This is a genomic window from Mesorhizobium sp. M0615 (assembly GCF_040320805.1).
Classification (GTDB): Bacteria; Pseudomonadota; Alphaproteobacteria; order Rhizobiales; family Rhizobiaceae; genus Mesorhizobium.
The window spans coordinates 225909-280863 of the sequence record NZ_JAMYQI010000011.1 but is presented as its reverse complement, the minus strand read 5'-3'; the positions used below and the strand labels follow the sequence as shown (position 1 = coordinate 280863).

Genomic DNA, 54955 nt, shown 5'->3' with positions numbered 1-54955 from the left:
TTGCCATTTCGCCGGCCAAGGTGGTGCGGCTGATACCGGTGCTGAAGGAACTCGCGCAGGTCTTCATGAACCGGCGCGAGGCCATGGTGCTGGCCGGCGTCGATGCCAATGCCGCGGAGCGCGAGATCGTCGACGGACTGCGCTGCAGCGGCCTCACCAGTGGCGTGGTGACGGCGGGCGATGGCCCGGTGCTGGGATTCGACGAAGCCGGCGCCTTCTCTATCCTGCCGCCGGCGCCGAGAAAAGTCGCCGACGTCACCGGCGCCGGCGACGCGCTGGCCGGCGCCACCATCGCTGCCCTGCTGCGCGGCCTGCCCCTGCGCCAGGCATTGCGCGAGGGCGTTGCCGCCGCCACGCTGGCCATTGAAAGCGCCGACGCGGTTCCGGCCTTCACGATTGCGACCTTCACTGAGGCACTGGCTCTTGTGCCCGACGCGCAGGAAATGGCATGAGGGCGGCCAATTGCCACTGCCGGAGCGCGACGTCCAAGCGGACGCGCGGATCTCCGGATTGGAGACCATCATGACACCGCAAAGCGCCCGACCCTTCATCGACATCCACGCGCCCGTGGCCGAGGCGCTCGCGGCTGGCCGCCCCGTCGTGGCGCTGGAAAGCACCATCATCACCCATGGCATGCCTTACCCCGACAATGGCGCCATGGCCGCCAATGTCGAAAAGATCATCCTGGACAATGGCGCGGTGCCGGCGACGATCGCCGTGGTCGCCGGCCGCATCAAGATCGGGCTGTCCGACGGCGAGCGCGAGTCGCTAGCGATGACCGGCGACGCCATGAAGCTGTCGCGCGCCGATCTCGGCTTTGCGGTGGCGCAAGGCCGCACCGGCGGCACCACGGTCGCCGCCACCATGATCGCGGCCGACATGGTCGGGATCAAGGTGTTCGCCACCGGCGGCATTGGCGGCGTCCACAAGGGCGCGGAAAAGAGCTTCGACATCTCGGCCGATCTCGACGAGTTGGCGCGCACGCCGGTCATCGTCGTCTCGGCCGGCGCCAAGGCGATCCTCGACATCGAAAAGACGCTGGAAGTGCTGGAGACGCGCGGCGTGCCGGTGATTGGCCATGGCTGCGAGACGATGCCGGCCTTCTGGTCGCGGCATTCGCCGTTCCGCGCGCCGCTGACCCTGCACAGACCGGAAGAGATCGCGCATTTCTACAAGACCAGGGCGGCACTTGGCCTGGTCGGCGGCATGCTGATCGCCAACCCGGTGCCGCAGGACGATGAAATCCCGGCCGACGAGATGGCCGGCTATATCGAGGCCGTGCAGAAGGCGGCGGTAGTGCAGAATGTGACCGGAAAGGCGGTGACGCCGTTCCTGTTGGGCAAAATCCTCGAACTGACCGGCGGCCGGAGCTTGAAGACCAACATCGCGCTGGTCGAGAACAATGCGCGGCTGGCGGCGAGGATTGCGACGGCGCTGTAGGATCGCCTACGTCGGCGGGACAGCACCCCCCTCTGGCCTGCCGGCCATCTCCCCCGCAAGGAGGGAGATTAACAGCTTAGCCGCAGGCTCCCATTTTCAACGTTGGTGATTGGCGAAGGCCAATGTGACAACTGATCTCCCCCCTTGCGGGGGAGATGTCCGGCAGGACAGAGGGGGGTGGGAAGAAACGCGGCGGTCCCGGTTCACTTCCCCGCCCTTCGTCCCGCCTCATAAGCCCGGCGCGCCCACACCCTCATCTCGTCAGGATCATCAAACGCGCTGTCGGGAATGCTCCAGTACGGCATCGCGACCAGCTTGCCGTGGCGGGTGCCGGTATAGGTCCATTGCTTGCAGCCGGCGGCTTCGAAGTCGGGCGCGCTTTGCTCGTCAGCCTTGAGCAGCAATTCGCCGCGCAGCACGATGGCGACGATGACGCCGTCGAAATAGATACCCTTGCCGCCGAACAGTTTTCGGATACTGACCGGGCCGAGGCCTTCGAACAGTTCTTCGATGCGTTCATTGTCCATGCCGCAATCATGTCACCGGGCTTGCCATGGCTGCAACCAAAAACCATGCTGGCAAGTTGAGAGCCATCCGTCGGAGTTCTGTCATGCCGCTGCTGCTCAAGGGATCCTGCCGCTGCGATGCCGTCCATTTCGAGGTGGAGAGCAACACGCCGGTGCCGTTCATGCTGTGCTACTGCTCGATCTGCCGCAAGCAGCAGGGCGGCGGCGGCTTCGCCATCAATCTCGGCGCCGATTACAAGACGCTGAAAATCAAGGGCAAGCGCAATCTCGGCGTCTACCAGGCCGAGATCGCGGACGACGAGCATCCAAAGTGCGAGATTTCGACGGGCGAGCGCAATTTCTGCAAGAAGTGCGGTTCGGCGCTCTGGCTCTACGATCCGACATGGCCGGACCTGGTCCACCCCTTCGCCTCGGCAATCGACAGCGAGTTGCCGAAACCGCCGGAGAAGGTGCATCTGATGTTGAAATACAAGGCGAGTTGGGTCGAGCCGGTGATCGGCAAAAAGGACAAGGTCTTCGACGTCTATCCCGAGGAATCGATCGCCGACTGGCACAAGCGGACGAAGATGTGGGTGAAGTAAGCAGGGAGGCGCGGAGCGCGACTTCCGATGGTCAGCGCTGCCCCTCATCCGGCCCTTCGGGCCGTTCGTCATTCGAAAAGCCAAGCAATTGGCTTTTCGCCCGCTGCGCGGACCATTCCTCACCTCCCCGTGAACGGGGAGAAGGAAGATCAGGCCGAAGCGCGCGCCTCAGCCAGCGCCTTCAGGTCGGCGGGCTTCAGTTCGACGGATTCGCCGCAGCCGCAGGCCGAACTCTGGTTCGGGTTGTGGAAGGTGAAGCCGGTGCGCAGCGTGGTCTGCTCGAAATCCATCTCGGTGCCGAACAGGAAAAGGGCAGCCTCGGGCGCGACATAGACATGCGCGCCGTCGCGTTCGATATGGTCGTCCTTGGTATTGGGCTCGGTCACCAGGTCGACCGTGTATTCCATGCCGGCGCAGCCGCCCTTCTTGATGCCGAGGCGAATGCCATGCGCATTGTCGCGCGTGGCGACGATCTCGCGCACCCGGTCGGCGGCCTTTTCGGTCATCGTGATGACGGCGAAGCGTCCCATTCTTTTTCCTCTTCCATTCCATGCAGGTTCAAGGCCTGCCGAATGATTCCTCACCTAAAATGGTGAAGTTTTACCACTGGTGCAAGTGCACCAACCTCAGTCAACCTAGTACCAGCCCACCGCCACCTGCGCCTCTTCCGACATGCGGTCGGGCGACCAGGGCGGGTCGAAGGTCATGTTGACCTCGACGCCGGAGACGCCTTCGACGGCGCCGACGGCGTTTTCCACCCAGCCGGGCATTTCGCCGGCCACCGGACAGCCGGGCGCGGTCAGCGTCATGTCGATCTTGACCGCGCGGTTGTCCTCGATGTCGATCTTGTAGATGAGGCCGAGCTCATAGATGTCGGCCGGTATTTCCGGGTCATAGACCGTCTTCAGCGCCGAGACGATGTCGTCGGTCAGCCGCGCCAGCTCGTCGGCGGGAATGGCCGAGGCGGAAACCAGCGGATTGACGGCCGCTTCCGGCGCGGTGGTGTGGCTCGCATCATCCATGGTCGTCATCCAAAGAACCTGTCACCCGAAGAACTTGCGCGCTTTTTCCAGCGCATCGGCCAAAGCGTCGACTTCGGCCCTGGTATTATACATGCCGAACGATGCCCTGCATGTGGAGGTTACGCCAAAGCGTTTCAACAGCGGCTGGGCGCAATGGGTGCCCGCGCGGACGGCAACACCTTGCCTGTCTATCACCATCGACACGTCATGGGCATGAATGCCCTGCAATTCGAAGGAAATGATGGCGCCCTTGTCCGGCGCGTCGCCGAAGATGCGCAGCGAGTTGATGGCGCGCAGCCGCTCGTGCGCGTAGGTCTTGAGGTCGGCCTCGTGCGCGGCGATGCGCTCGCGGCCGATCTTTTCCATGTATTCCAATGCTGCACCCAGCCCGATCGCCTGGACGATCGGCGGCGTGCCGGCCTCGAAGCGGTGCGGCGGCTCGTTGTAGGTGACGACGTCTTCCGTCACTTCCTCGATCATCTCGCCGCCGCCCATGAAAGGGCGCATGGCCGAGAGAATATCCTTCTTGCCGTAGAGCACGCCGATGCCGGAGGGCCCGTAGACCTTGTGGCCGGTGAAGACGAAGAAATCGCAATCGAGGTCCTGGACGTCGATCGGCATGTGCACGGCGCTCTGGCTGCCGTCGACAAGTACGGGAATTCCACGCGAATGCGCGATGCGCACGATCTCCTTGATCGGCGTCACCGTGCCCAGCGCGTTCGACATATGCGTGATGGCGACGAGCTTGGTCTTGTCGGTCAGGCGCTTTTCGAATTCCTCGATGCCGAAGATGCCGAGATCGTCGACCGGCACCCAGACCAGCTTGGCGCCCTGCCGCTCCCGGATGAAATGCCACGGCACGATGTTGGAGTGGTGCTCCATGATCGACAGAACGATCTCGTCGCCCGCGCCGATATTGGGCATGCCATAGCCGTAAGCGACGGTGTTGATCGCCGCGGTCGTGTTCGAGGTGAATACGATGTTGTCGGTGCTTGGCGCGTTGAGGAAGCGGCGCACCGTCTCGCGCGCCTTCTCGTAGGCGTCGGTCGCGGCATTGGACAGGAAATGCAGGCCGCGATGGACGTTGGCGTATTCCTGGGAATAGGCGTGCTGGATCGTATCCAGCACCACCTGCGGCTTCTGTGCCGAGGCGCCATTGTCGAGATAGACCAGCGGTTTGCCGTAGACTTCGCGCGACAGGATCGGGAAGTCGCGGCGGATCGCCTCGACGTCGTAGGGGGTGGTTTCGAGTTTCTGGTCCATTACAAGCTCTCTTGAGGCACCGCCTCACTTCGTCACGCACCCCTCATCCGACCGAGCTTCGCTCGGCCATCGCCCGGGGCGAGTCACTTGCCTCGCCCGTCCTTCGGACCCCACAAGGGGAGAAGGGAAAGAGGCGCTTACCCGTGCGCCACAAACCAGTCGTCGAGCCTTGTTTCCAGGGCCTCGACGATGGTTTCGTCGTCCAGTTCCTCGATCACTTCGGCGACGAACGCCTTGACCAGCAGGCCGCGGGCGCTCTTCTCGTCGATGCCGCGCGCCATCAGATAGAACAGATGGTTGTGGTCGATCTCGGTGACGGTCGCGCCATGGCCACAGATGACGTCATCGGCGAAGATTTCGAGCTCCGGCTTGGTCGAGAACTCGCCATCATCCGACAGAAGCAGCGTGTTGCAGGCCATCTTGGCGTTGGTCTTCTGCGCGTATTGGTGGACGTTGATGCGGCCCTGGAAGACGCCGCGCGCCTTGCCGGTCACGACATTGCGGATTACTTCCGTCGACGTCGTATGCGGCACGGCATGGTCGAGCACCATGGTCACGTCGGTATGGGTGTCGCCGGCGAGCAGGTTGATGCCGCGCAATTTGAAGTCGGCGCCTTCGCCCGTGGTCTTCACCACGATCTCCTGGCGCACAAGCTTGCCGCCGGCATTCATGAAAAACAGTGTCAGTTTCGAATTCTTGCCGAGATGCGCCTTGAACTGCGCCAGATGGGTGGCCGTCTCCGGCTGTTCCTGAATGATCAGCCAGGTCACCTCGGCGCCTTCGTCCAGCACCAGCTGGCTGACGGAGCTGGCCAGAGCCGCGCCCTCGCCCGCCTGACGCTCGACGATCGCAGCCTTGGCGCCGGCGCCGACACGCACGGGAAAGCGCACATGGGTCTGTCCGCCGGCTTGCAGGTTCTGCAATTCGATCGGCTTCTCCAGTGCTGCGCCATCGGCGACGTCGACGAAATAGCCGTCGGCGACGAAAGCAGTGTTCAGCGCGCCGATGGCGTCATCGCTGCCATAGGGGTCGAGGCCGGGCGCAATCGAGCCATCGGTCAGCTTTTCCGACAGGCGCTGGACGGTCACGCCTTCGATGGCAGGGAATTTCGCAATCGAGACGCCGTTCAGAACTGCCAGCACGGCGGAACCTTCGACGATGGGCGCCAGCCCCTTGGCGGCGGCCGTCGGATCGAACGCCGGCACCGCAGTCAACAGCCGGCGCAGGTCAGTGTAATGCCAGGATTCGATGCGCCGCGTCGGCAGCCCGTGCTTGATCGCCTCAATGGCGTCGTCGCGCTTCAGCATCACCGCGCCGTCGCCCGGCAGCAGCGACAGCCGCTCGCCGAAAGCGTCGATCAACGCCGTTTCGGCCTGTGTGCGCTGGGGTTGTGTATGCATATTCATCAGTTTTGCCCCGCCTTTCAGCATAAAATGGCCTTCTGGCATCTCACGCGGCTTCGCCGATCACGCCGGCATAGCCATTGGCTTCGAGATCGAGCGCCAGCGACTTGTCGCCGGACTTGATCACCTGGCCCTTGTACAGGACGTGCACGCTGTCGGGCACGATGTGCTCGAGCAGGCGCTGGTAGTGGGTGATGACTATGATGGCACGGTCGGGCGAACGCAGCGCGTTGACGCCGTCCGAGACGATCTTCAGCGCGTCGATGTCGAGGCCGGAATCGGTCTCGTCGAGCACGCAGAGCTTCGGTTCCAACAGCTTCATCTGCAGGATCTCGGCCCGCTTCTTCTCGCCGCCGGAGAAGCCGACATTGAGCGGCCGCTTCAGCATCGCCATGTCCATCGAGAGCGAGGCTGCCGCCTCTTTCACCCGCTTCAAAAATTCCGGAATTTTTAGCGGCTCCTCGCCGCGCGCCTTGCGCTGCTCGTTCATCGCCACCTTCAGGAATTCCATGGTCGCGACACCAGGTATCTCCATCGGATACTGGAAGGCGAGGAAGATGCCCGCGGTGGCGCGCTCGGCCGGGTCCATTTCGAGAATCGACTGGCCATTATAGAGGATATCGCCTTCGGTGACCTCATAGTCCTCGCGGCCGGCGAGGATGTAGGACAGCGTCGATTTGCCCGAGCCGTTCGGGCCCATGATGGCGGCGACCTCGCCGTTTTTCACCGTCAGGTTCAGGCCGCGGATGATCTCGGTGCCGTCATCGACGATGCGGGCATGCAGATTCTTGATCTCAAGCATTTTTTCTTTCCTGGATATATATTGTCCGGTCAGCCGACCGAGCCCTCGAGGCTGATGCCGATAAGCTTCTGCGCTTCGACCGCGAACTCCATCGGCAGCTGCTGGATGACATCCTTGACGAAGCCGTTGACGATCAGCGCGATCGCCTCTTCCTCGGGAATGCCGCGCTGCATGACGTAGAATTTCTGGTCCTCGGAAATCTTCGACGTCGTCGCTTCGTGCTCGAACTGCGCCGTCGAATTCTTGGCTTCCATGTAGGGCACGGTGTGCGCGCCGCACTGGTCGCCGATCAGGAGACTATCGCAATTGGTGAAGTTGCGGGCGTTGGTCGCCTTGCGGTGCGCCGAAACCTGGCCGCGATAGGTGTTCTGCGAGAAGCCGGCGGCGATGCCCTTGGAGATGATGCGGCTCGACGTGTTCTTGCCGAGATGGATCATCTTGGTGCCGCTGTCGACCTGCTGGTAGCCGTTCGACACGGCGATCGAATAGAACTCGCCGGAGGAATCGTCGCCGCGCAGGATGCAGCTCGGATATTTCCAGGTGATCGCCGAACCGGTCTCGACCTGTGTCCACGAGATCTTCGAACGGTGGCCGCGGCAGTCGCCGCGCTTGGTGACGAAATTGTAGATGCCGCCCTTGCCCTCGGCATCGCCGGGGTACCAGTTCTGCACCGTCGAATATTTGATCTCGGCATCGTCGAGCGCCACCAGTTCGACGACGGCGGCATGCAGCTGGTTCTCGTCGCGCTGCGGCGCCGTGCAGCCTTCGAGATAGGAGACGTAAGCCCCCTCCTCGGCGATGATCAGCGTGCGCTCGAACTGGCCGGTGTTCTTCTCGTTCATGCGGAAATAGGTCGACAGCTCCATCGGGCAGCGCACGCCCTTGGGCACGAAGACGAACGAGCCGTCGGTGAAGACAGCCGAATTCAGCGTGGCGTAGAAATTGTCGGATGTCGGCACGACCGAGCCGAGATATTTCTGCACCAGCTCCGGATGCTCGCGGATGGCTTCCGAGATCGAGCAGAAGATGACGCCGGCCTGCGCCAGTTCCTTCTTGAACGTGGTGACGACGGAAACGGAATCAAACACCGCGTCGACGGCGACACGGCCCGATTTGTAGACGTTGTCGCTGGGCTCCTCGAGATCGGAGACGTCGGTTTTCTGCACGCCGGCGAGGATTTCTTGTTCCCGCAGCGGAATGCCGAGCTTCTCGTAGACCTTCAACAGCTCGGGATCGACGTCGCTCAGCGAGGTCGGGCCGGGCGTGCTCTTGGGCGCCGCGTAGTAATAGAGGTCCTGAAAATCGATCTTCGGATAATGGACGCGCGCCCAGGTCGGCTCTTCCAGCGTCAGCCAGCGCCGATAGGCTTCCAGACGCCATTCCAGCATCCAGGACGGTTCATCCTTCTTGGCCGAGATGAAGCGAATAATGTCTTCGCTCAGGCCCTTGGGGGCCTTGTCCATCGCGATCTCTGTCTGGAATCCGTATTTGTACTGGTCGACGTCGATCTTTCGGACCCGATCGATCGTGTCCTGCACAGCAGGCATAAGCGTTCTCCATCCACGCCGGGGTCAAGGCCCGACAGTTTTCAAACTATGGCATCGCCGAGGGCTGCCCATGAGGCGCCGAAGGCGGCGTAAGTTTCATATAGTGCGTCTCGGCCGGGAATTCACCCGGCCACTTGCAAACGCACGGCTCTACCAGGCCGCGAGGCCTGAATTCTTTGTCGCCGCCTCAGGCGGCTTGTTCCCTGCCCGCCCGGCGCTGGGCAATACCGGCCAGCGCAGCACGGAACAGTTCGATATCCCCGGCACTCGTTGCGTGGCCGATGGACACGCGCAAAGCGCCCAGGCTGTCGCCGTAACCCATGGCTTTCAGCACATGGCTCGGCCCGACCTTGCCCGACGAACAGGCCGATCCCGCCGACAGCGCAACGCCAGCCAGATCGAAAGCGATCTGCGCCGTCTCGGCCTTGATGCCGGGAATAGCGAAGAATGTCGTATTGGCAAGCCTTGGCGCGCCGGTTCCGAAGATTTCTGCGTCCGGCACCAGTGTTTTGAGTGTTTTCTCGACCTCGCCGCGGCGTTGCGCGATCGCTTCGACGTCTTTCAGTCCAGCCAAAGCCTGCCGCGCCGCGGCGCCAAAGCCGGCGATGGCCGCCAGGTTTTCGGTGCCGCCGCGATGGCCCTTTTCCTGGCCGCCGCCATTGATCAGCGGCTTCGGCATCATCAGATCGGCTGCCGCAACGACGGCGCCGACACCCTTGGGGCCGCCGATCTTGTGCGAAGACAGAATCAAATAGTCGGCGTAAGCCGCTGACATATCGATGGGAACACGGCCCGCAGCCTGCACCGCGTCGACCACCAGAACGCCGCCCGCCGCCTTGACGATCGCGGCGATGCGATCAATCGGCTGGATGACGCCGGTCTCGTTGTTGGCCGCATGGATCGCGACCAACGGCAGGCCTTCGGCCTTGTCATGCGCGGCCAGAGCGGCTGTCAGCTGAGCGAGGTCAGCGATGCCATCGGCGTCGACGCCGATCCGCGAAACCTGTGTTGCCGGGAAGCGGCCGCCGTTCAACAGGCAAGGGTGGTCGGCCTCGCAGACATAGAGCTGGCTCATGCGCACCGTGCCACGGCCCATCCGCCAATCCGGTGTCAGCAGCGTCGATGCGGCTTCCGTCGCGCCGGAGGTGAAGACGACATGCTCGGCCTTGGCGCCGACAAGTGCCGCCACATCGCGCCGGGCAGTGTCGATCAGGCGCCGCGCCGCGCGCCCCTCGGCATGCACCGACGACGGATTGGCGACGAGATCGAGCGCGGCAATCATCGCCTCGCGCGCCTCGGCAATGAGCGGCGCGCTGGCATTGTAGTCGAGATAGGCGCGTGCTGCGGCCATTTTCACCCAATCGATCCCGTCAAGACCCTTTCCGCAAGGATAGCGCGTTATTTCCTTGAAATTGCAAGGCAAGACGTCCTATTTACGCGGCTTGCGGCGAGGATGGCCGGGCCGTCACGGCTGGCTATCCAGTTTTGAACAATTCTAAACTAGCTTCTAAGAAGACGCTTGCCCTGCGTCAAGGCCCGGAAGGGCTGGGGCTGGAGTAAGAATTGTTCCGGGCGCCGCGCATTCGTATGCCATTTGGAGTATTTCATGCCTGAGGTCATTTTCACCGGTCCGGCCGGCCGCCTGGAGGGCCGCTACCAGCCTTCCAAGGAGAAGAGCGCGCCGATTGCCATCGTGTTGCATCCGCATCCGCAATTCGGCGGCACGATGAACAACAAGATCGTCTATGACCTCTTCTACATGTTCCAGAAGCGCGATTTCACCACGCTTCGCTTCAACTTCCGCGGCATCGGCCGCAGCCAGGGCGAATTCGACCACGGTACCGGCGAATTGTCGGATGCCGCCGCAGCGCTCGACTGGGTGCAGTCGCTGCATCCGGATTCCAAGAGCTGCTGGGTGGCCGGTTATTCCTTCGGCTCCTGGATCGGCATGCAGCTTCTGATGCGCCGGCCCGAGATCGAGGGCTTCATCTCGATCGCGCCGCAGCCCAACACCTATGATTTCTCGTTCCTGGCGCCCTGCCCGTCATCGGGTCTGATCATCCATGGCGATGCCGACAAGGTGGCGCCGCCCAAGGATGTGCAGGGCCTGGTCGACAAGCTGCACACGCAAAAGGGCATCACCATCACGCAGAAGACCTTGCCAGGCGCCAACCACTTCTTCGCCAACGACGCCGATCTGCTGCTCGAGGAATGCGCCGACTATCTCGACCGACGGCTGGCCGGCGAATTGTCCGATCCGCGGCCGAAGCGGCTGCGCTAAGAGCAATTCCAGGAAAAGTGTAAACGGGTTTTCCGTCCGGAATTGCGTCAAAACAAAAACTCCCGGTCCGATGCCGTCAGAGTCGTGCCCATCATGGGCGCGACAATGCCATTTCGGGTGATCCAAACGGTGAAGCCAGCCTGACATGTGGCGCGGCTCGGCTGAACGGTGCACAATGCCGGTTCAGCCAGCGCAAGAAGGCATGACCGATCATGTACCAGCCTCCCCATTTCCAGGAAACGCGGCCGGACGTCCTGCACGGGCTGATCCGGACGCATCCGCTGGGGTTGCTGATCTCCAACGGCACCGATGGCCCGGTCGCCAATGCCATTCCCTTCCTGCTTGATGCAGAGGTTGGGCCGAATGGCCGGCTGCGCGCCCATCTGGCCAGGGCCAACCCGCAATGGCGTCAGCTGGCCGACAATCCGACATCGCCGGTGCTGGTCGTCTTCCAGGGCGCCGACGCCTATGTGACGCCGTCCTGGTACGAGACCAAGCGCGAGACCGGCAAGGTCGTGCCGACCTGGAACTACGCCATTGTCCAGGTGCGAGGAACCGTCAGAGTGATCGAGGATTCCGCCTGGATCGCACAGCAGATCACCGAGCTGACGCTGTCGCAGGAAGGCGCCCGCGAGGCACCCTGGGCGGTGACCGATGCGCCGCCGACCTTCATCCAGTCGCAAATCAAGGGCATTGTCGGGCTTGAGATCGAGATCGCCGAAATCAGCGGCAAGTGGAAAGTCAGCCAGAACCGGCCTGTCGCCGACCGCGTCGGTGTCGCCGAAGGGCTGGAGAAGGACGCCGCCGGCGCGCCCGACATGGCTCGGCTGGTGCGGAGCTGGGGTGGCATCGACAGCTAGCTGGGGTGGTCTTAGATGGTTCCAAAGGCGTCAGCAATTCAGTTGCCTGCCGGCGCTGCTCCAATGCGGAAATTCGTCTGTCTCGGCGCATCGTTTTGGTTTGGTTTGCGAGCCCGACGGAATAGGCGGAACGTAGTTTTTGCCACCGGCAACCCCGACGCCGTGTAGCGGAAGATACATCCCAGCCGGCCAAGCACCATCGCGCAGACGATGGCAACAGCACAGCCAAGGCCGAATCCGGCGACAGTGTCGCTCGGATAGTGCGCGCCGATAAAGATTCGGGTCGATGCGACCGACAAGGTTGCAGCCAGCAGCACCCATCTGCGCTGGGGCAACAACAGCAGCGCAATGCCGAAAATGACACCCATGGTCGTGGCATGGCCGGATGGGAAGCTGGCAAAGCGCGCCTCCATGGAAAAAGGATGCAGCGACAGATCGCCGAGCTTGTCGAAATTCATTGGCCTGGCTCTGCCCACGCCATATTTCAGCACGTTGACGACCATGGCCGAGAGTGCGATCGAACCCAGCACCATGAAAGCAAAGCAGGTCCAGTTGTAGAAGGTCATCCGCGCGCGCCGGGAAAGGCTGCGCCAATCCGTCAGATTCGCAGCAATCAGCACCAGTACCGACGGGACAAGATACCAGCCGCCTAGGCCGAAGAAGGTAAAAAACTCGGCGATGCGGAAGACATTGGTCGAGCCTGAAGCCCACTGCCTCGCCATGGTGCCCGCAAGATGGTCGAACCGGAGCGACACCGCGATCGTCAGCAAAAGCCAGGCCACGACCCAGACCGACCACAGGATTTTCGGGTAGCGCGCCGGGCGCGTCGCCAGGCGATGCCGTACAATCCCGAAAGTATCGCGGATATTATCGACAGACTGCCGGAGCATGGCAGGCATAGCGGCACGCGCCGGTGATGGCGACTTCGTCAACATGCGGAGCTCGAAGCGATCATCGAAGAGATATCAGTTCGCCACACGGTACAGGCCGAGCGACAATTTATCACCTGACGAATAGTTGATGCCGTCGATTTCAGCGACGCGGCTGGCCTTCTTGCCTTGCCCTGCCAGCAGGTCATCCAGCCGTTTTTCATCGCCGACCGGCGCCAGGCCCAAAGCGCAGGCCGGATCGCCAAGCAGATGTTGCGCAACCCCATCGACATCGGTCAGTACCGTCTTTGTGCCCACCAGAAATACCAGGCTCGGTTCGTGATATTGCGCGGAGGCGAGCACGCTCATCTCACAGGGACGATCGGCGCGAACCGCAGCCTCGATTTCCCGGCTCATCCAAATCGGTTTCAGTGACGGCACGATGACACCGAACAGCAGGGCGTAGGTTATACCGGCGCAAACCGCAGCCCCGCCGATGCGGACCAGCGGCACCAGCTTCTGGCGCGAAACAGCGAGGTAGCCGGCGCCCAATGCTGCCGCGGCGGCCGGAACGCTCCACCATAAAAATGTCTTCATGAGATAGATCGGCGCACCGACGCAAAGCACGGCGAGACCGACTGTCACCAGGACGGTGCCGAATGCGGTCGCCCACCACAGCCATGTCTGCCAGCGCCTGAGCGGCGCATTTGCCTCTTGCGGTGTCAGCGTCACAAGCCAGCCGATGAGCAGGGCCATGCCGGGATAGGCCGGCAGCACATAATGCGGCAGTTTCGTCGGGATCAATTCGAAGACCAGCCAGAACGGAATGTACCAGGCGAGGCAGAAACGCAGGCGCGGATCGTCGCGCAATCGGTTGAGCGCCTGCAGTCCGGCGCCGAGCGCCACAAGGCCGAACGGCCACATGAACAGGCAATAGGTCAGCACGTAGAAGCCCGGCGGAACGCCGTGCGACTCCTCGCCTTGCGCGACCTTGCCGAGCATATCCTTGCCGACGGCCTGCTGCAGGAAGGCGCCGTTGCTCTTCCAGGTGATAAGGGCGAGCCAGGGCAGCACGATGAGCAGAACCAGAGCCAGCCCTCGCGCCGCTTTCAGCTTTGCCAGCCAGCACCAATCGCGCTCGAAGGCAACCAGCGTGAGCACCGTCAGCGCCGACAGCAGCGGTGCAATCGGCCCCTTGATGAGGATAGCCGCGCCCTGCGCAGCCCAGAAAATCCACGGCAGATGGCCGGCGACAGGCTCGCTGCGGCGCGATGCCAGATAAATCTGCGCCAGCGCGCCTTGCGCCAGAACGCAGCAGGCAAGCAGCATCGCGTCGGTCTTGGCGTCGCGGCCTTCGAAGGCGGTGGCGAAAATCGCCGCCACGACCAGGCCGGCGGCAAGACCGGCATTGGCGCCGAACAGATTGGCCCCGGTCCAGGCGATTGCGACGACGGCGATGGCGATGCCCAGCGCCGAGACCAGCCGGTAGATCCAGATCGGCGCCTGTGCCCCCTCGCCGCTCAGCGTCACCGCGGCCGATTGCAGCCAGTAGATGCCGATCGGCTTCTGGTAGCGCGACGCGTCCTGGAAGCGGATGTCGACATAGTCGCCGGTCTCCGTCATCTGCTTGGTCGCCTGGACGAAGCGCGGCTCGTCGCGGTCGAGCGGCGGCATAGAGGCCAGTCCCGACGCCGTCATCATCAGGCTGAACAGGAAGAGAAAGATGTAGTTCCTGCTCATTTCGACACCGGACAGACTGGATTTGGCGGGACTGGTGGCTCAGTCGACCTTGGTCATCGCCGCCTTGCGCTCATTGGCGATGAGCCATAAATTTCTGACGTAGATCACCATGCCCATGGCCTGGCCGGCGATGAACACCGGATCCTCACGCTGGATGGCGTAGACCAGCAGCAGCCCGCCGCCGAACAGCGAGAAGAACCAGAAAGCGATCGGCACGACGCTGCGCTTGGCCTTTTCCGAAGCGATCCACTGCACCAGGAAGCGCATGGTGAAGAAGAACTGGGCAACGAAGCCGAGCAGAACCCAGGCGTCGAACTGCTTGACGAAAACCTGGTGCAGCCAGGTCGCCAATTCCTGAAACACGTTAGCCATGCGTGATTTCCTCTACCTTTGGCATTCTGCGGCGCCGGCGCCGAAGCCACCAGACGCCGGCGAGATCGAGCGCGCCCTGCAGGCCGCGATCGAAGATGCCGTAATTCGACTTGCCGTGGCGGCGCGAGCGGTCGACGACGTCGCAATGGACGACGCGGTAGCCTTCCTGGATGACCAGGGCCGGAACGAAACGATGCGTGCCGTCGAAGAAGGGCAGTTTGCGCAGGATGTCGGTGTGGATGGCCTTCAGGCCGCAGCCGGTGTCGCGGGTGTCGTCATGCAGGATCGCGCCGCGCAGCCAGTTGGCGAAACGCGATGCCAATTGCTTGATCTTGCTGTCGCGGCGCTTCAACCGCTGCCCCTGCGCGGCGCCGAAATCGGGCCCTGCCCGACGCAGCGCATCGACCAGCACGGGGATATATTGCGGGTCGTTCTGGCCGTCGCCGTCGATGGTGGCGACGATCGAGCCGCGCGCCGCCCAACCGCCCGAGCGCACCGAAAGCGACTGGCCGGCGGATTTTTCGTGCCGAAGCTGGCGAAGCGGAAACGGACGTTTGGCGGCTTCAGCGGCAAGCACCGAAGCGGTGTCGTCAGTCGAACCGTCATTGACGACGATGATTTCGAAGTCGCGCCCGGTCATCGCCGCCTCGATCTCGTCGATCAGCAGCGGCAGGTTCGCCGCCTCGTTGCGGCAGGGAATGACGATGGATATCAATGCGTCCGGCATATCGCGTCGGGCTCTGTCACAAGATATGGCATTCGGTGGATGCCGTGCGGTGCCGTTCCAGCGGATCGAACCCGTTGGCGCGGCGCCTCATTACGCCAGCCGACAGGATGAAGCAAGCATGCGCGGCAGTGCAGAATAGGCTGTCCATGCCGGCGCAAAATCGGAAACCACTTTTGCTTGACGCGCTTGGATGCTAAACGCCCGCGTTCAGGCCATGCCGGGCCGTTTAGACCCGGCGCTTTCAGGAAGAAACAATGCCCGCCTTCAAGTCCGATTTCCTGCGCGTTATGAGCGAGCGCGGCTTCATCCACCAGATTTCGGATGAGACCGGGCTGGATCAACTTTTCGCGACGGAAACGGTGACCGCCTATGTCGGCTACGACGCCACGGCGACCAGCCTGCACATCGGCAATCTGATATCGGCGACCATGCTCTACTGGATGCAGGAGACCGGACACCGCCCGATCGCACTGATGGGCGGCGGCACCTCGATGATCGGCGACCCGTCCTTCCGCGACGACCAGCGCAGCCTTTTGACGCCCGGGGCGATCGCCACCAACATCGAAGGCATCAAGCGCATTTTTGGCCGCATCCTGCGCTTCGGCGACACTGGCAATGACGCCATCATGGTCAACAATGCCGACTGGCTGATGAAGCTCAACTATGTCGAGTTCCTGCGCGATGTCGGCCGCCACTTTTCGGTCAACCGGATGCTGACCTTCGACAGCGTCAGGCTGCGGCTCGAGCGCGAACAGTCGCTGTCCTTCCTCGAATTCAACTACATGATCCTGCAAGGCTATGATTTCGTCGAGCTCAGCCGCCGCCACGACTGCCGGCTGCAGATGGGCGGTTCGGACCAGTGGGGCAACATCATCAACGGCGTCGATCTCGGCCACCGCATGGGCACGCCGCAGCTTTATGCGCTGACCACGCCGCTGCTGACGACATCGTCGGGCGCCAAGATGGGCAAATCGGCCAAGGGCGCGGTGTGGCTGAACGGCGACCTCTTCTCGCCCTATGATTTCTGGCAGTACTGGCGCAACACCGAGGATGCCGACGTCGAGCGCTTCCTGAAGATCTTCACCCGGCTGCCGCTGTCGGAGATCGCGCGGCTGGCCGCCCTTGGCGGCTCGGAGATCAACGAGGCCAAGAAGGTGCTGGCCACCGAAACCACGGCCATCGTGCACGGCCGCGAGGCGGCGCTCGCGGCCGAGGAAACTGCGCGCAAGACATTCGAGGAAGGCGTGACGGCCGAAACGCTGCCGACCGTGGAAGTGGACGACGCCGCGCTGGAAGCCGGCATCGGCATCCTGTCGCTGCTGGTCAGCGCGGGCCTTGCCGGGTCAAACGGCGAGGCAAGGCGTCACATACAGGGTGGCGCCGTGCGCCTCAACGACCAGCCGGTGGCGGACGACCGGCGGATGGTGACGCCTCTTGATTTGAGTCCGGAAAACGTCGCAAAGCTTTCAGTGGGCAAGAAAAAACACGTTCTGGTGCGGCCGGTCTGACCCGTCTTCTGGGATCCTCAGCGATATTCGAAGATCGAGCGGAAAATGCCCGGCGCGATTACCGATAGCGGGTTGATGTCCAGCACCGGCTTGTTGGCGTTGCCCTTAAGCCGGTAGGTGACGCCGATCAGCCCGCGGTCGCGGCCATTGCCGAGCAGCGCGCCGACCAGCGGCAGTTCGCCAAAGATGCGGTTGAGGCCATAGGCCGGCATGAAGGTTCCGGTCATGTCCATATTGTTGTTCTGGTCGTAGAGCGTGCCTTGGAAGGTGGTGCCGATGCGCGGGCCGCGCAGCACGCCATTCGCCAATTTCAAATAGCCCGACCCCTTGTCGATCTCGGTAAAGCCGCGCTCGAACTTTACCCGCGAAGTGTCGATCTTGCCCTTGACCGCTTCGTTCAGGCTGCGGCTGTCGCCGGTTGGCGTGGTCGAGACGATCGAGGCGAGCTTGGGTTCATTGACGATGAAGAAGTTGCTCGAATCGACCTGTCCACGCATCGGGCCGTCGGCTGTGCCGCTCAGCGCCAGCGTGATCGATCCGCCTTCCATATGCTCGTAGATGTTGAGGAAGCGCAATATGGCGCCTGCGTCGGCCGACTTCATGGTGAGCGCGCGAGCACCATTGCCTGCCGTATTGCTGATGGTGATGGCGGCGCCGGAACTTGCCGCGGCGCTGACCTTGAGCCTGTTCACCCTGGAGCCGGCGGCACTGTAGTCGAGCTTCAAATTGGACAGGACCTCGTCATGGAACCCGGTTAGCGAATTGACGTCGGCGCTGACCGAAACCGCGTCCGTGCCGGTGGTTTTGGTGGCGGTATCGACATCGGAGGTGAACTGCTTGATCAGCGAGCGGGCATCGAGCGCGTTGCCGCTGACATCGACTGCGAAGCCCTTGCCCGACCGCTTCACCGTCACGGCGACATCGTCGCCCCGGTTCAAGGCGACCTTGCTGAAGCGGGCCGACGACAGCGCGCCCTTGACCAGGACGACATTGCCTTCGACCGAAAAGCTCTTTCCGTCGAGGTCGAAGTCGGACAGCGTCGTGGTATCGCCGGACTTGGTCATGGTAAAAGTGGCATTGGCGGCAATGCCCGGCCCCTTGCTCCAGCCTGCCCAGGGAATGTCCAGCCTGGCGCTCGTCAGGTCGACGTCGACGTTCTGGCTGCCGCCTTCGCCGCTCTTGTCGATTGCCACCTTGATGGTGCCGGAAATCAGCGGCGACAGGCCAGGCATGGCCATGGCGCGCGTCTTTTCGTCGAGCACAAGCGCCACCTTGCGGCTGCGCGGCGGCCCGTCATCCCTGAGCGGCTCGACCAGATCGAGCTCGGCTGGAATGCCGTTCAGCCGCGCCTTGGCAGAGATCACCGCCTTGTCGGGCCCGACTTCGATCGAGCCGTCGGCATCGGTCACCATCTGGCCTTCGAACGGCTTGGCGAGCGACAGGTCCTTGTAGTCGAGCGATACCAGCCAATCGAGCTTCGACGTGTCGACGCCGGATTGCAACGGAATGTCGGCCTTGACGTGGCCGGTCACCGTGCCCGACAGGTCGTCCGGCAAGATGCCGACATGGCGCATGGCGTTGATCGGTTCGTAGGAGGCAAGTTCGGCGATGGCCGGCGCCTCACCGGCGACGTCGATGTCGAGCGCGCCGATCACCGGCGGGTGGTTTGCCGCCTTTACCGACAGTGTGCCATTGCTTGCCGCCACGGTGCGGCCGCTCGGCATATAGACGCTGCCCGAGGACAGCGCGACGTCGACATCGTTGCCGTGGAAGGAAACGACGCCGACGGCATCGCGTATCGGCGGGATGCGGCCGGCGGTGTCGAAACGCGAGCCCTCGACCTGGAAGCGGCCGAACACCTCGTCGGCCGAAAGCGGCACGCCGTTGCCGAGACGCCCCGGCACGACCTGGAACTGCAGGCTGGCATCGACGACGCGGCCGCCAAACAGGTTCTGCAGCACCCACAGCCGCGCGTTCTTGGCCGAGAACCAGGGCCACAATTGCTTGACGTGCGAGACCGCCATGTCGTGGACGTTGAGCGACACCGAGATACCCGGCGATCCGTTGTCGATGAAGGAAACCGCAGCGGTTCCCAGCACTTCGCTCCCCGATCCCGACCTGATGCCGATCTGGTCGGCGACAAGCTTGCGGCTCTTGACCTGATAGACGCCGGCGATGCGGGCGAAGAAATTCAGCGCCGGCTCGGGCGATTCCGAAGGCGCCAGCGTCGAGCCGTCGCTGGTCAGGTCGTAACGATAGGAAGGCTCCTCGCCGGCCGCGCCGGTCGACGGCTTTGGCCCGATCGAGCCGGCGAAATTGAACGCCGAGCGCCCGGTCTTTAGAACCAGCCTGCCGACATCGATCTTGTTGGAGCCGGAGACGAGGGCGGCGTCGACATCGACATCGGCCGGCAACAGCCCGCGTGTGCCGAGGTCGAGCACCGAGCCGGTTAGCGACAGCGAGCCCGTCAGCCGCGAATCGGTCTCGCCCGAGCCTTCGGATCCGGTGAGCTTCAAAGCAATCGCGCCGGTTTTCCCGCCGGCCCCCGGCGTTGTCTCCGCGACATCCGCCATGTCGATGACGGCGTTCAAGGCGGTGACGCGCATCGAGCTCGTATCGCGGGTGGCGGTGGCGGTGACGGTGAGCGCGCGGCCATCGACATCCGCCTCGGACGAGAACTCCATGCTGCCGGGGCCCGACTGCAGCACCGTGGCGTTGGCGATCGTGACCAGCTTGACCGATCCGGCCTCGGGCAGCTCGAACGCGACATTTCTAAGATCGATGCGGCGCATCGAATCCTCGCGCACGGCATCGAGTGCACGATTGACGTCACTGAAGACGGCGGCGGCCAGTTTTTCCGGATCGATGAGACCGTCTTGATTGCGCAGGCGCGCTGTCCAGTCACCACCCGACGGCATCGCCGCGGTGACGATATGAGCGTCGGAAATCCTGGCGCTGGTCAGCCGAACCTCGCCCGAAAGCAGCGGGACCAGCCGGATGCCGAAGCGGACGCGCCCGGCATCGGCCATCGGCTTTCCGTCGGCGGTCTCCACGCTGACATCCTTGACCTGCAGCGCAATGAAGCTCGATCCGTCAAGTGTCAGGCTGGCAGGACCGACGGCGACTTTGACGTCGAAACCGGCCAGTTTCTCGATCGCCGTTTCGGCTTCCAACCGCAGCCGTTCACTGCCGATGCCGGTGGCGCCGATGACGTAGACGGCGGCGGCGGCCAGCAGCACCAGGGCCGCAACGCCGGCAAACAGCCGCGCAAGGATGCGAAAGCCGCGGCCGATCCGTGCCTTGCCGAGCGGCGGCACGCGGCAAGCAGACGGGAAAGCCCCCAGGTCGGTGATCTCGTCACGCCTGAACCGGATTTTCTCGTGCTGCGGTTCTTCCTGATCCACGCAATTTTCCGTTGTGCGAATTCGATCGTGGACGAATCCCCGCCCGACACTATAACGACGCAGGCTAGAGCATGATGCCGAAAAGTGTGAGGCGGTTTTCTGGGACAAACGGTTTCCGTTTGTCCAGGCATCATGCTCTATCTCTTTGACTTAGGGCCGCGTAACCTCAAACAAGGGCATCGATATGGCTGATCTCGACGTTGGCGACGTTGCGCCGCAATTCGATCTTCCGCGCGACGGCGGCGGCTCACTCAGCCTTGCCTCGATGCGGGGGAAGCCCGTTGTACTTTATTTCTATCCGCAGGACGACACCACAAGTTGTACCAATGAGGCGATCAGCTTTTCGCAGCTGAAGCCGGAGTTCGAAAAGGCCGGCGCCGTGGTGATCGGCCTGTCGCCGGACAGCGTGAAGAAGCACGACAAGTTCAAAACCAAATACGATCTCACCGTCGACCTGGTTGCCGACGAGGAGCGCAAGGTGATCGAGGCCTACAATCTGTGGGTCGAGAAGACGATGTATGGCCGCAACTATATGGGCGTCGAGCGGGCGACGTTCCTGATCGGCAAGGACGGGCGGATCGCCGGGATCTGGCGCAAGGTCCGGGTGAAAGGCCATGCCGAAGCAGTGCTGGAGGCGGTGCGCGCGCTTTGAGGCGCCACCGATCTGGCCAACGCCGCGCAGTGCATTGGGGCATAAGACATATGCGGGTGGCTGACACCGTTGGTCACTAGCGCGCCCGCGACGGCAAAACTTTGTTAACCCTAATAATGTGTAATCGGGCTTCGTTGGTGTCGTAACGAAAGCTTGGTCCCGTGAACCTAACCGGTCAGTCAGCGGTCTTCGGCAGGCGCAAGGAGCCGCATACGGTCATCATTGCGCGGGGCAATGAAATACGACATTTCACCATCCGGCCGTGGCTCGTCGCCTTTCTCGGCTCGGCACTGGCGGCGATCGCCATCGGCTATCTCTTGGCGACCTCCTATCTCGTGCTGCGCGACGATCTGATCGGCGCCACCGCGGCCCGGCAGGCGCGCATGCAGCAGGCCTATGAGGATCGCATCTCGGCGCTTCGCGCGCAGGTCGACCGCATCACCAGCCGCCAGCTTCTCGACCAGAAACTGATGGAGACCAAGGTCAGCGAATTGATCGAGCGGCAGAGCCAGCTCAGCCAGCGCCATGGCCGCCTCGGCCCGATCCTCGAACGGGCGGAAAACGAGGTCGGCACGCCGGCCGCCGCGGATGTGGCGGCAAAACCCGACGAACATGCCGAACTGACTGGCGGCGAGCCACTCGCCTATTCGGTCGCCAGCCTTGGTTCGGGCGACACCAGGCCATTCTCGCTGTGGTCGACACGTTCCGATCCGCTGCCCAGCGAAACGGCTGCGGACCGCGCCGACAAATTGTTCGTCTCGATCAATGATTCACTGAAGGCTATCGAGAGCCAGCAACTCACCCGCATCGAAACCCTGGCCGACAACGCCTACAAGAACGCCGATGCCATCACCCAGGCGCTGGAAGCGGCCGGTCTGCCGGTCGACAGTGATTTCGGCAAAAACGAAAGCGATGTCGGCGGACCGCTGATCCCGCTTGACAGCTCGATGATGTTCGACAGCAAGGTCAAGGAACTGGACGAGGCGCTGGATACGCTCGACCAGTTGAAGAAAGAGGCGCGGCGGCTGCCGCTCGCCAACCCGGCGCCGGGCCACTCCGTCACCAGCCCGTTCGGCGTGCGCACTGACCCCATCCTCGGCACCGCTGCCCTGCACTCGGGCATGGATTTCCGCGCGCCGGTCGGCATGGCAGCCAAGGTCACGGCGGCCGGAATCGTTACCAAGGCCGGCTGGAACGGCGGCTATGGCCGCATGGTCGAGGTCGATCACGGCAACGGCTTTGCCACGCGCTACGGCCATCTGAGCGAGATCGACGTTGCCGTCGGCCAAAAACTCGCAGCCGGCGACATCATTGGCAAAACCGGCAGCAGCGGCCGTTCGACCGGCCCGCACCTGCACTACGAAGTCCGCCACAATGGCGAGGCCATCGACCCGCTGCGCTTCCTGACCGTCGGCAAGAAGGTCGAGCAGTATCTGTAGGGTCAAGCCAGGCGGCTGGTTGCACGCCCCCGCCTCCTTCACCCGTTGTACCATCCTGTTGTTTGGCAATCCGACATCGCGTGCTCCGGCGTCACGTTCTGGAGCCTGCGGCTGCCGCGCGCTTTGCCGATGCTGTTCTCATCGCTGAGGATTGCCTCGGCCACCGCCGTGATCGGCGCCATTGTCGGCGAATGGATCGGCTCCGACCAAGGACTTGGCGCGCTGATCATCCAGGCGTCCTTCAACTACCAGTCGGACCGCCTCTACGCGGCGATCGTGCTGTCATCGGGCCTGTCGATCGTCCTGTTTTGTCTTGTGGTGCTGATCGAGCGCCGGACGATCCAATATTGAGCAGATGCGTCAGGCGGGTCGCGGTGGCGTCCGTCGTGGCTGACCGGTCAGGATTTGACATGGATGTCTCGCGGGAATTTGGTCAGCGTCTCATGGCCGGTCTCGGTCACCAGAATGGTCTCGCTGATCTCGATGCCCCAGCCATCCATCCACATGCCAAGAATGGAGTGCAGGACGTTGCCGGGTTGCAGCGCGGTCTTGTCGCCGGGCCGCAGGCTGATCGTGTGCTCGCCCCAATCCGGGGGATAGGCGACGCCAATGGAGTAGCCGATGCGCGATTCCTTCTTCAGCCCGGAGCGCTGGATAACCTTGCGCCATGCGGCCTCGACCGCTTCGGCTGTGGTCCCCGGCCTGACCGCGTCGAGCACCGCATCCATGCCTTCGATCACCGCCTTTGCGGTGTCGGCGACACGGGCCGGCGTGTTGCCGAGCTGCATCGTTCGGGCGAGGCCTGCGGCATAGCGGCGGCAGACACCGGCAAGTTCGAGCGCGATCGTCTCGTCCTTGCCGAAGCGCCGATCGCTCCACATGATGTGCGGAGCCGATGCATTCTCGCCACCGAGGATTGTCGGCGGAAGCGCCGTGATGTCGCCGGCGAAGTCCGGACTGCCGGCAATCTGCGCCGCCTGGATCGCGGCAATCGCATCGCATTCGCGCACGCCTGGCGCGATGACTTCGAAGGCCCGCGCGACAGCTGCTTCAGCCAAGGTCGACGCCTTGCGCAGGTAGGCGATTTCCGGCGCGGATTTCACGGCGCGGATCCAGTTCACCAGGAGATCGGCGTCGTGCCATTTCGCATTGGGCAGGCCGGCGACCAGCCGGGCATGCGCCTTCGGCGAGAAATAATAGGCTTCGAGCTCGACGCCGATATGTCTCGCGCCCCAGCCCTTGGCGACGATCCAGGCCGCTATCCAGTCCATCGGATGGCGATCGGCGCGCTGGACATGGTCCTCGGGAAAACCAACCACATTCTCCGGCTTCATCCAGGCCGTCAGCAAGCCGCCTGCCGCATCCATGGCGCGGCCGATCCAGACCGGCTCGGCCTCGTCTTCGATCGGGACCAGCACGACCTGCGGCGTGTAGAACGACCAGCCGTCATAGCCGGTGATGTAATGCTGGTTGGCGACATCGTTGACGACCAGCAGTTCGAGCCCACGCGCCGCCATCTCGGCGCGGATCTTCTGGAGCCGCCGCTGGTACTCATCGCGCGCAAAAGGCAATTCGATCATCGGTTTTCCTGCTGGATTGTTGGCCGGCGAGCCCCGCGCCCGCCTGACGTCATTCACCATTGCGGTGGTTTCAGCCCGGCTGCAATCGGCCAGCGCGACGAATGGGACAGGTCCTGCACCGCGTTCGGAACCGTCACGAATTATTTTTGAATTCCATTTGACTGAATAAATTGCCTGTGCAAGTCTTGGCCTTCCTAAGGGGCGCGGACATGGCACTGCGGGGGACCAATCAGGAGTTCGGGCGGCCTTACAACCGGCGCATCGTGCTGGAGTCCATCCGCCTTCACGGTCCCATCGCTCGCGGCGACATTGCCGGCCGGGTCGGCCTCACCGTCCAGACCGTATCGACCATCGTTCGCGAACTCGAAGAGCATGGCTATGTGCTGTCGCTGCGCGAGGAGCCGCGCGGACGCGGGTTGCCGCCGGCGACGCTCAGGATCAACCCCGAGGGCGGCTATGCCGTGGGCGTCCACCTCACCCCGCTGGGGATCGACGCGGCGCTCATCAATCTCAGCGGCGATGTGATCGAGAGCATGCATCGCGAGGCGCCGCATGCGACGCCCGACCATGCCTTCGAGCTGATCGGCGCGATGGTGCCCGAGCTGACCGCGCTGCGGCCCGGCGGGCGCGTGCTCGGCATCGGCATGGCGCTGCCTGGACCCTTCGGCGTGGAGTCGATGAGCTTCGTCGGCCCGACGACCATGGCCGGCTGGAAGGATGTTGCGCTGCCGGAACGGCTGGCGGCGTCGACCGGGCTGCCGGCCTTCTTCGAAACCGACATGGCGGCGGCGGCCATGGGCGAACGGCTTTACGGTCTCGGCTCCGGTTATTCCGAATACTACTACCTCTATTTCGGCGTCGGCCTCGGCGGCGTCATCGTGCATGACGGCGCGGTGATGCGCGGCGCCTGGGGCAATGCCGGCGAAATCGGACACATCCCTGCCGTTCCCGGTGGCGAACCTTGCCCATGCGGTAACAGCGGCTGCCTCGAACGGTATCTCTCGCTCGAAGCACGTCGCCGCCGCAACATCAGCGACGCCGCCTGGGTGGCCGAGATCGCGCCGATCTTCCGCAACGCCATAGTCACCATCGAGAATGTGTTCGACCCGGAAACCGTCATCCTCGGCGGGCTTGCGCCCACCGACCTGCTCGAAACGCTCGTCGGCGCGGCGGGACAGCTTCCCAATTCGGTCTCGGCGCGGCGCGACCGCAAGACACCGCGCGTGACGGTGGCGACCGGCGGCAAGCATTCGGTGCTGCGCGGCGCTGCCGCATTGGCCGTTTCGGGCGTGCTGTCGCCGCGCTTCGGCCAGATGTTCATTGCCGAGCGCGAGCGCCGGTCCGACCTCATGCACAGCAAGGGAGTGGCGGCATGACCGAACCGCTGCTGGTACTCGAAAACGTCACCAAGAATTACGGCGCCATTCATGCGCTGAGGGGCATCAGCTTCTCGATCGGCAAGGGCGAAGTCGTGGCGCTGCTCGGCGATAACGGCGCCGGCAAGTCGACACTGGTCAAGATCATCGCCGGCGGCCTCGAACCGAGTTCCGGCCGCATGCTGTTCGAGGGCAAGGAGTTTCTGGCGAAGACGCCGGCCGAGGCCAAGGCTGCCGGCATCGAGACCGTCTACCAGGACCTGTCGCTCTGCACCAATGTCGACGTCGTCGCCAATTTCTTCATGGGCCGCGAAATCACCCGCAAGGTTCTCGGTGTCCCCATCCTCGACGAGCGCGCCATGGAGGCCGTCGTCGGCAAGGCGCTGGCAAGTGCGGGCACCCGCATCCCGTCGCTGCGCACCAATGTCGAGCATCTCTCGGGCGGCCAACGTCAGGCCATCGAGCTCAACCGCTTCGTGCACTGGGGCGGCAAGCTGGTGCTGCTTGACGAGCCGTTCGCCGCCCTCGGTGTCGAGCAGACGCGGCGCGGTCTCGAGATGATCCGCCAGGTGGCCAACCAGGGCATCGGCGTCGTCATCATCACCCACATCATGCAACAGGCTTTTCAGGTCGCCGACCGGATCGTGGTGATCCGGCAAGGCGTCGTGGCCGGCGATGTCGCACGCAACAAAACAAGTCCCGATGCGGTGATCAACATGATCACCGGTGAGACGCTTGCCGGTGCCGGACCGGCAGGTTGAGGGACAAAAGAGGGGTCCGGTATAAAAGAGGAGCGAACGACATGAAGCGAATACTGGTTCTTGTCTTCGGTATCCTGGCACTGGCTCTTGCCTCGCTCACGCCGGCAATGTCCCAGACCAAGGGCACCGTCTATTATATGGTCCCGACCCTGCTCGATGAATTCCAGACCGGCTCGGTGAGCGCGCTGGAGCTGTTCCTCAAGCAGGTCGGCTATGAGGTGAAAACACTCAACGCCGACAACAAGACCGACGCGCAGCAATCGCAGATGAACGACGTCATTGCGCTGAAGCCGGCGGCGATCATCCTGGCCGCCGTCGATTTCAACGCGCTGAAGCCGTCCATCGAAGCGGCGCGTGCGGCCGGCATTCCGGTGGTCGAGTTCGACCGCCAGATCACCTCGACCCCGTCCGATTTCACCTCGGTGGCGGGCACGGTCGAGATCGGCTACGTCGCCGCCGAGCAGGCGCAAAAGCTTCTGACCGCCAAGAACGGCTCGGTGAAGGGCAAGATCCTGCAGGTGCTGGGCGATCCCGGCGATCCCTACACGCTCGACATCCAGAAGGGTTTCGAGGAGAAGTTGAAGGCGTTCCCGGACGTCAAGATCATCTCGCTGCCGGCCATGCAATGGGAAGCCAGCAATGCCGGCACCATCGTTGCCGACCAGATGCTCGCCAACCCCGACATCGACCTGATCTTCAGCCATGCCGCGCACCTGTCGGTCGCAGCCGTCGCCTCGCTCGAGGCCGCCGGCAAGAAGCCGGGCGACGTCATGCTGATGAGCTCGAACGGCGCTCCGGTCGGTCTCGACCTGATCCGCAAGGGCTGGCTCAACGTCGAAGTCGAACAGCCGCTCTATGCGCAGGCCGCAGCCGTGGCGATGTTCATGGACAAGATCGCCGGCAAGCAGGAAATCAAGCCTGGCGAGTATGACGTGCTCGGCTTGAAGTCGACCGTGACCAAGGAGAGCTGGGGCCCCAACATCAAGATCCCGGGCGCCGCCATCACCAAGGAAAACGTCGACAATCCGGCCTTCTGGGGCAACCAGAAGCCGCCGACGGACACGATCAAGTCTGTCGAATAGTCGCCTAGCGAAGCGCTCCGGGCCATTGCGGCCCGGAGCCTGCCCATTCACGACGCCGCGTCCCAGGACACCGTGGCGAACCTAAACCCGCGCCTGAACCCGACGAAATCGAGTTGATTTCTCAGCCTGATTTTCTCGGGGGCGCCAACCGGATCAGCCCATGAACCCGCGCAGCCGCAAAGCCCTGGAGTTCGTCCTCGACAACCTCGTCTGGTTCATGCTGATCTTTGTGCTGGTTGTCTTTTCCGTCTTCGTCCCCAACTACTTCCAGCTCGGCATCTTCGCCAACATCATCGAGGCCTCGAGCGTTCTCGGCGTGATGTCGATCGGCCTGTCGCTGGTCATCATTGCCGGCCATATGGACCTGTCGGTGGAATCGGTGGCCGCACTCAGCGCCATGGCGGTCGGCATCCTGTTCTGCTCATCGGGCATCGGCATGGGCATACAGCTCAATCCGCAATGGCTGATGGTTCCCGTTTCGCTGCTGGTTGCGCTGGCCGTCGGCGGCCTCATCGGCGCCTTCAACGGCTATCTCGTGGTCAAGGTGAAGATGAGCGCCTTTATCATTACGCTGGCGTCCTACATCTGGGTGCGCGGCCTGGTGCTGGTGATTTCCGGCGGCCGCTCGGCACAGGATCTGGCGCCGGCCATCCGCTGGTTCGGCATCCAGCTAATGGCCGGCCTGCCGCTGACCGCCTGGATCGCCGTCGCCTTTTTCGTCCTGTTCTCGCTGATCATGGCCAAGACGCCGTTCGGCCGCCACCTCGTGATGATCGGCGGCAACGAGACCGCGACCTTCCGCGCCGGCATCCGCGTCAACCGCAATCTGATCATCGCCTTCGTACTTGCCGGCGCCATTGCCGGCCTCGCCGGCTGGCTGCTCGCCATCCGCACCTCGGGCGCCACCGCCAATCTCGGCACCGGGCTGTTGTTCAACGCCTTTGCCGCGGTCGTCATCGGCGGCGTCAGCCTGAAAGGCGGTGTCGGCACCTTGCCCGGCGTCTATGCCGGCGTGCTGCTGCTCTCCTCCATCAACACGGCGATCAATCTGATGGGCCTGCCGGCGAATTTCACCCAGGTGATCCACGGCCTTTTGGTGCTCGCCGCCGTGCTGCTCGACGCCTTCAAGCAAACCATTCGCCAAAGACTGGCATAGGAGACGGCTGGCATGACAGGACGGCTCGAAAGCAAGGTCGCGCTGATCGTCGGCAGCGCGCGCGGCATCGGCAAGGGCATCGCCCAGCGCTTTGCCGAAGAAGGCGCAAGGCTGGTCCTGGCCGACAGCGAGGCCGAAGCCGGCCAGGCGACCGCGGACGAGCTCGGCGCGGATTTCATTCGCACCGACATCTCGCAAATGGCCGATGCAGAAGCTGCGGTGGCGCTGGCGCTGAGCCGCCATGGCCGCCTCGACATCATCGTGCAGAATGCCGGCATCTATCCCTGGCAGCTGATCGAAAACACCAGCCCGGACGACTGGGACCGGGTGATGGCGGTCAATCTGCGCGGCCCGTTCAACGCCACGCTGGCGGCGCTGGCGCCGATGAAGGCGCAAGGTTACGGGCGCATGCTCTACACCTCGTCGATCACCGGTCCGCACGTCACCAGCCCCGGCCACGGCCACTATGCCGCCAGCAAGGCCGGCATCAACGGCTTCATCCGCTCGGCGGCGCTGGAATTTTCGGGCTACGGCATCACCGTCAACGGCGTCGAGCCCGGCAACATCCTGACCGAAGCGATCGAGCTGCATCGCGGCGCCGCCTACATCAAGAACATGGAGGATTCGATCCCGCTCGGACGCCTCGGCAGTCCGCGCGACGTCGCCAACGCCTTCCTGTTCCTCGCCTCCGACGATGCCAGCTACATCACCGGCACCACCATCGTCGTCGACGGCGGCCAGTTGCTGCCCGAAGGCAAGGATTTCCGGCTGCTGCCGCCGTGATCAGCCGGATTTCTTGTACAGCAGCAACTCAGGCCGGTACTCGAAGTGCATGGTGTCGTAGTGATACCAGCGCCCGCCCCAGATGAAGCCGTTTTTCTCGAAAAATTCCACGATTTCCAGCGGAATCCGGTTCTTGAAGGGAATGTGGGCCTTCGGGTTGGTTTTGTTCCTGTTGTTGTACCAATAGTCGGAGAAGCCGACATTGATATCGAAGGCCGCTCCGAACGAGTGAACGCTCAACCGGTCGGTGCCGGCGATCGGCCGCCAGACAAAGCCGCCGCCGGGCTTGAGCCCGTAACGGCTCAGCTCCGCGGGCATCGCCTCAAGCGCAGCGGAGACCTTGCCCAGCCGGTCGTTGATGCCGAAAATCCTGGTGACCTGCACGGTCTTCTTGCCGAGCTTCGGCAACCATTTGACGTTGGCGATGTGCTTGCCCACCTCGGCGGCACTTGCCCCGTAGAGCTTCTCGAAGAAAGGTTCGTTGCGGATGCGGCCGGGATCGAAATCCTCGGCCGGGACCAGCGCGCCCTCCGCTGCTCCGGGATAGACGTAGCGAAACATGTCTTCGATGTCAGGGCTCTCCAGCAGCGCGTCGGCGTCGCGCGCCTTGCCGTCGTCCCACACCATCGTGGTGCCGTCGGTCCAGGTCAGTACATTGCCCGAAATGGTGAAAAGTCCGGGATAGGCCTTGAGCAAGGCGGCCTTGGCCGCCGGCTGGTCGACGCCGTCGCCCGCATTCCCTGCATAGGCGAAGCGTCCAGTGCCGACGATTGCCAATGCGAACAGCAACCGCAGCATCAGGCGCCCTGGATGATCCATCATTGTCCTGCCTTCCCGGAGGGCTTTCGTTCATCGTGTATTTAACAAGGCTGCTGTACCATGCTGGTCGAATCGAACGGGAGACAAATCGTGTCAAAAACCTTCAATGCTTTGATCCGGATGACGTTTACATTCATCTGCCTGGTCGGCCTGGCCTCGTCCGTCTCTATTCTTTTTCCAGCCACCGCATCCGCCCAGCGGATGCAGCGATGCGCCGACGAAGGCGAAATCTGCCGCCTGCCCTACCCCTCGGAAGTGGTCTACGGCGCGCGCGGGCAGACCACTTCGCGCTTCATCGATCGTCGTGCCGTGCCGTGTACGAATCGCGTCTTTGGCGACCCGGCGCCCGGCCGCGACAAGGCTTGCTATATCGTGAGGCGCGGCGGCGGTGACGACTATGGCGACAACAACGACGATGACAATTACGGTGATGACGACTACGGCCAGGGCGGCGGCAGATGGGTGGCCTGCGCCTCGGAGGGGCGGTTCTGCGAGTTCCGTGGCCGCAAACTGGTGAGATACGGGGCGCGTGGCCAGTACGTCCAGGGCGTATTCAGGAACGGCGTCACATGCAGCGTCGACGCCTTTGGCGAGGATCCCATCCGCCGCGTGAAGAAGAACTGCTACGTCAAGCGATAGGTTGCACTGGGAAAGAAGTGCGGGTGCGGCTCGTTGCGGCCGCGCCCGGCATTCGAGATATGGTCGGCCAGATATGGTGGGCGATGACGGGCTCGAACCGCCGACATCTTCGCTGAGAACGCTATCGTCAACTCGACCGCTGTGAACCCTTATCGCGGCACGGTGACACGGCACCTACGCCGATATCGAAGCCGTATGCGAACAACGTCGACAAGTACACGCTTGCCCGCATCGGCGAGCCGAAACAGGAAGAAGTGGCGGAGCCGATCGCCTTTCTGTGCTCACCCAATGCGTGTCGCTCAAAAGCGGTTCCCCGGTTTTGAGAGAGCGACATTGCATAGACGCTCAAGATATTAAGCTTCCTGATGAACCTACCCGTGCAGGTGAACCCACCCTTCCAGAACACCCTGCCCTTCCGGATGAACCTGCTTTTCCGGATACGCCAAGTTAATCCGGTAAAGGCATTGTTCGCCTGGCGTTGCGGGCGTGGGCCGAACTTGCTCTGCAGCTGCCATCCAGACGGAAGACATTTGTGTATATTCCGCTTTGGCGACGCGCCGTAATGGCCTCTTGTACTTAGTCCACCGTGCGACGCGAAGGGCCGGTGCATGTGTCCTCTGGCGAGACGTGAAACGGACTGCATCCGCAGTAATGGCCAGTCTGTCGCCAGACTAGCTGCGAGGTCACCGCTCATGCTACTTTGAGGCCTTCTCGTTCATGTGGGAAGAGGCAGGCCTTGCTTGGCGACGTATTCATCAACTACCGGCGGCAGACCGATTCCGGCGTGGCGGGCCGCGTCTACGATAATCTGAACCGCGCGCTTCCTGATGCGTCCATCTTCATGGACGTCGACAAGCTCAACCCCGGCGATGACTTTGAGGTGGCGCTTGCCCGCAGTTTGGCCAGTTGCAAAATCATGCTGGCGATCGTGGGGCCGCAGTGGGCCGCGCTTACCGATGAGCAGGGCCAGGTTCGGCTGGAGTCCCCCGACGACTTCGTGCGCAAGGAGATCCGTACGGCACTCCAGGCTGGGGTGCGCGTCATCCCCGTGCTCGTCAACGGCGCCAGCATGCCAAAGAAAAGCGCCTTGCCACCCGATCTGCAGGACCTGGCCAAGCGTCAAGCCATGGAGGTCCGCCACGAGCGCTTCAACGACGATATGGCGGCGATTGCGTCGGCGATTGCGAAGCCAGCGGCGCGGCGGCCGAGGCTCTGGCTGCTGTACGGGCTGGCCGCGATGATCGCGCTCGGCATCGGCGGGACAACGGTGGCGTTGTGGCCGAGGCCCTCCCCTTTGCCGTCGCCTATCGAGCCCGCAGCGATCGAGGCCAAAGGATGCAAGGAAGGATTCGTCTGGCGATCGGCGATCTTCGGCGACAGCGTGTGCGTGAGTCCTGCCGACTACGGTGAGGTGCAGGCCCAGAATGCAAATGCCCGCAACAACCGTTCGCCGACAGGCGGACCTTACGGCGACAGCACCTGCCGCGACGGCTACGTCTGGCGTGAAGCGTTCGAGAGCGACTTGGTCTGCGTCACCCCTTTCGAACGCGACAAGGCCAGGAAGCAGAATGCCGACAACGCGTACAACCGGATATGAGACCGTAACTCCGGGCAAGCACCGATTTATCAAGAGCTTGAGTGGTGGGCGATGACGGGCTCGAACCGCCGACATCTTCGGTGTAAACGAAGCGCTCTACCAACTGAGCTAATCGCCCGCTCCGGCCGGACCTTTAAGCGGTCGCAACCGGCTTCGCAAGGCCAAATGAACAGCTGCGAGCTTAGCCGCACAGTGGTTTTCGCGGGCAAAGTGCCGCCCGTCAAAAAACCTTCTCCTGTTTGCGTTTATGCTGTCCAGCTGCGCTTGACACCCGGTGGCGAACCCCTTATCCACCGCCCCAACGACGAACACGGCTGACACGTGCTCGTCCAATGCGCGGGTGTAGCTCAGTTGGTTAGAGTGCCGGCCTGTCACGCCGGAGGTCGCGGGTTCGAGCCCCGTCACTCGCGCCATTAATTTCAAGGGGTTAGCTACCGCCCCTTGAAAAGTTTCAACTCTCATTCTGCGGAGAGTTTCAACTTTCTGTATTCGTTCCGTTCCAGGCCAAGCAGCTTTCTGCCCTTGCGGCGGCTGGCATCGGCTGAGCGGACGGCGGCCAGATTGACCGGCATATAGGTCTTCTGCAGCGCCTTGTTCCCGTCGATCGAATTGCCCATCTTGGCCGAGATTGCCTCGACCGACGCGCCTCCGGCATCGCCTCGACCGCGCCGGAACGCCGCATGTCCATCAGCCGCCGCTTCTCCGATGTCCCGAATACCAGCGTGCGCAGATCGGCAAAGTCGTCGACCAGAGAATCCTTCGTGTAAGGCACGCCGGCGCGCGGCCGGCCCCCCTTCGGGCCCGGCGCGAAACCGCGCGAGCGAAAGATCGGCGCATCGTCAAGCAGGGTGACGCCTAGGATTCGACATAGGCCAGCACCAGGCGCTGCGTGCGTGACGACAGCGTGCCGAAAGCCGCCTCGCCACTCTTGCTGCGTGCAATCAGAAAACCCCATTCCTGTGCTGTCTGCATTGCCTGCGCCGGTGTGAGCGTGCACACGTCGACGGGTGAGAAGCTCGTGTCCCACGCAACGGCGATGATGCAGGCCAGTTCGCGGTAGCCGGCGCGCCAGGCGCCCCGCCTCGCCTGCCGTCCAGGTCTGATGGCGCGGTGGTGGCGTCTGGCGGCGGATCGCCTGCGATGGGTCGGAGCCGGGCGGGCATAGCTTCATGCCGGCCATGACATTATAGAGCGAACGCCACGTCTTTACGGCACGGTAGGCGATGTCGACACCTTTGACCCGCAGCAGACGGCCATACCAGTCGTCGAGCAGCTCGAGGGTGATGTCGGCTGGCGGCAGGTCGGCGAAGTACGCCGCCTTGATCGCCGGCACCAGCCGTGGTTGTACCGGGAAGCGGATAGATGACGGTTGTAATGTGTGGGTTTGGCTCATGGCACCAAAACTCTATCCACCGTCCATCGGGCAGGGGATGGGCGCCTTGTCGTTGGGCGGGTGTGAATCTCGCCCTTGTAAGCACCTCCGCCGCATAGCATGAGATTTTCCTACTCCATGATCTCGTTATTTCCCGCATCGAGGGTGGATGAGGCTTAGAATAACGGCCTTTCTCCCCCATGCCTATTCGTCCAATTCCTAATCGCAGAATCGGCCGCCACAGGGCGAGAATACTTATAATCGGCGGCTTCGAAGCCGCTACGCCCGGGCAACCCGGATACCCTCGGCGATGTTGACGCCATTACCCATCAGGTCGTCATCGCGCTCCTGCACGACGTCACCCAGGTGAATGCCAATCCGGAACTCAATGCGACGATCATCGGGCACCCCCGGCATTGCGCTTAGCAATAGCGTTCTGACGCGCGCAGCGGACTGCTTCCACAACGCTGCTGAACTCGACGAGGCTCCCATCACCGCGATGGACAGACGCGAGCGTTGCCTGCCGGTCGCCTGGACTGCCCCCCGCGCTCCCGCCCCACACAGGATGCCGGCAAGCAGACGCTGAGCCAGGCGCCTCGCTGTCGCACGAGACTGCGAAGTTGTTTCCCCTTCGTCGCACGACGCGTCGCTGCTCTCACAATATCCGAATTCTTGAAAGGTCCCGATATTCCCGAACTGGACGGCCGATGTTGCGGGCCAAAGAGCGTTAAAAAACGAGGCGCCCGGACCAATCACATTGTCGAGACAGAATTTGCGCTGTCCGGGAATAAAACGCCGCTTGCCGTGGTCCTCCATGCATAAGCTGCTGATTGACCTTGAAGGAACACCACACTGCAAACCTACACATTGACGAGCACGACGGGGTCGGTCGGCGCACTCCAGAACCTCTGGAAGGCGAGAGTTCGGCCGCCTGCGGCCGGCTGCACCCAAGTACACTGCCTTGTAACGTCGCCTCAGGCATACCTTGATGTTATCAGCGATTGCCCGTCGGCCAAGGCACCGGTTTTGAAATTCGCTTGATGGCGTCCCTGCCCTTGCCGTTCGACTCCGTCGAGTCCTTGTGTGTCAATTTGTTGCGACGAGAGCTAGTCCCTGTCGTGCTGGTCCGTCTCGTCTCATCTCTTGGCTCTGCAAAAACCGTAGCAGCATGTTCGCAACCTGTTCACCCATGTTGATTTCACGAGTTTCCGACTGTCGGCATATAAGAGGGAGAGGTCCGATGGATTTCATGTTGATGGTGAACATTGCCGGCGGCATCCTTCTGGCCATCGCAATCCCCTCGGTGTGTCTCGTCGGATGGCTGTTTTACCGTTCGGGATCGGGACAATTGAGAGGCGAAAGCTGTGACAATGAAAAGCCCGCCACCGTGAGCCAGACCAGAAAACTCGTATTTTAGCACCGACGAAACAAAGCTCGCTATTCTGCGTTGAGGCTCGTCGAACAACGGAGCTTCACGAATGGATCCGGCAACTGCAGCTGTGATGATTTTGCTTTCTTGCAGTCCCGCCCAGGGAGTCTGCAAGCCACTCGATACATCACCGGCCATGTTCGGATCCCTTGACACATGCCAGTTGGCGTTAGCCGTGAGGCTCGAGGGCGCTCCCAACGGGGAGATCGTCGGGCGATGCAGTTCGATCGACCCCTCCGCTACAGGTTCCGTTCCAGCCGGGTATAGCACGATTGTCGTCACGCGGGGCACAGGGGCGGGTGCGGTGAGCAGTCGCTACATCGTGCCGCACAAAAACTGAAGCCAGTCCACCGTGAGGCAGCGGGCTATTCATTCTCGACCGGACAATTATAGGCCTTGCCCTCCCTCTATGAAGCCATAATCGGCATCGTTGGCTTCGCGCTCGTCGTCCGCTTCGCCATCGCCGTCGCCTTCCCTGTCATTGGTCCCGGTGACTTCGATGCCACTGGCCAGACAGGGTTCGAGATCCGGGTCGGGCTCTACGAAGTCGAGCAGCTACATCAGGCGTTCTTCATCATCGATCGAGCGACGGACCGCCATGTCCGAAAGGCAGAGGTTCGTGGCTGGATAGCGAAGAATCGCACACGGCTTTCCCTCATTCGCATGGTTCGCAGAAATTAGCATGATCGCCTACTCTCATCGGCGTCGTCTGCCTCAAAGCAGCGCCGGTAAGGCTCGGCGCCCTTCTTGGTTTCTCCCCGTATGTCAAAAGGAGGTCGCCGGGCCTTACCAGGCCCCGCTGCTCATCGCTTGCGGGGTGTCCTGATGGCTGAGCTTGGCCCCGTGGCCTAACGGCCAGAACCAAACGTTCCGAAAAGCTTTCCCAGGCTGGCGGCAGCCGAAGGGCTGCACAAGAGGGATCGTCAGACCGCTCCTGGCGCACCACAGCGACACCACCAAGCTGTAAGTCAGGTCCATCGGCGCTGCTGATGAGTGCCCTCAGATGGATTGCGTTTGCCACGAAAAAGGAATCGTACCGGCCCGTTCTCAGCACGTCAGCCGGAACGGGCCATGGGCAGAAGCAGCCGACTAGCTAAAATCGCAAGACGACCGAAGGACCACGTCGGCGATAGCACCGGACCCGACGGCGCCCGTGTCGCCAGTAACTACGGCAGACTCTTCTCCAGCCCCGCCGGCGGCGGCGCCGGTGGTAGTAATCTGGGTCGTAGTCTGGGTCGTAATCTTGGTCGTAGTAGCGCCGATGGTTGACCGGCTCCACTTCCGCGTGAGTACCTTCGTTGTCGAAGGCGTCTGGCGCGTCGAGTTCTTCGAGAATGCCACTTTTGGCCGCTGGAACACCGGCCAATGCGTTGATAGGCCGGACCGCGCTTGCAAAGGCTGCTGCCCCTGCAACGCCAAACATCGCTGTCAAAAAGGATCGCCGATGCATAGTAAACCTCCCAACTTACATGAGCTGAACGAAGCGCCCCGCCTGCTGAAGGAGCAGGCCCAGCGCACGGTAAAATAGAGGATTCGCCAGCCGCTCAAGCAACTCGCGAATCCTATCAGCGCAGGAAGGGACCTGGCTGCGCCGATCCAAGACATGTCAGCTAAGGACGACCGCCATTACCAGAAAGGTAACGGCCGTTGCAAAAATCGGTGCGAGCAACCATCGCGCCTGGCCAACACTTTGATCCATTTGTTCTCTCCCGTTGTGGAGAACCAACAACCTGAAGCCCTAATCCGTTCCGCCTAGTCCAAAGGTAAGACCATTGCGTTGTACGGTCGGACTTTAGACCAATCGAATTAGACAAAGGTGCGTAGGCGGGAACGTTTACCCCGGTTCAAAGTTGGTTGCCGGGCAGCGCGGGACGATGATCGTCGTGTGCCGGTCCTTGCAGGAGAGAAGATATGAAGATGCACTTTGTGAACACCGCCGCAGCCATATTGCTCTTGGCGGGGATCGGCTCCGCCGCCGCTGACGACATTATCATCCAGCCGGAACAGGACACGGTCATCCGTGAGTATGTCAAGAAGCAGCCCTTGGCTTCGGTGAACCTTCCCGGCGTGGAATTGAACGTCGGGACAGCTCTGCCGGAAACTGTGGAGATCCACGAGGTCCCGAACGTCAAATACCGTTACGTGGTGGTCGACAACCGCACGGTCCTGGTCGATCCGGGCACCCGCAAGATCGTGAAAGTTTACGACTGAGATTTCGAACGAACACACACTCGCCACCCTTGGGTGGCGAGTGTGTGCATTCAAACGCTACTCAGCCGGACAAATTCAAATTGCCACTCAGCTGGACAATGAACATGACGAACCCTGAACTCGAGAGGACGCAAGCCCTGGTTGCCCGCTTGGCTGATCTCCAAGCAAGAATGCAGGCAGCACGTCTTGTTGGAGCCGAGGCAACAACCGTCCGAAAGGTTGCAGCCATAATCGATGACGGCTTCCGACAAGCCGGCCTCACACCGTTAGAAATCGCAGAAGGTCAAGAGGAACAGTTTAGCGATACTAAATGTTCGACTGGCTATGGACAGCCGAACCCTACTCTCAGCAGATCAAGTCAGAGCAGCACGAGCCCTACTGAACTGGCCGCGTGTGCGACTTGCCGCCAAGGCCAATCTTAGCGAGATGGTGATCAGCGCTTTTGAGAACGGATACAGGAAACCGCGTCCCCACAACATGGCCGCCATCCGCAAAGCGTTTGAGGATGCCGGAATCGTTTTCACCGTCCAAGGCACTCCATCGCTAACCCGCTCAGAAGGTGATAGCGGCCTAGCCGCCGATAATAGACAGTGGCGCGGCCGGGAGAAAAAAGGATAAAGGGACAAGCCCGTGTACCCTCTGCACCGATCTCTAAAGCGGCCGCTAACCAACCCATTATGTCGCTCTACGGGATTGCTTTGGCGGACTGGCCACGTCACTTCCGCGATACCCAATGCAAAGACGATACCGGCAGAGCCTGGTTACTGCTTCTGCACACGCGGCAGAAAAAGATGGACGCTTGTTCCTTCACCAGCTTCGCTCTCGATCCGAATGTGCCCACCGGATTGTTTGACGAAGCCATAAACCTGGCTAAGTCCAAGTCTGGTCCCGCGTCCATCGGGTTTGGTGGTGAAGAACGGCTCGAAGACCTGCGCCAGAATCTCCTTGTTCATGCGCAACCGGCATCGCGCACGGTCATACGAACGCACGAACCCGCCAGTGAATGCCCATCGTCGATGTCGTCCGGGACATCGCTAGTCTCGATTGTGAGCGTTCCCACGCCGGCCATGGCGTCCTTGGCGTTCACCGCCAGATTGAGCATGGCGACATCGAGCTGGTTGGGGTCGACCAGAACAGGGCCAAGCGCCGCGTCCAAGTTGCGTTCAATTTTGATTGCACTCCCGAGCGTTCGTTCCAGCAGCATCGAAAGCTGTTCGATCCGTCCGTTCAGATCAATGCTTTCGGGCGTAAGCGACTGGCTCCGAGAGACGCAAGCAATTGCTGCGTAAGTGCCACGCCGTTCTGTGTTCGTTTGAGCAGTTCGTCGATCAGGATGGCTGATTTCGGATCGCCGGGATTTTCGGCGAGTTGCTTTTGCAGGAGCCGCAGGCCCGAGTCGAACGCTGCTATCAGATTGTTGATATCGTGAACTATGCCGGCTGCGAGGCGGCCAATTGCTCCGAGCTTCTGGGATTGACGTCGACGTTCCTCCTGCGCACGCTGCGAGGAAACGTCCCGAAGGCTGGCAAGGAGAGCAGGTGTCCCGTCCCAGTTAACCTCCACGACCCAGACGGCCATACGGATAGTCAACGCCCGTGTGGGCCGGTAAGCATTCGAATGCACTCTGCGCGCAAGTGAACCCCTTGCGCTAACGCTTCGACGCGCCATCAAAGCATTGACCGCGCGGTAAAAGGAGCGTGCACCAAGTGAGGCCGGGTTCGTTTGGGGCCTGCGTTTGGCCTGGGGCAAGGCGGCCCCGCCTGCCGCATCAAAAAGAAGCAAGCCAGACAGGCTTGGTATCAACCTGCTGATCATTTCCGCCGCGCCACCATGGCAAAACATGTTTGGGAGGCGATCGCACCGCTGATGGTCAGCGAAGGCCAACAAGTGGTCCGGCTACCCATGGAGCCAATCCGCATTTCTGGCGATTTTCCCCTGGAGCAATCAGTGCATTGACATGAACTCGGCCGTTTTATTGGTCCTTGCTGAGTGCAGGTAATCGTGCCGGAACTCAGCAAGAAAGGCCAGTCCTTCCCAATCATGGATGGTCAATTGGCCATTCACAAGTGATGTAAGGCGCTTCTCCCGAAGAGACTTGAGCGTGCGGTTGATGTGGACTGCCGACAGCCCTGTCGCTTCGCCAAGGTCAGCTTGAGTCACAGCAAAAGCGCAGGTTTGATCGGACGCGAGTCCGGCGTCTTCCATACGTAGCATGATTTCACAGAGAAGGTGGGCCACTCGGCCAAGCGCTTGGCGCTTCCCGACATTGACCACCCATTCGCGGAAAATCGATGCATCAACCAGTGTCGTTCGCCAAAGATTTGCCGCCAGCCTGGGGTGGCGTTCGCAGAGCAGCCGGATAGCCGAGTGATCTATGAAGCCAACACTGCAAGCGCTCACCGTTCGAACGTCGCTATCCAACAGATCGAGGTGCAGGCTCAACAGATCGGGCATGTCGCCAGGCACATGATAAGCAGTGACCTGACGCTTCCCGTCTCCTGTTACCTTCGAGGTGCTGGCTAAGCCAGCCAGGACCATTATGCACCGGGACGGCTGGTCGCCTTCCCGAACCAAGTTCTGGTTTGCGCCAATCGCAACGATCCTTATTCTTACCGCGTCGAGAGCTTGACGCTCACCTGACGTGAGGGTGAAGGCACGATGGAACTTGGCGGTTAATGGGCTTTGATAAAGCATGTCGGCTCTCCGTTTGGGCGGGAGCGCTATGGTCTCTCAGTCACCCGCGGCCAGCAGAACGCGAATGATGCCCGACCTTATATCATAAACACCGGACCGACTTAACCTGTGATAAGTCTGGCACTGCTTCGGATGGTCCTTTCCTCCATCGGCAAACACAGGCTCAACAGGATTGGTGCTTACGAGGGAAGCGGCCCATCATCGGGCCTCGAGTTGTGCAGCTGCGGCAGCAGCTATAATAGATCGTTCTCAAATTCGAGGACTCACACCATGACCGACGCCCCCGACCACGCCCCTGAACTGGTAGAACTCACGGCGGATGTGGTATCGGCGTACGTCAGCAACAATCCCGTGCCGGTCGCGGGTTTGGCGGACCTGATAGCCTCAGTGCACGCGTCGCTGTCTGGGATTGGCCATCGCGTGGCTGCCGCGACCGAAGAACCAGTGCCTGCGGTAAATCCAAAGAAGTCAGTATTTCCCGATTACATCATCTGTCTTGAAGATGGTAAGCGGTTCAAAACCCTTCGGCGACATCTGCGCGTGGATTTCGGTCTCACTCCTGACGCGTATCGAACAAAGTGGAACTTGCCATCCACTTATCCGATGGTCGCTCCCAACTATGCGGCCTCACGGTCTGCCATGGCGAAGTCGATCGGTCTGGGTAGGAAGGCACCGCAGCCCACGGCAACTGTAACGGGCAAGGCAAGGCCGGCGGCTAAGGCTAAAGCGTAGCTTCCGCGATCACACCATTACCACCGCGGCACCAATCGACGATGTATGCATCGCGGCGGACCTGTCCGCTCTTGGCCGGTGCCCACCCAGGTTCCCCAACCCATGGCGCCGGCCATTTGTGGCCCACACCTCAGTTTCGTATTGCTGCCCAAACTCTTCTTGTTGAAGACCGCTTACGACGTTACAATCCCGTTTGGCCTGATTGCTGGGAGGCAACGCCCTGGCTGACATCATTCCAATTCGCAAAGCACGCCCTTGTGTCGAAGTTGGCGAAGCCTGTGGCGAGTGGTTTGTTCGCGTGGTCGAGGAAGACCAGGAACTCACCCGATCATTCAAGCTCGAATCCTATGCTTTGGCCTTTGCAGAAGGCCAAAGGACGCGTCTGCATCTCAACACGTTTTCCCGGCTGTAGAGTAGCGCGATGCAGATGTCCGCAGGGTTACTGGCGAATTTGGGCGATAGCATCGAAGCCATTGCCGCCCACATTGCGACCATGGAAACGCGACAGCTGCACCAATTGCTCAAGTCGTTGCCATCGAGATCGGAAATCGCCAGCGCGGAAATGGTGATGGGCATCCTCGTCTATCGCGAGATTGAACTGCGCCGCCGGCGGGGGACGGGCGGCAACGTGTTGCCCTTTCCGGGTCTCGTGACTCCACCTATTCAGCAGTAGATAGCGGCGCCGGACCTGTAAAGGCCGCCGCTTAAGCAACGGGCCTGAGGGCGGGGTAGCGTCTTGATGCCAAGAAACCCCGCCGCGCGCGCAACAGCGGGTTTTCGTAGGCACGGCTACATCCGAGGAATCGACCGCTTAAGGCAGAATTGCTTGGTTGTCGTCGCGGTTCCATACAATTAGATCAACTGTGCCAGATGAAGACGTAAAAAAGCCCGTTGCCAATTACGGCAACGGGCTTGAGCTACCGGGTAGGGTCAGGAAGGCAATATGTAGACCCAACAACACGATGCGCCACGCCTCATGATCGAGGTCTTAACCGAACCGCGACAATTCTAACCATCTTGTCGACGTGTGAATAACTTTGCTGACTCCAGATCATCGGCAGGGAAGACGTGATTTGACCTTGGCGGAACAGCCGCTCACGATGAGACGGCTTGGGAAGGCGCGAGATGCAAGTATGCAAAGACATGATTGTGGTGCCGCCGATCGGCGCACAGTTCGAGACGCCTGAATTCCTCGCCGAGATCAGCGCCCTGCTTGATGAGGCCTATCCCGACTACGATTTCACGATCACCACCATAAGCAAGTTTCGGGATGACAGCTTCGTGTTGATCCCGCTGCTCGGCAGCGTCGGTGGTGAAGGCTCCGTTTTAGCGGCTTACCCGGATATGACGGCAATGCAGGAGATGGGCAATCTCCTGTTCAAGCACATCATCGGCCATCACCATCGCGACATTAGGTGCCGCACGTGGCCCCAATCCGTTCCCGGACCTCCGTCTCACATCTGCCCTGGCGGCTAATCCTTTAGCGCATCCGCGCCGCTATCGTCGTCGCGATGACGTTGACGAAGGCGCTTCAGCAGATCGCGTGAGGCTTGGATCGCCCTGCGCGATTGATCCATGTTCTGGCGAAACGTGGCGCGTTCCTCCATGGACTTCTGCCACTTCAGCAAGGTGGCCGTAGTCGCAGTGGCCGCTTGAGCGATATCTATGGGCGTTGCAACCATCGCATCCTCCCAAAAAGGCAATGGCAAACGGAATCTTTATAGGCCCAACGAAACCCTTTCTTCAATCAAAAACGAACATACGGCACATGGCAAAATGGCTATTCGTCGGGCCGCTCGACGGCGGCTTCGTCGACCTCGGCTTCCATCTCGTCGTTGACGGTCTTGGTCTATCCAAAACCAGCCATCGGCACACCGTCAAAACCCTGCAGCCACCCGTCGGCATGTTCCTGCCAGTAATGGCACCTCACGCTCCTTGCCATCCTTGCACGCTTGGGCGCCGTACATCCAGGCGTAGGTGGCGCGCTCCTGATCTTTCTTAGGCACGGCGATTTGTGTCATCCTCAGCGAACGCCGGCTTGCCCGCTTCACGCTCGACGCCGAGCAGATCGAACTCGTCGTTCGCAAAGCACTTGGCCTTCAGCCAGTTGGTCGACGGTATTTGCTGTCCTTGCGCTTCGACACCTTGCCTTCAAGTCCGGCCTTGTCGAGCAAGTGAAAGATGGTCTTGGCTTCCCCCGGCAGAGGCTCGCTGAACTGAATACGCCCGCCGGGCGCGATATAGCGCGGCCTCGGTCAGTCAGCCAAGCGGCATCGCGGTGCACGATAGCACCGAGAATCGCCGCGTACACGCTGCCGACTTCCTCTGCGCAGGATATGCCCAGCTTGTCCGCGCGGTCTTCCATCGCTTGCTCGGCCAGGTCGCTGATGCTAAGCGCGATTGTCTGCTGCGGATGGAAGGACGCTGACTGTAAAAGCCCGCCCAACCTTTCGGCGGGCGGGCTTCCACTGTCGGAACTGGAGAGTGTCAGTCGACAGCCCCGACAGGTCGGAAAGGGGTCGCTGGTTAGCGGCGCGAGATCAGCAGGCAGAGCCGGCGCAGGTCACGATCATAGGTGTCTTCGTTGCTAAGCACTTCGACGCAGCGCTTCTTCATCCGAGTGACCTGAGCGTTCGACATATCGCCGACAACGCTAGCCAGATTCGGGTTGCTCGAAGCGGTCGGGTTGCTGGGGTTGGCGGCTGGATTGGTTCCAACGCCGACATTTACGTCGGTACCAACCCCGGTGACGACACCGACATTGGCGCTGCCGGTTCCGATGGAAGCAGTCGCTCCGCCAGTGTCGCCGACGGAGGCTGCGGCATTTGCCCCAGAACCGCCTAGGGACACGCTAGCCGTAGCGCCGCTGTTGCCGCCCACATTAGCGCTGGCTCCTCCGCTGCCGACGGATACCCCGCCGACGCCTCCGACACTAATTCCAGCTGCTGTCGCTGGCATGCAAAGAATTGCGAGAACAGATCCGGCAGTCAGACTGCCCATAAGAATTTCAAAAATTCTTGCCATAGTACGCCTCCTTGTTGCCCTTCAAAGGATGGGACATTTTTGGGCATTTACGGACCCGATAGTGACGCATTAGAGTTTAAAAACAAGCTAACGGCCCGCGAAAGATGCGTCTTGGGTCATTACTTGGTAATTGGCAAGAGTAAGATATAATAAAATTTTACTTTGACTCGGACGTGATTCCTCTACTTGTCATTCAATATCCTTGCCTAAGCACCCCATCGTCAATAATATTGTGCTGTGCAACAAGATTCAGAGATGGACCATGCGACGATCAGTAAGCGGCTAATACGGCCGATCTGACATACAATGCTATATTAGCTCCTCTTGACGAACCCGACCGGCGGGCCGAATCAGAATCCCGTCAGCGCAACCCTGCAAAATCGCACTGGTCTGCCTGAAGCATCGCGACGATGGCCGACGATTTCTTTAGGAGATTTGAATGTCGCACAACGTGCTGCCCACCAAGCCGACGGCCGCGCTGAGCTCCGCGCAGTCACCGGTCTTGGCTACGGCCGGATCTATGATCAAAGCCCTGAGCCGGAGCCATCCGGGGTCCACGCCTGCCGCCCCGTATTTATTGTCACCAAAAAGGGAACAACGGCAGCTCGGCCGTGTTGGGCCAGTTAAGCAATATTGCAGGAGCACAACATGCATTTCGTCAAAGCGCTTTTAGCTGCGATCGCCATCGGTCTCATCAGCCCGGGGGCAATGGCTCAGACCGCGACGACGTCCCCGCAGGAATTTGTCAAAGCAGCTGCGAGCTCAGATATGTTCGAGATCCAGTCGAGTGAATTGGCACTGCGGAAATCGAAGACATCACGAGTGAAGGAATTCGCTCGCATGATGATCAAGGACCACACGACCTCTTCCAAGCGGCTCATTGCGGCGGCAAAGAAGGACGACGTCGCAGTGGCGCCGGAGATGACAAGCAAGCATGCTGCCCAATTGGAAGCGTTGAGCAACGACAGCAGCGGGGCGTTCGATAACGCCTATATCGACGCCCAGGTGGCAGCGCACCAGGAAGCCCTGACGCTGATGACCTCCTATGCAGAAAACGGTCAGGCAAAACATCTGGCGGCCCATGCGAAAAAGACCGCGCCGGTGATCCGGCAGCATTTCAAACATGCCCAGCAACTGAGCAAGAGCGGTTCTCAGGGCTGAGTGGATCTGGCCACGACGTTGGTTCTTCGCGGCGCTGTGGAGTCTGTGGCCAACACTGCCTCCGCGCTCAGGGATGCTGCAACCTTTAAGCGGTGGTCGATGCAGGAACTCTAAAGGTGCGTCGCTCAGGTAGTCCGGCGTGCAAGCACCAGCGTCGTCGAAGTTGCCAAACGAACAGGAGACCTGACATGCCAAAGCAAAACGAGACCTCGCATTCGAGACGAAGTGACTTCGCCAATGATGAACCCATTCGCCCGGAGGATGCCGCCGTGTTGGACAGCCCCGTGGGCCACGAAGACAGGCACGGCGCGGAGCCAGGTTTCGTGGGAGCCGACGATGTCGACCAGCCGCTCGGCGCAAGGCCCCGCAGCGAAATTACCGGTCGTCATGATGAAGGGGCAGGCGCCAATGAGACGATGGACGGCTTAAGCGAAACCGAGGAACTGACCCGCAGCTACGCCGAGGACATACCAACCGGTGACAATGATGAGGACGAGGAAGACATCCCTGTCTTCGAAAGAGGCCGAAGCAACACCGACCTCTGAGCGGCGCCAAGTTTGAACCCACGGTGAGGAACATGACAATGAGCACATTCGGACTTCGGATTGTGTCTTTGGGGCTCCGGGCTTTTTTGGGGCTGGGGGCCTCGCTGATTTTGGGCGCCCAGGCATCTGCGCAGACAAGTCAGCCGGCTCAACAATCCGGCGACTCATCGCAAACAGGCAAGCACGATCGTCTGCCGGCGCAAGGATCGTCGCCGACCGCCAAGGATGATGTCGGCGTTGACGTCTCGCTCGGCCGGCCGGAGGTGAAGCAACAGGTTGCAAGACATCTAGGAGTGGCTGAGACCGAGTTGCCACTGGCGGTGCATGTGCCGATCGCGCTCGCTTCGCAAGTCTGCGGGCAAGAGGTATTTACCGCCCGCGCCAATGTAAACCGAAGCTGCACCGCGACGAAGTTCATTCCGGAAATCGCCGAGGCGGCACGCAACCATCCACAAACCTCCGCGGTACCGGAGCAGTAGCATCGAAATGTCCGAACCCGGCGCGACGGTCGCGCCATGCTTACCCTAGGATAGCGCTCCAACCCGGCGTAAATCAGCCCCACCGCCGTCTGTTGGCGGCATGCATGATGGCGTTCGCCGCCGTCTCTTAACCAATGTGAATGCTGTCGCTCCGCAGCCACGCTACGAGATCCTGTCCGAAGCGGAGGCAGGCAGATGCCACTGGAGTGCCTGATCGATCAATATGTGAGCAGCCGCAAGCGGCGGGGTCTTTTGTCGACACGGCATGCTCTCGAGGCGTTGAAAGAGGCCCTTCCGGCGCTGTCGATCGGCGAAAGCCATCTTGTCAATATGATCGCCGAGCGAGCGCTCGCCTTTGGCCTCGCCATCCACTTCGATCATTCGGGCGAGAATGCCGGGTAAGACATCCACGAGAGCGTCTGCTGATGCCACAGGACGAGGAACTCGGTGTCGCGTAGTTCCATCTTCATTGCCTGGCGGTCGGGCAAACATTCCGAGGCTGCTCCCACCCGTGTTCTGGGCGGGTGGTGAAAGTCGCCGGAGCGATGCCACGGCGTGCGCCGAGCCCACCCCGGCATTGGACAAGCTCCCCCAGCTTTCGCCAGCTGGAGCTTACTTCTACTCACAGCAGCCCTAGCGAGGCTCGATGGGCCTTCGCGTACGGCGGTTTCGGAAGTTTTGCTCCAGCGGGCGGTTCGGGCCGACGAATTGAGGTTGAAGGAGAAGATGATGACGGACAACAAAAGCGAGCGTGATTTTGGCGACAGGAACCGGGTCTCGTCCAACGAACGCAACGAACACTTCCATTTTGCCCAGCAGAACGGCATAACGCCTGAGCAGGCGATGGAGCTCATCATAGCCGCCGGGAATGACCGCGCCTCGTTGACCGCGGCTGCGAAGGAATTGAAATCAGTTTCCCGGGGCGGCTCGCTTACGGCATGAATCCGTCGCTACCGAAGAGGATCATGAACCTTCGAGAGTTTGAGTGTAGCATCATCCTGACGCACACGCGGAGCAGATCGAGCGTGAAAGTGACAATTCTACCCCTGCCCAACATGCGGAAAGCGCTGGAGGTTCGGGGCTGCGCAGATCGGCTATCGTCACCCCGAACCATAATCCACTCGAACGCGAGTCCTGGACGCACGGCGGACCGAGCCTACTTCCTGCCGTCGTTCAACAATAATCCCGCGCCGCAGTCAGCCAGCGAGATCGCCGTCGCCTGCCGGACGCGTGTCGGCTTCCAAACTGACAAACGCACCGCCTTTGTAGCGACGCTTTCCAGCCACGATCAGCTGCGCAGCTTTGCCGCGCTTGCTGCGCACCAATAAATTCCATCTCCTTCCCTCACACTGATCTTGCTCAGCGGTCGTTTTGCCGCTGCGGTAGGCGCTGTCCATCCGCTTCGATCGCGGTGGCGCCCAGTATCAACGCTGCCAGATCAAACCGCACAATCAGCACCTCAAAGCTGATCAGCAGAAGCAGCAGTGAATCAGGACCTCGTCGATCAGAGGCGGAAAGCCCAACTAAGAAAACCGCCGGCGGTGCCGATCTCGAAGAAATTCTAGTCCGCACGGTGAACAGGCTGGGGGCCGCATCGCGATATAGGGTTCAGCACAGCTCCAGCGGTACCGAGACGATCGACCCCTGCCCGCTCGGCGCCCCTCGGCCACGTCAATGACCAGCACGCGCAGCATGGTCAGCTGGCTTAGCCTTCATGGCGCAGATCGGCCACGGTCCGTCTCTTTCGGCTATGAAAACGTCACTCTGCTTTGCTAAACGCGGTGCTGGACCGGTTACCAAGCGTCAGATCTGGAGCATCACCTTGCCGGCCTCGACTCTCACCGGATAGATCGCGAGATTGACGCAGACCCGGCGCGCCCTTGGCCTGGCCGGCCGCAATTGAAGCGGCCAATATGCTTCAAGGCATTCGATGACGTCGCCGATCACCAGCTTTCGGCTAGATGCGCCTTCTCATGCGTCCAATATCCGTCGGTGGCGAAGAACTCGTCATCGGGCGAGCGGCAAACCGGGAGGATCGAAGCAGATGACATCCTCTTTCGAGATGTCGTCCACCGCGCACGCTTCATCCAGTCAGCCATCTCCGGCTCCGGCAAAATTCGCTATCGCTATTCAGCGGCCGCCGACATATCCACCTGGTGAAATTCGCCGCGATAGGGTCTGGCTGTCGGCGGCAATTTCCGCTCGAGATAAAAATCCTCATATTTCAGCTGTCGAAGCAGCACCGGCCAGACCTCGCGATAGGCATGCCACATCGACGGGTTCGGCACCGGCAGGTCGTGCTTGATCAGCTCGTGCAGTCTTGGCAGCGCATGATAGGGCACCATCGGGAACATATGGTGTTCGACATGGTAATTCATGTTCCAGTAGATGAAGCGGCTGACCGGGTTCATGTAGACGGTGCGCGTGTTCAGCCGGTGGTCGACGACATTGTCGGCCAGGCCGATATGCTGCAGCAACCCTGTCAGCACCATGTGCCAGCTGCCATAGAGGCGCGGCAGGCCGATCAGCACCAGCGGCAGCAGTGACCACGTGAACAACGCCAGCCCGACCGTCGCCGCATAGATGGCGACATGCCAGCGCGCAGCGATCACCGCCTTGTGCTGCTCCATCTCGGGGATATAGCTCTTCTCTTCATCGGACAGCTTGCCGAACGCCTGGCGCACCAGCGTCGGCAGCGAATAGCGGAAATCGAGAATACCGGTGAAGGCGAGCGCCGCCCGCAGCAGATCTGGGGGGCGCATGACGGCGATTTCGGCATCGCGGCCGACGATGATGGTATCGGTGTGATGGCGGGCATGGCTCCAGCGCCATTGCACTGGGTTGCGCATCAGCATGAAGCTTGAGATCTGGTAGACGACATCGTTCATCCAGCGCGTCCGGAACGCGGTGCCGTGGCCGCATTCGTGCCAGCGCGAGTCGCTCGACGAGCCGTAAAGCACGCCATAGACGAACAGGAACGGCACCACCCACCACGTGCCCCAGAACCATACGATGCCGGCGGCCGACACCAGGATCGCCGCGACCCAGATGATCGTGTCGCGGATCGCCGGCCCGTCGGAGCGTTGCATCAACTCCTTGATCGCCTTGCGCGGGACATCGGTGTGATACCATTCGGCCGAAGCCAATCCGGTCTCGATGGCGCGCTTGGTGCTTTCACCGACCAGGCTGTAGTCACGCATCCTGCTTGCCGTCATCGTCATCTCCGCTTTCCCGCTGCGCTCCGCAAGGGCCGCCTGGGGCCGGCCGGGCCGCGCCTGCTTCCGTATTCCGGCGCACTTCTCGCCCGCCGCGGCAACCGATCGTGCGTTTCAAGCCGGTCCCGCCTGCAGTCTCGCAAAAGCGCCCGACAGCGCAGGGTAGTCCTGTTGCGGCTGCCGGGCGATCGACGCTATCCTCGCTTCCGCTTGGGCGATCTGGCCGGCACCGTCGAGCACCCGGAACACGGCGTCATAGGAGCGGCTTTCGCCATGGTCCAGCCAGATCATCTCGCCCCGTTCGCGCGCGGCGAGATTGCCGAGAACATGATGCGTCGAGGGTTCGATTCCCAACGCATATAGGCCGGCCTGGAAGTTCTGCCACTGATAGGTGCAGGGCAGCTGATCCTTGCGGGTAACGACCTCGAAGCCGAGGCCCAGGTGATCATTGACGACGGCCACCGGCACCTCGCCCGCCGCATCGGCGCCAAGCTCGTGCTCCCAGACCTGCTCACTGAATCCCAGCTGCGGCGCCGGCACGGTTCGGTAGCCGACCTTCTGCGCCTCGTAGCGTTCGCCGGCGTGCGCCGCCCAGACGACATCTCGGATCGGCGCCAGGTAACGCGAACCCTCGTCGAGCAGGGGATGGCTGACATTGACGTGATAGAAATACATGTGCGGCGTGCGGCTGAAACCGTGATTGACGACGCGGTCCGACAGCCGGATCTCGGTGCCGCCGACATCGGCCTCGATGCGGCGCAGCAACTGGAGATCCTCGCCGAACACGGTTGCCTGCTGGACGATGCCTTCCGCCCACAGCACGCAGCAGTCGCCGTCCCAGGCCTCGCCGTAGCCGGTCAGCCGCGCCGGCACGGTGCCGATGCGTCCATGCAGCGAGTGCAATACCCGCTTGCGCCCGGGATAATTGTAGCTTTCGGCCGGCACGTCTTGCCGGCCCAGTATATGATCGAGGCCGCAGGTGACGAGCAGCCCCGAGAACGACCGGCCAAAGGCGAAACCGTCCTCCCCTTCATGCTCGTGCAGTCCGGGGTGGCGAAAGCCGCTCGGCGAATGCCAGCCGATCGCCTGGCCCCGGAAGTCGCAATCGGCGATATCAAGCGCCCGGTCGACCAGCGCCGTGAAGCGCAGGCCGGAGCCGGTGCGGAACTCGAGCATCCGGATGCCGCGCTCCACGCCGTCGCCGAGCGTCATAAGCCGCACACCGGCAAACTGCGATAGCATGCCGGACCGCTCGGCCACCTGCCTTCGCGACAGCGTCTTGCCGTAAAGCTCTACCATGCGACGTCCTTCACTTTGCCCTCGCCTCCTTGAGCAAGGCCGACATGTCGGCGCCGGTGATGATGCTTTCCACCGTCAACAGGTCGGTGTCGGCGACCGTCTGTTCCGCGACGATTTCGCCGCGGCGCATGACGATGATGCGGTCCGCGACCTGGAACACGTGGTGGATGTTGTGGGTGATGAGCAGCACCGAGTGGCCGGCGTCGCGCACCTCCTTGACGAAGCGCAGCACGCCGTGGGTTTCCTCGACTCCAAGATTGTTGGTCGGCTCGTCGAGTATGATCACCTTGGCGGCGAACTGCATGGCGCGCGAGATCGCGATCGATTGCCGCTCACCGCCCGAGAGCGTGCTAACCAGTGCATCGGCATCGAGCTTTTTCGAAATGCCGACCCGCTTCAGCAGCGCCGAGGCGGCGTTGCGAAGCTTGGCGAGGTCGAGGGGCGCGAACACGCCGAGCCAGCCGAAATTGACCGGCTCCCGACCCAAGAAAAGATTGCGCGCGATGCTGAGGTCCGGCGCGAGCGATGTGTCCTGATGGATAGTCTCGATGCCGAGGTCCATCGCGTCGCGCGTCGAGCGGATCGACGCCTTCTCGCCGCGCACGAAGATGTCGCCGTGGTCGGCCGGGAAGACGCCGGAGATCGCTTTGATCAGCGTCGACTTGCCGGCGCCATTGTCGCCAAGCAGGGCAACCACCTCGCCTTCGTTGAGGGTGAACGAGGCGTTCTTCAGCGCACGCACGTTGCCGAAGGACTTTTGCAGGTCTTGCAGACGCAGCACTTCCATCCTCAGCTCCTTGCGGCGTTCTTCTGCAGCAAAGCGTGCAGGATGAGCATGGCGAGGATGATGACGCCGACGAAGATGTTGTATGCCAAGCCCGGCACACCGATCAGCACGATGCCGTTGCGGATGGCGCGCAGCATCAGCGCGCCGACGATGGTGCCGAGGATGGTGCCGCGCCCGCCAGTGAGCGCCGTGCCGCCGACCACCACCATGGCGATCACTTCGAGTTCGTAGCCGGTGCCGGCCACCGGCGAGGCGGCCGAAATCCGGAACGCGCTGATCATGCCGGCCAGCCCGGCCACCACCGAGGTCAGGATGAACAGCCAGATCTTGACCGCGTCGGCCGGCACGCCGCGCGCCACCGCTGCGTTGCGGTTGCTGCCGATGGCGCTGATCCAGTTGCCGAGCTTGGCGTAGCGCAGGATGTAAATCGCCAGCAGCGACAGGCCGATGAACCACCAGAGCGAGGTGTAGAACCGGAACGAGCCTACATTGAAGCTGCCGGCAAGCAGCGTGACGAAGAAGCCGGGCTGGTCCCACGACTTCAGGGGGAATCCCTGCGTGATGTAGAGCGCCGCGCCGCGCACGACGAGCAGCATCGACAGCGTGACCAGGAACGAGGAAATGCCGATCTTGGTGACGATCAGCCCGTTGATGGCGCCGATCGCGATGCACAGCACAAGCCCGGCCAGGAGGGCGACGCCGATGTCGACACCGCCATTCTGCACCAGCAGCATCACCACGACGGGCGCAAGGCCGAACACGGCGCCGACCGACAGATCGAACTCGCCCGCCGTCAGCAGCAGCGTCATGCCGAGAGCGATGATGCCGAGCTCGGGCAGGAACGCCATCATGTTGGATATGTTGAGCGGCGACAGGAAGTTGCCGTCGGCGATGGCGAACACCACGAGCAGCACGATGAGGATGATGAGCGAGGAGAATTGCGGCGAACGCAGCAGCGCAGACCTGCCCTTCGCTCGCTGCGTGTCGTCGTCTGCTGTGATTGCCATATCTGTCAGGACCATGCGTTTCGTCCGGCGCCCGCCATTTCGGGGCGGGCGCCGATTGTCGTCACTTGTTGTAGAGTTTCAGGATCGGCTCGACGCTCGAGGCGTCGTAGAGGCTGAATGTGTGAATGTCGTAGCCGATCGGCTCGCCAGAGGCCGCAAGCCCGAGCAGCGCCACCGGCATGAAGCCCTGCGCCGACGGGTACTGCCAGGCCGCAGCATTGACGAAGCCGGACTTGACCGCCTCGGCCGTCTCCTTTGAGTTGCCCCAGCCGACGACCGGGACCTTGCCGGCCGACACACCGGCCCCGTCGAAGACGCGTTTGATGCTTGCTGCCACGGAATCGCCGAGTGCAATGATTGCCGGCGGATTGTTGGCGACCATGTAGTCGGTCATCTTGGCGATGATGCCGGCCGGGTCGGTGCCGCAATCGACCACGTCGTACTTGATGCCGAGCGGATCGAAGACGCTGGCGATGCCCTCGGTCTCGAGCTGCTGGTAGCTGGCGCCCGGCACTTCGACCGGCAGGAACACCTTGTCGCCCTGCTTCACCATCTTGTGGTCGACGAGATACTTGGCCCAGATGACGCCCGCTTCCCTGAGGTCGGCCCCGACATAGGCCTGCCGCCCGGTCGCCGGATCGTCGGTGTTGAAGAACACGATCGGTATGCCGGCGGCCTTGGCGGCCTTCACCTCCTCCGTCCACAGGCCGGGCTGAGCCGAGGTGGTGGCGATGCCGTCCGGCTTGGCGGCGAGCGCCGAGTTGAAAGCCTCCTTCTGCGCCGCCATGTCGCCGCCGCTGAACGAGATCTTGCAGGTCACCTTGAGCTGGTCGCAGGCCTTGGTCGCGCCGGCATTCCAGTCGATCCAGAACGCGTCCGAAGGGCCACCATGCGACAGCAGATAGAAGGTCTTCTGGCCGTCCTGCGCGAATGCCGGCAGGCTCAAGGAGACCCCGGCCACCAGCGTTGCCGCGGCAGCCACTTTCAATGCGAATTTCAACATTCATTCCTCCCTTGGTTGGAGTTGCGCCGCCATGCGCCGGCGGCGCAACCGGCGCTCACAGGCCGTTGGCGCGGAACTTCCCGTCGAGGAATTTCTTCGCGCGCGGCACGTCGTCTTCCGAGAGATGCTCGATGATGACCGGGATGTTTGGGTGCTTTTCCGCCAGCCGCTGCAGATAGAGATCGTAATTCAGCGATCCCAGCCCGGGCGCCGGCAGCTCGATCTCGCCGACGCCGCGGAAGGTGTGGCTCTCCATCGCATCCTCGTCGCCGATGTCGGCATGCTTTTCCGACTTGTCGCTGCCCGAACGCTTGACGTCCTTGGCATGCGCGATCTTGATCTTGTCGGTCAGCGTATCGAACACCTGGTTCAGGATCTGGTCCATCCTGTCGATGTTGTGGGTTTCGAAATAGTTGGTCGGATCCATCAGCAGGCCGAGGCCGGGATGGTCGACCTGGGCGAACATCTTCACCGTCTCCTCGACCGAGCCAACGACGTTGTTGACGTAGGTCTCGAGGAGGAAGACCGCGCCATGGTCATAGGCGGTCTGGGCAAGCTCGGCGATCACCTTGCGGCATTCCTCGAATCCTTCCTCGGTCTTGTTCTTCGGGTGATGCACCCAGTCGGATTCGGTGTTGTAGGTACCGGTCTCGGAGATCACGTAGGGCGAGCCGAAGCTGCGGGCGTTGCGAATGATCTCCTTGAGATAGCCGACGCGCTTGTCGCGCTCGGATTTGTCGGGATGGATGATGTTGGTGTAGCCCGACACGCAGCAGATCGGCAGGTTGTTGTCGCGGAAGACGTCGCGCACCTGCTTGGCCTTTTCCTCAGTGATCTGCCCGGCCGACAGATCGATATCCCTAAAATGCAGGTCGAGCTGCACCGTGTTGAAACCGAGCCCGCGGATCTTCTTCGCCGTCTCTTCGAGGCCGTACGGGAAATAGCCGGTGAAAATACCTGCCTGCATCATGATGTGAATTCCTCCCTGTAAGCGATTCAGTTGACTGAGTTTATCGATATCTCGGAAAGCTTGACCGTGCGGCCCTCGTCGATCGAGCGATAGCCGGCCTCGACCAGCGCCATCGTCTTGACGTTGTCGGCCACCGATAATGCCGGCGGCGCGCCTGTCTTCACCGCATGCTGCAATTGCTCCATCACGCCGATGAAGGCATGCGGGAACCACATCGTGTCCCAGCTCGGGCTGACCCATTCGCCGCCGGTCGTCTCGGTCGAGGCATAGGTCAGCGTCGAGGCAGCGCCTTTCGGCCAGCCGATCGTGCCTTTGGCGACACCCTTGGTGCCGTCGACGCGCCAGTTGATGTGCTGGTCGTCCAGATAGCCCTCCTGGCGCGGTCCGCACCAGACATCCTCCAGCGACACGGCGAGCACGCCGGAGGGAAAGCGCAGCGTCGAGACGGTGATGCCGTCGCTATGCTCGAATGTCGTGCGCGGGTCCTTGCGTGTCAGCGTGGTGATTTCCGAGGGATCGCCGAACAGAAAGCGCAGCACGTCGAGATGATGCACGCTCATATTGGCGAGCGTCAGCCGGTCGTAGTCCTGAAGGAAAGTCTGCCAGTGCGGGATGGCATGCATGTCGATCTGCGCGAAGACGATGTCGCCCAGCGCGCCGCTGTCGATGATCTGCTTCAGAACGCGCATCGACTGGTCGTAGCGCATGTTCTGGTTGACCGAGAGGATCTTGCCGGACTTTGATGCTTCGTCGCGCAGCTTCACGGCTTCATCGACCGACAGCGCCAGTGGCTTCTG

At 61.9% G+C, this 54955-nt stretch carries 57 protein-coding genes, 2 tRNA genes and 3 pseudogenes (2 of these 62 only partly in view); 29 read left to right on the top strand and 33 right to left on the bottom strand.

The genetic code is table 11. The annotated features are described in order from the left end of the window. A protein-coding gene (locus NKI46_RS21545) for a carbohydrate kinase family protein (protein ID WP_352747815.1) crosses the window boundary here: on the top strand, positions 1 to 452 show its 3' end. It extends 493 nt beyond the left edge of the window; the window shows 452 of its 945 coding nt (coding positions 494–945); its start codon lies off the left edge, out of view; the stop codon is at positions 450 to 452. 70 nt (positions 453 to 522) lie between these two features. After that, on the top strand, positions 523 to 1440 hold the full coding sequence (locus NKI46_RS21540) for a pseudouridine-5'-phosphate glycosidase (protein WP_352747812.1): 918 nt from the start codon (positions 523 to 525) through the stop codon (positions 1438 to 1440). Between the two features lie 203 nt (positions 1441 to 1643). Here NKI46_RS21540 and NKI46_RS21535 read toward each other — a convergent pair whose 3' ends face one another. Further along, positions 1644 to 1967: a TfoX/Sxy family protein gene (locus NKI46_RS21535; RefSeq protein ID WP_023819428.1), complete on the bottom strand. Its 324-nt coding sequence runs from the start codon at positions 1965 to 1967 to the stop codon at positions 1644 to 1646. A gap of 83 nt (positions 1968 to 2050) precedes the next feature. Here NKI46_RS21535 and NKI46_RS21530 point away from each other — a divergent pair, with 83 nt between their 5' ends. After that, positions 2051 to 2548 carry a GFA family protein gene (locus NKI46_RS21530; RefSeq protein WP_023697559.1) on the top strand — a complete coding sequence of 166 codons (498 nt, stop codon included), beginning with the start codon at positions 2051 to 2053 and terminating at the stop codon, positions 2546 to 2548. A 149-nt stretch (positions 2549 to 2697) separates the two neighbouring features. Here NKI46_RS21530 and sufA read toward each other — a convergent pair whose 3' ends face one another. The 7 genes from sufA to NKI46_RS21495 form a co-directional block, all read right to left on the bottom strand. Next, a complete protein-coding gene (gene sufA / locus NKI46_RS21525) occupies positions 2698 to 3078 on the bottom strand; it encodes a Fe-S cluster assembly scaffold SufA (protein ID WP_013532156.1) in 381 nt (126 codons plus the stop codon). A gap of 105 nt (positions 3079 to 3183) precedes the next feature. Then, positions 3184 to 3570 carry an SUF system Fe-S cluster assembly protein gene (locus NKI46_RS21520; RefSeq protein WP_023669122.1) on the bottom strand — a complete coding sequence of 129 codons (387 nt, stop codon included), beginning with the start codon at positions 3568 to 3570 and terminating at the stop codon, positions 3184 to 3186. 21 nt (positions 3571 to 3591) lie between these two features. Beyond that, positions 3592 to 4833 carry a cysteine desulfurase gene (locus NKI46_RS21515; RefSeq protein ID WP_023739399.1) on the bottom strand — a complete coding sequence of 414 codons (1242 nt, stop codon included), beginning with the start codon at positions 4831 to 4833 and terminating at the stop codon, positions 3592 to 3594. Between the two features lie 137 nt (positions 4834 to 4970). Continuing rightward, positions 4971 to 6239, bottom strand: coding sequence for a Fe-S cluster assembly protein SufD (gene sufD / locus NKI46_RS21510; RefSeq protein WP_023806466.1), 1269 nt, complete (start codon positions 6237 to 6239; stop codon positions 4971 to 4973). 43 nt (positions 6240 to 6282) lie between these two features. After that, the gene (gene sufC, locus NKI46_RS21505; protein ID WP_023684862.1) at positions 6283 to 7038 is read right to left on the bottom strand and encodes a Fe-S cluster assembly ATPase SufC; all 756 of its coding nucleotides are present in this window, start codon (positions 7036 to 7038) and stop codon (positions 6283 to 6285) included. Positions 7039 to 7067: 29 nt separating this feature from the next. Next, positions 7068 to 8585, bottom strand: a complete 1518-nt coding sequence (sufB, locus tag NKI46_RS21500; RefSeq protein ID WP_023706434.1) for a Fe-S cluster assembly protein SufB — start codon at positions 8583 to 8585, stop codon at positions 7068 to 7070. A 187-nt stretch (positions 8586 to 8772) separates the two neighbouring features. Then, a complete protein-coding gene (locus NKI46_RS21495) occupies positions 8773 to 9936 on the bottom strand; it encodes a cysteine desulfurase family protein (protein WP_352514089.1) in 1164 nt (387 codons plus the stop codon). Positions 9937 to 10191: 255 nt separating this feature from the next. On the opposite strand from NKI46_RS21495, the gene NKI46_RS21490 reads away from it, so the two are divergent. Further along, positions 10192 to 10866: an alpha/beta hydrolase gene (locus tag NKI46_RS21490; protein WP_023669128.1), complete on the top strand. Its 675-nt coding sequence runs from the start codon at positions 10192 to 10194 to the stop codon at positions 10864 to 10866. 212 nt (positions 10867 to 11078) lie between these two features. Next, positions 11079 to 11726, top strand: a complete 648-nt coding sequence (locus NKI46_RS21485; protein WP_023700865.1) for an FMN-binding negative transcriptional regulator — start codon at positions 11079 to 11081, stop codon at positions 11724 to 11726. A gap of 38 nt (positions 11727 to 11764) precedes the next feature. Here the strand turns inward: NKI46_RS21485 and NKI46_RS21480 are convergent, their stop codons facing one another. The 4 genes from NKI46_RS21480 to NKI46_RS21465 are packed head-to-tail and all read right to left on the bottom strand — an operon-like array spanning position 11765 to position 15434. Next, complete coding sequence (locus NKI46_RS21480; RefSeq protein WP_352747809.1) at positions 11765 to 12661, bottom strand: phosphatase PAP2 family protein; 897 nt, start codon at positions 12659 to 12661, stop codon at positions 11765 to 11767. A 30-nt stretch (positions 12662 to 12691) separates the two neighbouring features. Continuing rightward, positions 12692 to 14335 (bottom strand): ArnT family glycosyltransferase, encoded by a 1644-nt coding sequence (locus NKI46_RS21475; RefSeq protein WP_352747806.1) that lies wholly within the window; start codon positions 14333 to 14335, stop codon positions 12692 to 12694. A gap of 39 nt (positions 14336 to 14374) precedes the next feature. Then, positions 14375 to 14707 carry a lipid-A-disaccharide synthase N-terminal domain-containing protein gene (locus NKI46_RS21470; protein WP_023669132.1) on the bottom strand — a complete coding sequence of 111 codons (333 nt, stop codon included), beginning with the start codon at positions 14705 to 14707 and terminating at the stop codon, positions 14375 to 14377. Then, on the bottom strand, positions 14700 to 15434 hold the full coding sequence (locus NKI46_RS21465) for a glycosyltransferase family 2 protein (protein ID WP_352650067.1): 735 nt from the start codon (positions 15432 to 15434) through the stop codon (positions 14700 to 14702). Before NKI46_RS21465 ends, NKI46_RS21470 begins: the two co-directional genes overlap by 8 nt. A 254-nt stretch (positions 15435 to 15688) precedes the next feature. On the opposite strand from NKI46_RS21465, the gene tyrS reads away from it, so the two are divergent. Then, on the top strand, positions 15689 to 16942 hold the full coding sequence (gene tyrS / locus NKI46_RS21460) for a tyrosine--tRNA ligase (protein WP_352747803.1): 1254 nt from the start codon (positions 15689 to 15691) through the stop codon (positions 16940 to 16942). Between the two features lie 17 nt (positions 16943 to 16959). On the opposite strand, the gene NKI46_RS21455 is transcribed toward tyrS, so the two are convergent. Beyond that, on the bottom strand, positions 16960 to 20346 hold the full coding sequence (locus tag NKI46_RS21455; RefSeq protein ID WP_352747800.1) for a YhdP family protein: 3387 nt from the start codon (positions 20344 to 20346) through the stop codon (positions 16960 to 16962). A 184-nt stretch (positions 20347 to 20530) separates the two neighbouring features. Between NKI46_RS21455 and NKI46_RS21450 the strand changes: the two genes are divergently transcribed. The 3 genes and pseudogenes from NKI46_RS21450 to NKI46_RS21440 form a co-directional block, all read left to right on the top strand. Continuing rightward, positions 20531 to 20998, top strand: a complete 468-nt coding sequence (locus tag NKI46_RS21450) for a peroxiredoxin (RefSeq protein ID WP_023697549.1) — start codon at positions 20531 to 20533, stop codon at positions 20996 to 20998. Between the two features lie 161 nt (positions 20999 to 21159). Continuing rightward, positions 21160 to 22437, top strand: coding sequence for a M23 family metallopeptidase (locus NKI46_RS21445; protein WP_023739405.1), 1278 nt, complete (start codon positions 21160 to 21162; stop codon positions 22435 to 22437). A 93-nt stretch (positions 22438 to 22530) separates the two neighbouring features. After that, positions 22531 to 22788 (top strand): annotated as a pseudogene (locus NKI46_RS21440) (ABC transporter permease); the annotation flags it as partial. Positions 22789 to 22835: 47 nt separating this feature from the next. Here the strand turns inward: NKI46_RS21440 and NKI46_RS21435 are convergent. Further along, positions 22836 to 24017 carry a M24 family metallopeptidase gene (locus NKI46_RS21435; protein WP_352747797.1) on the bottom strand — a complete coding sequence of 394 codons (1182 nt, stop codon included), beginning with the start codon at positions 24015 to 24017 and terminating at the stop codon, positions 22836 to 22838. A gap of 209 nt (positions 24018 to 24226) precedes the next feature. Here NKI46_RS21435 and NKI46_RS21430 point away from each other — a divergent pair, with 209 nt between their 5' ends. The 5 genes from NKI46_RS21430 to NKI46_RS21410 all read left to right on the top strand — a co-directional run bounded on the left by NKI46_RS21430 (position 24227) and on the right by NKI46_RS21410 (position 29175). After that, complete coding sequence (locus NKI46_RS21430) at positions 24227 to 25393, top strand: ROK family transcriptional regulator (RefSeq protein WP_352747794.1); 1167 nt, start codon at positions 24227 to 24229, stop codon at positions 25391 to 25393. Next, a complete protein-coding gene (locus NKI46_RS21425) occupies positions 25390 to 26154 on the top strand; it encodes an ATP-binding cassette domain-containing protein (RefSeq protein WP_023669142.1) in 765 nt (254 codons plus the stop codon). The genes NKI46_RS21430 and NKI46_RS21425 overlap by 4 nt, the downstream gene beginning before the upstream one ends. Positions 26155 to 26195: 41 nt before the next feature. Further along, positions 26196 to 27236 carry a sugar ABC transporter substrate-binding protein gene (locus tag NKI46_RS21420; protein ID WP_023684845.1) on the top strand — a complete coding sequence of 347 codons (1041 nt, stop codon included), beginning with the start codon at positions 26196 to 26198 and terminating at the stop codon, positions 27234 to 27236. Between the two features lie 160 nt (positions 27237 to 27396). After that, on the top strand, positions 27397 to 28392 hold the full coding sequence (locus NKI46_RS21415; RefSeq protein WP_352747791.1) for an ABC transporter permease: 996 nt from the start codon (positions 27397 to 27399) through the stop codon (positions 28390 to 28392). A gap of 12 nt (positions 28393 to 28404) precedes the next feature. After that, complete coding sequence (locus tag NKI46_RS21410; RefSeq protein ID WP_352747789.1) at positions 28405 to 29175, top strand: SDR family oxidoreductase; 771 nt, start codon at positions 28405 to 28407, stop codon at positions 29173 to 29175. Here NKI46_RS21410 and NKI46_RS21405 read toward each other — a convergent pair whose 3' ends face one another. Next, complete coding sequence (locus NKI46_RS21405) at positions 29176 to 29997, bottom strand: M15 family metallopeptidase (RefSeq protein ID WP_156929815.1); 822 nt, start codon at positions 29995 to 29997, stop codon at positions 29176 to 29178. A gap of 57 nt (positions 29998 to 30054) precedes the next feature. Here NKI46_RS21405 and NKI46_RS21400 point away from each other — a divergent pair, with 57 nt between their 5' ends. Beyond that, on the top strand, positions 30055 to 30633 hold the full coding sequence (locus NKI46_RS21400; protein WP_245260457.1) for a hypothetical protein: 579 nt from the start codon (positions 30055 to 30057) through the stop codon (positions 30631 to 30633). Positions 30634 to 31369: 736 nt separating this feature from the next. Further along, positions 31370 to 32230, top strand: a complete 861-nt coding sequence (locus NKI46_RS21395) for a toll/interleukin-1 receptor domain-containing protein (protein WP_023739412.1) — start codon at positions 31370 to 31372, stop codon at positions 32228 to 32230. 42 nt (positions 32231 to 32272) lie between these two features. On the opposite strand, the gene NKI46_RS21390 is transcribed toward NKI46_RS21395, so the two are convergent. Further along, positions 32273 to 32348: transfer RNA gene (locus NKI46_RS21390), tRNA-Val, on the bottom strand. A 218-nt stretch (positions 32349 to 32566) separates the two neighbouring features. Between NKI46_RS21390 and NKI46_RS21385 the strand changes: the two genes are divergently transcribed. Further along, positions 32567 to 32643: transfer RNA gene (locus NKI46_RS21385), tRNA-Asp, on the top strand. A gap of 45 nt (positions 32644 to 32688) precedes the next feature. Here the strand turns inward: NKI46_RS21385 and NKI46_RS21380 are convergent. Both NKI46_RS21380 and NKI46_RS21375 read right to left on the bottom strand, forming a co-directional pair. After that, positions 32689 to 32847, bottom strand: a complete 159-nt coding sequence (locus NKI46_RS21380) for a hypothetical protein (RefSeq protein ID WP_023739460.1) — start codon at positions 32845 to 32847, stop codon at positions 32689 to 32691. Between the two features lie 1037 nt (positions 32848 to 33884). Continuing rightward, positions 33885 to 34098, bottom strand: a pseudogene (locus NKI46_RS21375) (nucleotidyl cyclase domain-containing protein); the annotation flags it as partial. 744 nt (positions 34099 to 34842) lie between these two features. Between NKI46_RS21375 and NKI46_RS21370 the strand changes: the two are divergent. The 4 genes from NKI46_RS21370 (at position 34843) to NKI46_RS21355 (ending at position 37860) form a co-directional block, all read left to right on the top strand. Continuing rightward, the gene (locus NKI46_RS21370; protein WP_023708898.1) at positions 34843 to 35019 is read left to right on the top strand and encodes a hypothetical protein; all 177 of its coding nucleotides are present in this window, start codon (positions 34843 to 34845) and stop codon (positions 35017 to 35019) included. A 408-nt stretch (positions 35020 to 35427) separates the two neighbouring features. Further along, positions 35428 to 35712, top strand: a complete 285-nt coding sequence (locus NKI46_RS21365) for a hypothetical protein (protein WP_023739463.1) — start codon at positions 35428 to 35430, stop codon at positions 35710 to 35712. A 1230-nt stretch (positions 35713 to 36942) separates the two neighbouring features. Further along, a complete protein-coding gene (locus NKI46_RS21360; protein WP_352459439.1) occupies positions 36943 to 37242 on the top strand; it encodes a DUF1236 domain-containing protein in 300 nt (99 codons plus the stop codon). A 324-nt stretch (positions 37243 to 37566) separates the two neighbouring features. Further along, the gene (locus tag NKI46_RS21355) at positions 37567 to 37860 is read left to right on the top strand and encodes a helix-turn-helix domain-containing protein (protein ID WP_352459440.1); all 294 of its coding nucleotides are present in this window, start codon (positions 37567 to 37569) and stop codon (positions 37858 to 37860) included. 143 nt (positions 37861 to 38003) lie between these two features. On the opposite strand, the gene NKI46_RS21350 is transcribed toward NKI46_RS21355, so the two are convergent. The 4 genes from NKI46_RS21350 to NKI46_RS21335 form a co-directional block, all read right to left on the bottom strand. Continuing rightward, positions 38004 to 38195 carry an ATP-binding protein gene (locus NKI46_RS21350; protein ID WP_352459441.1) on the bottom strand — a complete coding sequence of 64 codons (192 nt, stop codon included), beginning with the start codon at positions 38193 to 38195 and terminating at the stop codon, positions 38004 to 38006. Next, the gene (locus NKI46_RS21345) at positions 38192 to 38446 is read right to left on the bottom strand and encodes a nitrogen regulation protein NR(II) (protein ID WP_352459442.1); all 255 of its coding nucleotides are present in this window, start codon (positions 38444 to 38446) and stop codon (positions 38192 to 38194) included. Before NKI46_RS21345 ends, NKI46_RS21350 begins: the two co-directional genes overlap by 4 nt. 23 nt (positions 38447 to 38469) lie before the next feature. Next, positions 38470 to 38820: a nitrogen regulation protein NR(II) gene (locus NKI46_RS21340; protein ID WP_352459443.1), complete on the bottom strand. Its 351-nt coding sequence runs from the start codon at positions 38818 to 38820 to the stop codon at positions 38470 to 38472. Between the two features lie 366 nt (positions 38821 to 39186). Further along, positions 39187 to 39936 carry a Crp/Fnr family transcriptional regulator gene (locus NKI46_RS21335; protein WP_023708903.1) on the bottom strand — a complete coding sequence of 250 codons (750 nt, stop codon included), beginning with the start codon at positions 39934 to 39936 and terminating at the stop codon, positions 39187 to 39189. A gap of 270 nt (positions 39937 to 40206) precedes the next feature. Between NKI46_RS21335 and NKI46_RS21330 the strand changes: the two genes are divergently transcribed. The 3 genes from NKI46_RS21330 to NKI46_RS21320 all read left to right on the top strand — a co-directional run bounded on the left by NKI46_RS21330 (position 40207) and on the right by NKI46_RS21320 (position 42144). After that, positions 40207 to 40668, top strand: a complete 462-nt coding sequence (locus NKI46_RS21330; protein ID WP_023708904.1) for a Ros/MucR family transcriptional regulator — start codon at positions 40207 to 40209, stop codon at positions 40666 to 40668. A 421-nt stretch (positions 40669 to 41089) separates the two neighbouring features. Next, entirely contained in the window at positions 41090 to 41341 is a 252-nt protein-coding gene (locus NKI46_RS21325; RefSeq protein WP_023739468.1) for a hypothetical protein, read from the top strand. A gap of 452 nt (positions 41342 to 41793) precedes the next feature. Further along, positions 41794 to 42144: a hypothetical protein gene (locus NKI46_RS21320; protein WP_156934016.1), complete on the top strand. Its 351-nt coding sequence runs from the start codon at positions 41794 to 41796 to the stop codon at positions 42142 to 42144. On the opposite strand, the gene NKI46_RS21315 is transcribed toward NKI46_RS21320, so the two are convergent. After that, positions 42141 to 42350, bottom strand: coding sequence for a hypothetical protein (locus tag NKI46_RS21315; protein ID WP_023708908.1), 210 nt, complete (start codon positions 42348 to 42350; stop codon positions 42141 to 42143). The genes NKI46_RS21320 and NKI46_RS21315 overlap by 4 nt on opposite strands. A gap of 844 nt (positions 42351 to 43194) precedes the next feature. Further along, complete coding sequence (locus NKI46_RS21305) at positions 43195 to 43692, bottom strand: hypothetical protein (protein ID WP_031253499.1); 498 nt, start codon at positions 43690 to 43692, stop codon at positions 43195 to 43197. A gap of 648 nt (positions 43693 to 44340) precedes the next feature. Here NKI46_RS21305 and NKI46_RS21300 point away from each other — a divergent pair. The 5 genes from NKI46_RS21300 to NKI46_RS21280 all read left to right on the top strand — a co-directional run bounded on the left by NKI46_RS21300 (position 44341) and on the right by NKI46_RS21280 (position 46819). Beyond that, the gene (locus tag NKI46_RS21300) at positions 44341 to 44853 is read left to right on the top strand and encodes a DUF4142 domain-containing protein (RefSeq protein WP_023739470.1); all 513 of its coding nucleotides are present in this window, start codon (positions 44341 to 44343) and stop codon (positions 44851 to 44853) included. Positions 44854 to 45041: 188 nt separating this feature from the next. Continuing rightward, positions 45042 to 45398, top strand: coding sequence for a hypothetical protein (locus NKI46_RS21295; RefSeq protein ID WP_023743177.1), 357 nt, complete (start codon positions 45042 to 45044; stop codon positions 45396 to 45398). Between the two features lie 38 nt (positions 45399 to 45436). Continuing rightward, positions 45437 to 45877: a hypothetical protein gene (locus NKI46_RS21290; protein ID WP_023749387.1), complete on the top strand. Its 441-nt coding sequence runs from the start codon at positions 45437 to 45439 to the stop codon at positions 45875 to 45877. Positions 45878 to 46072: 195 nt separating this feature from the next. Continuing rightward, complete coding sequence (locus NKI46_RS21285; RefSeq protein WP_023708917.1) at positions 46073 to 46279, top strand: hypothetical protein; 207 nt, start codon at positions 46073 to 46075, stop codon at positions 46277 to 46279. A 327-nt stretch (positions 46280 to 46606) separates the two neighbouring features. Further along, on the top strand, positions 46607 to 46819 hold the full coding sequence (locus NKI46_RS21280; protein ID WP_023743179.1) for a DUF3606 domain-containing protein: 213 nt from the start codon (positions 46607 to 46609) through the stop codon (positions 46817 to 46819). Positions 46820 to 47073: 254 nt separating this feature from the next. Here the strand turns inward: NKI46_RS21280 and NKI46_RS21275 are convergent, their stop codons facing one another. The 9 genes and pseudogenes from NKI46_RS21275 to NKI46_RS21235 form a co-directional block, all read right to left on the bottom strand. Next, positions 47074 to 47274: a hypothetical protein gene (locus NKI46_RS21275; protein WP_156929821.1), complete on the bottom strand. Its 201-nt coding sequence runs from the start codon at positions 47272 to 47274 to the stop codon at positions 47074 to 47076. A gap of 406 nt (positions 47275 to 47680) precedes the next feature. Further along, positions 47681 to 47976, bottom strand: a pseudogene (locus NKI46_RS21270) (Rieske 2Fe-2S domain-containing protein). Positions 47977 to 48003: 27 nt separating this feature from the next. Beyond that, positions 48004 to 49098, bottom strand: a complete 1095-nt coding sequence (locus NKI46_RS21265; protein ID WP_352459445.1) for a fatty acid desaturase family protein — start codon at positions 49096 to 49098, stop codon at positions 48004 to 48006. 108 nt (positions 49099 to 49206) lie between these two features. Then, positions 49207 to 50391 (bottom strand): aldose 1-epimerase family protein, encoded by a 1185-nt coding sequence (locus NKI46_RS21260; protein WP_352747781.1) that lies wholly within the window; start codon positions 50389 to 50391, stop codon positions 49207 to 49209. A gap of 10 nt (positions 50392 to 50401) precedes the next feature. Continuing rightward, a complete protein-coding gene (locus NKI46_RS21255) occupies positions 50402 to 51184 on the bottom strand; it encodes an ATP-binding cassette domain-containing protein (RefSeq protein WP_196814833.1) in 783 nt (260 codons plus the stop codon). Further along, positions 51181 to 52185, bottom strand: a complete 1005-nt coding sequence (locus NKI46_RS21250) for an ABC transporter permease (protein WP_352459463.1) — start codon at positions 52183 to 52185, stop codon at positions 51181 to 51183. Before NKI46_RS21250 ends, NKI46_RS21255 begins: the two co-directional genes overlap by 4 nt. A 61-nt stretch (positions 52186 to 52246) precedes the next feature. Further along, complete coding sequence (locus tag NKI46_RS21245; RefSeq protein WP_023689426.1) at positions 52247 to 53188, bottom strand: sugar ABC transporter substrate-binding protein; 942 nt, start codon at positions 53186 to 53188, stop codon at positions 52247 to 52249. Between the two features lie 55 nt (positions 53189 to 53243). Further along, on the bottom strand, positions 53244 to 54158 hold the full coding sequence (locus NKI46_RS21240; protein ID WP_023739479.1) for a sugar phosphate isomerase/epimerase family protein: 915 nt from the start codon (positions 54156 to 54158) through the stop codon (positions 53244 to 53246). 26 nt (positions 54159 to 54184) lie between these two features. Next, positions 54185 to 54955: the 3' portion of a Gfo/Idh/MocA family protein gene (locus tag NKI46_RS21235; protein ID WP_352459447.1), read on the bottom strand. Its footprint extends 327 nt past the window's final position; only the last 771 of its 1098 coding nucleotides appear in the window; the start codon falls outside the window, past its right edge; it ends in the stop codon at positions 54185 to 54187.

Excerpts from the sequence above, each read along its gene's own strand:
- NKI46_RS21540 (WP_352747812.1), top strand. The coding sequence starts at position 523 with ATGACACCGCAAAGCGCCCGACCCTTCATCGACATCCACGCGCCCGTG.
- NKI46_RS21535 (WP_023819428.1), bottom strand. The coding sequence starts at position 1,967 with ATGGACAATGAACGCATCGAAGAACTGTTCGAAGGCCTCGGCCCGGTC.
- NKI46_RS21530 (WP_023697559.1), top strand. The coding sequence starts at position 2,051 with ATGCCGCTGCTGCTCAAGGGATCCTGCCGCTGCGATGCCGTCCATTTC.
- sufA (WP_013532156.1), bottom strand. The coding sequence starts at position 3,078 with ATGGGACGCTTCGCCGTCATCACGATGACCGAAAAGGCCGCCGACCGG.
- NKI46_RS21520 (WP_023669122.1), bottom strand. The coding sequence starts at position 3,570 with ATGGATGATGCGAGCCACACCACCGCGCCGGAAGCGGCCGTCAATCCG.
- NKI46_RS21515 (WP_023739399.1), bottom strand. The coding sequence starts at position 4,833 with ATGGACCAGAAACTCGAAACCACCCCCTACGACGTCGAGGCGATCCGC.
- sufD (WP_023806466.1), bottom strand. The coding sequence starts at position 6,239 with ATGAATATGCATACACAACCCCAGCGCACACAGGCCGAAACGGCGTTG.
- sufC (WP_023684862.1), bottom strand. The coding sequence starts at position 7,038 with ATGCTTGAGATCAAGAATCTGCATGCCCGCATCGTCGATGACGGCACC.
- sufB (WP_023706434.1), bottom strand. The coding sequence starts at position 8,585 with ATGCCTGCTGTGCAGGACACGATCGATCGGGTCCGAAAGATCGACGTC.
- NKI46_RS21495 (WP_352514089.1), bottom strand. The coding sequence starts at position 9,936 with ATGGCCGCAGCACGCGCCTATCTCGACTACAATGCCAGCGCGCCGCTC.
- NKI46_RS21490 (WP_023669128.1), top strand. The coding sequence starts at position 10,192 with ATGCCTGAGGTCATTTTCACCGGTCCGGCCGGCCGCCTGGAGGGCCGC.
- NKI46_RS21485 (WP_023700865.1), top strand. The coding sequence starts at position 11,079 with ATGTACCAGCCTCCCCATTTCCAGGAAACGCGGCCGGACGTCCTGCAC.
- NKI46_RS21480 (WP_352747809.1), bottom strand. The coding sequence starts at position 12,661 with ATGTTGACGAAGTCGCCATCACCGGCGCGTGCCGCTATGCCTGCCATG.
- NKI46_RS21475 (WP_352747806.1), bottom strand. The coding sequence starts at position 14,335 with ATGAGCAGGAACTACATCTTTCTCTTCCTGTTCAGCCTGATGATGACG.
- NKI46_RS21470 (WP_023669132.1), bottom strand. The coding sequence starts at position 14,707 with ATGGCTAACGTGTTTCAGGAATTGGCGACCTGGCTGCACCAGGTTTTC.
- NKI46_RS21465 (WP_352650067.1), bottom strand. The coding sequence starts at position 15,434 with ATGCCGGACGCATTGATATCCATCGTCATTCCCTGCCGCAACGAGGCG.
- tyrS (WP_352747803.1), top strand. The coding sequence starts at position 15,689 with ATGCCCGCCTTCAAGTCCGATTTCCTGCGCGTTATGAGCGAGCGCGGC.
- NKI46_RS21450 (WP_023697549.1), top strand. The coding sequence starts at position 20,531 with ATGGCTGATCTCGACGTTGGCGACGTTGCGCCGCAATTCGATCTTCCG.
- NKI46_RS21435 (WP_352747797.1), bottom strand. The coding sequence starts at position 24,017 with ATGATCGAATTGCCTTTTGCGCGCGATGAGTACCAGCGGCGGCTCCAG.
- NKI46_RS21430 (WP_352747794.1), top strand. The coding sequence starts at position 24,227 with ATGGCACTGCGGGGGACCAATCAGGAGTTCGGGCGGCCTTACAACCGG.
- NKI46_RS21425 (WP_023669142.1), top strand. The coding sequence starts at position 25,390 with ATGACCGAACCGCTGCTGGTACTCGAAAACGTCACCAAGAATTACGGC.
- NKI46_RS21420 (WP_023684845.1), top strand. The coding sequence starts at position 26,196 with ATGAAGCGAATACTGGTTCTTGTCTTCGGTATCCTGGCACTGGCTCTT.
- NKI46_RS21415 (WP_352747791.1), top strand. The coding sequence starts at position 27,397 with ATGAACCCGCGCAGCCGCAAAGCCCTGGAGTTCGTCCTCGACAACCTC.
- NKI46_RS21410 (WP_352747789.1), top strand. The coding sequence starts at position 28,405 with ATGACAGGACGGCTCGAAAGCAAGGTCGCGCTGATCGTCGGCAGCGCG.
- NKI46_RS21405 (WP_156929815.1), bottom strand. The coding sequence starts at position 29,997 with ATGATGGATCATCCAGGGCGCCTGATGCTGCGGTTGCTGTTCGCATTG.
- NKI46_RS21400 (WP_245260457.1), top strand. The coding sequence starts at position 30,055 with ATGCTGGTCGAATCGAACGGGAGACAAATCGTGTCAAAAACCTTCAAT.
- NKI46_RS21380 (WP_023739460.1), bottom strand. The coding sequence starts at position 32,847 with ATGGGCAATTCGATCGACGGGAACAAGGCGCTGCAGAAGACCTATATG.
- NKI46_RS21370 (WP_023708898.1), top strand. The coding sequence starts at position 34,843 with ATGGATTTCATGTTGATGGTGAACATTGCCGGCGGCATCCTTCTGGCC.
- NKI46_RS21360 (WP_352459439.1), top strand. The coding sequence starts at position 36,943 with ATGAAGATGCACTTTGTGAACACCGCCGCAGCCATATTGCTCTTGGCG.
- NKI46_RS21355 (WP_352459440.1), top strand. The coding sequence starts at position 37,567 with ATGGACAGCCGAACCCTACTCTCAGCAGATCAAGTCAGAGCAGCACGA.
- NKI46_RS21350 (WP_352459441.1), bottom strand. The coding sequence starts at position 38,195 with ATGAACAAGGAGATTCTGGCGCAGGTCTTCGAGCCGTTCTTCACCACC.
- NKI46_RS21345 (WP_352459442.1), bottom strand. The coding sequence starts at position 38,446 with ATGCTGCTGGAACGAACGCTCGGGAGTGCAATCAAAATTGAACGCAAC.
- NKI46_RS21340 (WP_352459443.1), bottom strand. The coding sequence starts at position 38,820 with ATGGCCGTCTGGGTCGTGGAGGTTAACTGGGACGGGACACCTGCTCTC.
- NKI46_RS21335 (WP_023708903.1), bottom strand. The coding sequence starts at position 39,936 with ATGCTTTATCAAAGCCCATTAACCGCCAAGTTCCATCGTGCCTTCACC.
- NKI46_RS21330 (WP_023708904.1), top strand. The coding sequence starts at position 40,207 with ATGACCGACGCCCCCGACCACGCCCCTGAACTGGTAGAACTCACGGCG.
- NKI46_RS21325 (WP_023739468.1), top strand. The coding sequence starts at position 41,090 with ATGCAGATGTCCGCAGGGTTACTGGCGAATTTGGGCGATAGCATCGAA.
- NKI46_RS21320 (WP_156934016.1), top strand. The coding sequence starts at position 41,794 with ATGCAAGTATGCAAAGACATGATTGTGGTGCCGCCGATCGGCGCACAG.
- NKI46_RS21315 (WP_023708908.1), bottom strand. The coding sequence starts at position 42,350 with ATGGTTGCAACGCCCATAGATATCGCTCAAGCGGCCACTGCGACTACG.
- NKI46_RS21305 (WP_031253499.1), bottom strand. The coding sequence starts at position 43,692 with ATGGCAAGAATTTTTGAAATTCTTATGGGCAGTCTGACTGCCGGATCT.
- NKI46_RS21300 (WP_023739470.1), top strand. The coding sequence starts at position 44,341 with ATGCATTTCGTCAAAGCGCTTTTAGCTGCGATCGCCATCGGTCTCATC.
- NKI46_RS21295 (WP_023743177.1), top strand. The coding sequence starts at position 45,042 with ATGCCAAAGCAAAACGAGACCTCGCATTCGAGACGAAGTGACTTCGCC.
- NKI46_RS21290 (WP_023749387.1), top strand. The coding sequence starts at position 45,437 with ATGAGCACATTCGGACTTCGGATTGTGTCTTTGGGGCTCCGGGCTTTT.
- NKI46_RS21285 (WP_023708917.1), top strand. The coding sequence starts at position 46,073 with ATGCCACTGGAGTGCCTGATCGATCAATATGTGAGCAGCCGCAAGCGG.
- NKI46_RS21280 (WP_023743179.1), top strand. The coding sequence starts at position 46,607 with ATGACGGACAACAAAAGCGAGCGTGATTTTGGCGACAGGAACCGGGTC.
- NKI46_RS21275 (WP_156929821.1), bottom strand. The coding sequence starts at position 47,274 with ATGGACAGCGCCTACCGCAGCGGCAAAACGACCGCTGAGCAAGATCAG.
- NKI46_RS21265 (WP_352459445.1), bottom strand. The coding sequence starts at position 49,098 with ATGACGATGACGGCAAGCAGGATGCGTGACTACAGCCTGGTCGGTGAA.
- NKI46_RS21260 (WP_352747781.1), bottom strand. The coding sequence starts at position 50,391 with ATGGTAGAGCTTTACGGCAAGACGCTGTCGCGAAGGCAGGTGGCCGAG.
- NKI46_RS21250 (WP_352459463.1), bottom strand. The coding sequence starts at position 52,185 with ATGGCAATCACAGCAGACGACGACACGCAGCGAGCGAAGGGCAGGTCT.
- NKI46_RS21245 (WP_023689426.1), bottom strand. The coding sequence starts at position 53,188 with ATGTTGAAATTCGCATTGAAAGTGGCTGCCGCGGCAACGCTGGTGGCC.
- NKI46_RS21240 (WP_023739479.1), bottom strand. The coding sequence starts at position 54,158 with ATGATGCAGGCAGGTATTTTCACCGGCTATTTCCCGTACGGCCTCGAA.